Source organism: Flavobacterium sedimenticola, from assembly GCF_030053345.1.
Lineage (GTDB): Bacteria > Bacteroidota > Bacteroidia > Flavobacteriales > Flavobacteriaceae > Flavobacterium > Flavobacterium sedimenticola.
Genome location: NZ_JASGBP010000001.1, coordinates 115,344 through 173,014 on the forward strand (window position 1 = coordinate 115,344; position 57,671 = coordinate 173,014).

A 57,671-nucleotide genomic window follows, 5' to 3' on the forward strand; every position below is an offset into this window, starting at 1 on the left:
TTCTGCCAGCATTTACAACACACTTGGTCAGTTGGTTCAAGTAAACACCAATCCGGGAGAAAATATCGATGTTTCAGGCTTGCAAAGCGGAAGCTATTTCATTAAAATAATAAGTGATAAAGGAAGCGCAACAGGGAAATTTATTAAAGAATAAAACAGTTCTCGATACATCCCGACTTGTCGGGACACTCGAACTGACGTTTGTTATTAAAAAAGCCCCGAGAATCGGGGCTTTTTAATCTTTGATTATCTCAACTCTTCTTTTAATTTCATTCCCAAATTCATCCGCTACGGTAATGTAATGCACACCGGTTTCGGCGGTAATCGGCATTTCGTGAAAGGTTTGCGTGCTGCCTTTATAGACATTATCCACATACCAAAAGAGCTTGGCTTCGCGGTTGGAATGCGCCACTTTTACAATCACCGGCTGTACTTGGCTGTTAAAGTCTTTGGCCAAATAAATTTTGCTGTTGGTTTTCGGATAAATAAAATCCATGACCGCTTGCGCCGTGGGTTGGCAATCGACTCTAAAAGGCGGCAGCGGTTTGTAATCGATATGCAAACTCTTATAATACCATTCCATCACCGGCGGCAACACAAACCATTTTTTGGTAACGATTTTATCCACGTCTTCACAACTGCTGTTCACCCGAAACTGTTCGGTGGCATCCAAATGAATGAGTTTGTGATACGGACAAATAGAAGTTTTCTTCCCGCTACGCGAGATGAGTTGCTTTACTTTTGGGCAATCGTCCTGCGCCAAGTGACCGCTTAACGTACACACCTCAGCATACTCCAAATCGTTGAGCGGTGGCTGAAACCATTTTTGACGCGGCAACAAACGAAACACATCAAACAACAGCGGTGCGGCACTGTTCACTCCGGTCAACTCGGGTCGGCCTTCACCGTTGGCATTGCCTACCCAAACACCCACCACATAACGCGAATTGGTACCGATAGCCCACGCATCGCGGTTTCCGAAACTGGTTCCGGTTTTCCAGGCCAACTCCAACGCGGAATCATAAAACCGCCACGCTTCATCGCCTTCGGGGCGGTTGACTTCTTTCATCGCATTATAGGTTAAATAAATAGAGCCGGCGCCAAAAATATTGGGCTGAAAACTGTTGCTGCCGAAATCTTGTTGAAAACCGTCGACATAATTCAACTCTGCGAATTCCTTGGTTCGGTATTTCCCTTGGGATTGGTTAAAGTAATTCACCGTGGCTGACAGATTCGCATAGGCGCGACACAAATCCCATAAATTGCTCTCGGCGCCGCCCAAAATCAACGATAAACCATAATGATCCGGATGTTGGGTGATGTTTTTGAGTTTTAACTTTTGGGTTAATTCGTAAAATTTATGTACCCCGTGTTCCTGAAGCATCAATACCGACGGGATATTCAACGACCGCGACAAAGCGCGTTGGGCCGGCACCGCCCCGTCAAACGTAAAATTGAAATTTTGCGGTGCATAGCCCGAAATTTGGGTCGGAACATCGGCGACCAACGTATTGGGCAACAATTCGCCTTCATCGAGCATGGAAGCAAACAGCAGCGGTTTTAAAATACTGCCCGTGCTACGCGGCGCCCCAATGATATCCACATCTTTATCGTGGTCTTTATCGGTAGGCGAATTGCCCACATAGCTAATGATGTTTCGGTTTTGAATATCGATGACCAACACGGCCAAATTGTGCACTTCGTTTTGCTTGTACTGACTGTAATACTGCTTGGCTATTTGATTCACGCGGTTTTGCAACGCCATATCAATCGTAGTTTTGATGCGTTGGCCTTCGTTGGTTTTGGCAATACGTTGGAGCAAATGCGGCGCAATTTGCGGCAAATTATACGGTTTTTGCGGCAACGGTTCCGTAATAGCCAAATCGTAGGTAAGCTTGTCGATGATTTTTTCACGATGCAGTTTCAACAGCAAGGCATTGCGTTTGCGCAACAATTTCACCTGATTTTTCCCGGGATAAATCAAACTCGGTGCGTTGGGCAAGACCGCCAAGGTCGCACTTTCGGCCCACGACAGTTGGTACGACGGCACGCCGAAATAACGCCACGAGGCCATTTCCAAGCCCACTACATTACCGCCGTATGGCGCATGAGCGGCGTAGAGTTCTAGTATTTCTTCCTTAGAATGACGCCATTCGAGTCGCGTAGCCAAAATGATTTCGAGGGCTTTTTCAACATAGGTACGCTGTTGGTTTTGGCGCGATAATCGAATGACTTGCTGGGTTAAGGTACTGCCGCCTCGAACCACTTTGCCGGCTTTGCGGTTTTGCTGAAACGCCTTAACCATCGCCACCGGATTAAATCCCGGATGGTGGTAAAAATGTTCGTCTTCGAAATAAACGATGCATTGTTTAAACTTATCGGGAATACTGTCCTGCGCAGGAAAGCGCCATTGCCCGTCGCGCGCAATTTTAGCCGCGAGTAATTCGCCGTCGTTACTCTCGATAACGGTCGCATACGGCTCTTGGAACAACACCCGCGGTAGCGAAAAGTAGTACACCACCAAGAGTATAAAAGTGATGGCCGTTTTTTTGGGATGGCGTTGGATATAGTGAACGAAACGTTGGAATATCGCGCTGAGTTTAGTTTTCACTTTCAAAAATTAAAATGGTATAACATCTAGCCCTGATGGCAGCGGAAATCCTTTTTCGTCAGTTCGAGTTTTTGTTTCGTTTCTCGATACATTCCGACTGCATCGGAACACTCGAAATGACGAAACAAAAGTATCGAGAACCGAAAAAGATTGAAGCGAACAGCGGGAATACGGTTTCCCGAGTATTCCCGAACCTTTCGCTCCTAAATTTACTTGACCACTTCCACCCATTGTCCTTTGGTACGCGCTAAAAAGTCGTTATCGTACATGGCTTCGCACTGCAAGCCCGGCAAATAATACTTGCCGAGATAGGAAGCATTCAACAGGATTTTGAATTGGCGCGTTTCATAGGGTTTGAGGCCAAAATAGTAATTGGCGCGGTCGTCGCGGATGTCGATATAATCGGCGGTATTGCTCGTAGCATCGCCAAAATCGGTATAACGCGTGTTGACAATTTCGAAACCGGAAGGCAGGATTTGCGACAAGGCGATGTTGGTTACCCGCTCATTTTTGCGATTGGTGAGCGTGACTTCGCCGTAAAATTCGGTTCCCTGCGCTATTTTAGATATGTTGATGACTTTGCCTTTTCGGTCTTTGAAAACCACACGCGCCGTCAGGTTGTTTTGCATCGGCTTTTCACTGCCCACCGGTAAAATACCGCTGTTGAGCACCCGAACGAACAAGGTGTTTTTCTTGTTGTTTTTGAAAGTCACGGCATTGTTCCCTGATTGGACCACGAGGGTGCGTTGCACCATCACCTTGTCGGTAGTAACCGCTTCCGATTTTCCGGCGTTGGTGTATTGAATGGAAACGCCCTTGCTGCCATTGGATTTGGCGAACTTGGCCATGGCATACAAGCCGTAAGCAGTGGTTTGCGTGCTCATCCAGGTGTTGCTCGATAAACTTTTGGCGAGTTTGGTCGCCATGGCAAATGCTTTGGGTTTTTGGCCTAACAAAATTAAGGTTTCCAGTGCCATGGCTCGGTTTCGGTCGGGTGAACCATAGTAATAATAGTAATTGTCCTCGGTATTAACTTCATCAATCATGGCGTTGTTTAACAACGCCATACCGGCGGCGTTTTGTTTGATGAGCGCATAGGTTGCGGCCAAGCGCAAACGGCTTTCGTTGTTGATTCCGACCGTTTCGCGGAGGCGGTTCATCGATGCCAAATCGGCCGCACCGGCCAAAGCCAAGGTGTACAAGCGATAGGCTTGGGCGAAGTCGTTGTCATACGATTTTTCATAGCGCCATTGTTTGGCCATTTTTTGTTGGTAGCCCATCCATTTGGTTTTGAAGTTTATCGGCAATACGTAGCCTTTTTTCTCTGCCTCAATAAGGAAATGTCCGGCGTATGACGTTCCCCAATCGTCGGCATCAGCATTGCCCGGCCAATACGAGAAACCACCGTTAGCCAATTGGAAATTGCTCAGACGCTGAATGGCCGCGGTCACATTTTTTTGAATGTTTTGCTTGCGAACGGCATCCAAGTCCATGATATCGGTTAAATACAACTGCGGGAAAACCGAAGAGGTGGTTTGTTCGACGCAGCCGTGAGGATACTGAATTAAATAATCCAATCGGCGCCCGAAATCAACCGTTGGTGAAGACGAAACTTCCATTTTGGCTTTGTTGCTTCCGGCCACTCCGAAGGTTTTCCAAGAGATGGTTTTGGTACCGTTAGGCGGAATCACAATATCGGTATATTCATGGGTTACCGGATTCGGATTGGTCACATCAATCTCTACCGAATAGGTTGATTTTTCTTTACCTGATGTGGCGATGATATCGATTTTACCGATACCGGTCACGGCGCCGACTTCGAGATTAAAGTACGCCATTTTTTCATCGGGCTCGGTAAACTTCACGACTTGACTACTGATCCCGGACACTTTCACCGCGCTGTTGGTTTTGATTTGCAGGGTGACATTTTTGATGTGTTTTTCGGTCGCAAAAAGAGTCACCGGCAGCGTTACTTTTTCCGATGGTGAAATCTTTCTCGGTAGTGAGGCTAAAATCATCAGCGGACTTTTCACTTGAGTCGCTTTTTCGGCCATACCGTAAGCGCCGGTTTTCGAATCGGCTGCTACTACCATGGTGCGCACCGAACCAATGTATTTCGGCAAGGTTATTTTATGGGTTTTGGAACCGCCCGTTAATTCAAACGGTCCGAAATAGAGCACCACCGGTTTAAAACGATTCGCTTTTTTGGCTTTGCCGCCACCGGCCTCGGCGTCACCACCAATGCTGAATACCTGATTCACTTTACCGCCGTAAGCGCCGATAACATCGTCGTAAATATCCCAAGTACGCACACCCAAGGCTTCACGGGTATAAAAGCTTGTCCAGGCATTTGGTGTTTTAAAGCGTGTCAAATCGAGTAAACCTTCATCAACTACGGCCAGAGTATACGTCATGCGTTTGCCTTTCTTTTCAGATACTTTGACCGTAACGGTTTGTTCCGGTCGCAATACGTCGGGCATGGTTAGTTGCGGTTCCAATACGGTATTTTTATCGACCACTTCTATCGGTACGATACCGTACATCCGAATCGGAGAATCGTTTTTGGTTGTCGCATGTGGCTGCAGCAACGAGATATTGACGTACACGTTGGGTGCCATGTCGCCGGTAATCGGCATCTCGACCACGGTTTCTCCTTTTTTGGTTTTGGTCCAAATGGTTTTCAATACTTTGGTACCGTTTTCAATAGAAATCATGGCTCTGCCGCCTTCGCTCGACGGGAAGAAAATTTTGGCTTTATCGCCAACGGCATAATTGGTTTTATCGGTAGAGAATTTAAGCATCGTAGCCGATTCTCCATCGGTGCTGCGCGATTTGGCCGACCACCAAGGCATATCAATATAGACTCTGACACCGGTGGCATGACCGCCATTCGGATCGGAAACGCGAATCAAATAATTACCCCAATCTTCATCGGGAACCGAAAAGGCAATACTCCCTTTCCCCGAAGCATCGGTATTGATTCGGAAATTCTTGTAGGCAATGGTCGCGTTAGAGGTATTGTAACTCGATAAATTATCGTTAGAGGCATCCCACCACCAGCGCGACTGCATTCGGTAAACCCGAACATCCAAATCGCGGACGGCTTTAGGGCGACCGTTTTCGGACACGGTGACAATATCGAAACGGTTATTTCTTCCGGTTTCAATCATCCCGTATTTGTTCGGTTCGGGCGATTTGATTCCGATATAAGTAGCATAAGGCGAATACAAGGCAGAAGACACATCGGTACTCACGTCGCCGCCATTTTCATAGACTTTGGTAATGAAAGCAGCACGGAGCATCCCCGGCGCTTCGCCTTCTATAGTAGGCTTAATCGGAATCGTGGCGCGACCTTTGGCATCTACTTTACCGGAGAAGATATTGATTTCTTCGGTGTAAAAACGTCGCGTAGGATCGTCAAAAACATAATTGGAAAACCCTTTGAAAGTGGTTACTTCCTGAGAAAATTTGGCCTGCACCTCGGTTTTTAAATCTTTGGCTACGGCGCCGTGCAGCCACAACACTTGGATGTTGTTGACATTCTCTTTGCCGGCTGAAAGAATGGGCTCGTTGAAGCTGTTTTTGATTTTGAGGCGATTCGGTTTGATGGTTTCGATTTTAACAGTCTTGTAAAAACGAGCACCGCCTACACTTACCACCGCTTCCCAATTTCCGGTAATCGCTGTGGCCTCTGTTGGGATAACAAACTTATAATGCTGCAAGGCGTTCATTTTTTGAACCGCTTCGTATACCGTTTTCCCGTTAGGGTCGTTTACTCTTAATTTGATGGGATGAGACGCCGGTAATTTATTGGCATTGTCATTTAAAATAAAGGACAAATACACCGTATCGCCGGGGCGCCAAACCCCGCGTTCGCCATACAGGTAGCCTTTTAATCCTTTTTGCAGTGTTTCGCCCGAAACATCGAAATTACTCACGGATAGTGATAATTCATCGTCGAGTTTGACATAGGTGCTTTGATTTCCTTTGGTCACTATAGCGAAATAGGCATACTTTTCCATTTGAAAGGAAGCCATTCCGTCGCCATCGGTAACGGAAGCCGCAATTTTTTGTTGTTGGAAATTGTACAATTCTACTTTGGCGCCCGAAACCGCATCGGTAGAAACGATATCGCTAACGGCCACTACTACCGACTTATCGGTTCCTCTTTTCGCAATAACCCCTAAATCGGAAGCCAGGATATTGGTGCCTACTTTGGTGTTGTAATAGTAGTAATCGGTACACGGATCCTGACGCTCACGCCATTCATAGTCTTGTTCGTAGTAATAATCGTAGTCGTAGTAGCTGTAATTTACGTCGTTTTCATCGCCTTCTTCTTCTTGCGATTCATCATCATAATACCCTTCTTCGTCTTCCTCGTTGGAATTGGTTGAACTCGTACATTTGTACATGGAATATTCTTTCTTGTATGAGAATTCTACGCGATAAATGGCTCCGGGTTCGGGTTTCACGATTTTAGAAATATCCAAAGCATACGTATTCCACTTCGTATAATCGATTAAATTATTCTGTTTTAATTCGATTTTGGTTCTGGCCACGGCTTGTCCGACTTGTTTCAAATTGCGCGTCCCGTTGATTTCATTATCCTGCAAAAACTGCATGATGTTGTTCTTGTATATTTTGAAAATTTTAACGTCCACCGCATTCAGATTGGCCGCTTCAAAATTGATTTTCAAATTATTGGAACTCGGCAAAATACTCCCGCTTTTCAGAAATTTTACACCCGGTTTGATTTGCTCAAACAGGAGTCGCTCCGAATAACTTTGCTTCATTTTATAGCCATCGATATTTTCGATCCCTTGAAACACTTCGACCAATTTACTGCCCGAAAATCCGGTTTCTGAAGTTGCCGTCTCCACAGGTACCGCTACCGCCGCGGTATCAACCATAGTCGAATCGACCGCTTGGGCAACAGCAGTATTTCCTCGGTCGACCTCTGATTTTTCGGGTTCTTTGTTATAAAACACTTTGAGCACGTTACCCGTAGTGGTAAATTTGAGATTACTCGTGTTTTCGATGGCTACCAATCCTTTAAAATCCTGGTCTTTCTTTAACGGATCGGAGAAATTGATAATAACCGATTGATTATTAGCATCACCCGCTTCAATTTTTAGTACTTTGAATTGATTTTTACCCGGAATCGGGAATTTGGTAACGCCTTTTTGATCGATATCCACGTCATCACCATCCCAGTTGATAAACAGGTCGGTATCGTCATCAAAACGTTGGATACTGTCGATGACGAACTTAAAATCGGTCGACGTACTCAACGCCTTATCAAACTTAATCTTTAGCTTTTTGTCTTGGTGGGTCGCTTCGATAATTTTTTGTGCGGCTTCAAAACTCAAATGGTCTGCCGTTTTAATATTGCCGTTCAGGTAATACCAGTCTTTGCTGTAGGATTGTAAATCCTGGGTATTGACGATAAAATCTTGCTTGATGGTTTTGACCGAAAAATTAAAATCGGCCAACTCCTTGGGTACTTTGTTGGTGATTTTGGAAAGGTGTAGCGTAATTTGGTACAAGGTGTTTTGCTCCAATTTCTCTTTCGGAATAAAAGCGATAGTGTTGGGAGACAAAGCCACTACTTTGCCGCTCACGCTTGGGGAAATATCAAATAAATCCTCATCTAATTCCTGATTGGGTTGCCAATCGCCTTTGTTGAATGCCAATTGGACCCTAAAGTCCGAACTGACCGAGACAAAACCCGATGAAAATCCTGTAATGTAATCTTTGTAGAGAGAGGGATCTGAATCAAAATCGGAGGCCGATTTTTTAGAACAGGATTGCCATAGTAACATGGCAACAAGCAAACCGAGAATCTTGCTGGTTTTCATCGTTTTAAATAAAATTATTTGTTAGAACTTTTGCCTTGGAATTTTTCTCCAATTAGCATGATAACGCTAAAATTATTAAAATATTATTTACGTTATCGATATTTTTTTAAGAATATTTTTCTGAATTTTTTATGGGCGTTTGGAAGCAAAGAATCGGACCATCAAATCGGCCGCCTCTTGGGCTAAAACGCCTTTGACTACTTGGGTTTTGGGATGGAGTTGGGTGCCTAATTTTTGAAAACCGCGTTGTTCATCGGAAGCCCCGAAAACCACTTTGGAGATTTGGCTCCAATACAACGCCCCGGCACACATTTGACAAGGTTCCAAAGTGACATACAAGGTGCAGCCTTTGAGGTATTTCCCACCGATAAAATTAGCCGCCGATGTAATGGCTTGCATCTCGGCATGCGCCGTTACATCATTCAGCATTTCGGTAAGATTGTGGCTGCGGGCAATCACTTTATTGTCGATTACAATGACCGCCCCTACAGGGATCTCGCCTTTTTCAAAAGCCGTTTCGGCTTCCTGCAAGGCTTTCTTCATAAAATACGCGTCGGTGAAAGGATTTTCCATAAAACAAAAATACAATTTCAATTCGTACCTTTGTGGCATGTCGAAAGAATTGCTCCAAAAAATCAACAATCCATCGGATTTGAGAAAACTCGAACCGTCTCAATTGCCGTTGTTGGCCAAAGAACTGCGCGCGTTTATCATTGATATTGTTTCGGTAAAAGAAGGTCACTTGGGTGCCAGCTTAGGCGTGGTCGAACTGACCATTGCATTGCATTACGTATTCAATACCCCCGAAGATTTACTGGTTTGGGATGTTGGTCATCAAGCGTACGGCCATAAAATTTTAACGGAAAGACGAACGAAATTCGACACCAATCGTCAACTGGGTGGTCTTTCCGGTTTTCCGAAACGCAGCGAAAGCGTTTACGATACTTTTGGCGTAGGTCATTCTTCCACTTCAATCTCGGCTGCTTTGGGCATGGCGATTGCTTCGCAACTGAAAGGCGAAAACAAACACCATATTGCCGTAATCGGCGATGCCTCGATTGCCAGCGGTATGGCGTTTGAAGGGTTGAATCATGCCGGGGTAACCGATGCTAATTTGTTGGTCATTTTAAACGACAATGCTATCGGAATTGACCCGAGTGTCGGTGCCTTGAAAAACTACTTAACCGCAGTCAAAGAAGGGAAAAACCCGAAGCAGAATAACATGATTAAGTCGCTTAATTTTGATTATTCCGGACCCATTGACGGTCATGATTTGCCGACGCTAATCAAAGAGTTGGAGCGACTCAAAAAAGTAAAAGGACCCAAGTTTTTACACATCATAACTACCAAGGGCAAAGGCTTACAACAAGCCGAAGAAGACCAAGTAAAATACCACGCCCCCGGTAAATTTGATGCCGCTACGGGTGAGATTATAAAAAAATCCGAAGAACATTTACCGCCGAAATTCCAGGATGTTTTTGGGTTGACTTTAGTCGAATTGGCCAAAAACAACCCGAAGATTATAGGCATCACACCGGCAATGCCGAGCGGCAGTTCGATGAAATTTATGATGGAAGCTTTTCCGGAACGCGCTTTTGACGTTGGGATAGCCGAGCAACACGCCGTAACCTTGGCGGCCGGTATGGCCACGCAAGGCATGGTGGTGTTTTGCAATATTTATTCGACTTTCCTGCAACGCGCCTACGACCAAGTGATACACGATGTAGCCTTGCAAAACCTACCCGTGATTTTTTGCTTGGACCGGGCCGGATTGGTAGGTGAAGACGGCGCCACGCATCACGGCGTATTTGACATTGCGTATTTGCGATGCATTCCGAATATGACGATGTATGCGCCCAAAGATGAAATCGATTTGCAAAATATCCTTTATACGGCTTCCTTAGGATTGAAACATCCGATTGCCATACGGTATCCGCGCGGCAGAGGCAAAAATGCCGGCTGGAAGCAACCGACAGCTTTCGAAAAAATTGAAATCGGAAAAGCCAAAAAGCTAAAGAAAGGTAAAAAAGTAGCCATCCTATCCACCGGAACCATTGCGGCTAATGTTACGGCAGCGTTACAGGAAATGGAAGACCTTGACCATTTTGCGCACTATCATTTCGGGTTTGTCAAACCGTTAGATGATAAGAAACTACACAAGATTTGCGATAAATTTTCGACCATTATTACGGTGGAAGACGGTGTTACGACCGGCGGTTTCGGCAGTGCTGTTTTGGAATTTGCCGCGAAAAACGATTACGTGAACGAAATCTTCTTGTGTGGCGTTCCCGATTATTTTATTGAACACGGTACGGTGGATGAACTCCAACAGTTCTGCAATATTGATGTGGATGGCTTGAAGTCGCTTTTTTCGACTTTACTGGAAGAAGACGAAGATTAAGCCGTTACGATCTTATTCAATTGCACCGCTTTCCCATCGGTGAGCATGGAAATGAAGTGGCAAATGTGCAGCAATCTTTCGTAGAGACTTTCCTTTTCCAAATGGTGTTTTTCGGGTAATATTTTCATCAACAACTTATCATAATTGGTAGCCGTTCCACGGTGCGTATTGTTGTACGCCGTGATGAATTTGTCCAACAAATTATTGATGATTTGATAACCCGATAATTCTTTTTCAATCACTTCCCGACTTTGGTAAATGTTTTTGACACTGAGTTTGATGATGTCATCCATTTGCGCTTTGTACTTGCTTTTATCGGTTAGGGCAAAATGAAATTTTCCTTGCAAAATGGCTTCTTCGTTCTCGATAAACACCCGAACAGCATCGTTGATTAAATTGCCGATAGCCAACGCACGCAAATAACTGATACGGTCTTCTTTGGTGGTGAGTGATTGGTATTTGGCCGCATCAATAGTGTCTTTGACCAATTTGATTAGATATTCCAAAGCATAATCTTCGGAAACCAAACCCAAGTTGATGCCGTCTTCAAAATCGATGATGGTGTAGCAAATATCATCGGCCGCTTCTACCAAAAACGCCAGCGGATGGCGCTCATACCCTACATCGTCGCCGGTTTTGTTGAGAATCATGCCCAATTCTTGGGCTACTTCTTTGAAAAAAGCTACATCCGATTGGAAGAACCCGTATTTTTTATCGGCTATATTCTTGGTAGGTTTTTTGGGTAAACTTTCTTTCGGGTATTTGGTAAAAGCACCAAGCGTGGCGTAAGACAAACGCAAACCGCCTTCAATCCCGGGACGTGAACCGGTTAAAATGGAAAACCCGTTGGCGTTGCCCTCAAAATCAACCAAATCCTGCCATTGTTTGGGTGTGAGTTGATCTTTGTATTGTTGCCCTTTCCCAATTGAAAAATATTCCCCAATGGCCTTTTCACCCGAATGGCCAAACGGCGGATTCCCGATATCGTGTGCCAACGCAGCCGCAGCGACTATAGCACCGAAATCGTTCATGTGATAGCCGTGCACTTCTTTGAGGTACGGGTATTTTTCGATGATTTTTTTTCCGACTAATCTTCCGATGGAGCGACCTACGACGGAAACTTCCAAACTGTGCGTTAACCGGGTATGCACAAAATCGGTTTTCGACAGCGGAATGACTTGGGTTTTGTCCTGCAAACTACGAAATGCCGAAGAGAAAATAATTCGGTCGTAATCGACTTCAAAGCCGAGACGCGTGTCGTCTTGTTCGATGCGCAAGCGTTTTCCTGTATCGCCTTGGCGTTTTAGAGATAGTAGTTGTTCCCAGGTCATAAAGAGTAAGGATTTAGCCCTTCGACTAGCTCAGGGTGACTTTATTATTATATCAAAAATACGGTTTATTTAGACTTTTCTTCATACAAACGCTGTTTTCCACGCCTATATATTGTCCGAAGTTTTCGGTGATTTCGTATCCTAATTTTTGGTACAAACCGATAGCGTCTTTTTGCAGGTGACCGGTTTCGAGTATGGCTTGGGTATACCCTTCTTCCCGTGCCCAGGTCTCAAGCTCTTTCAGTATTGCTTTGGCGATGCCTTGGCCGCGGTATTCCGAACGGGTGTACATGCGTTTGATTTCGGCGGTTTCGGTATCGTATTCTTTATAGGCACCGATGCCGACAGCCACCTCGTTGTCATAGCAAATCAGGGCGTTTTTGAGCAAACTGGTTTTGTTGAATTGCGCATAAAACTCATGGTCATCGCCGTCCAATACTCGTAAATACGCGTCTAATTCGGACACCAAATGACCAAAATCCGGATTATCGGAAGTGGTTCTGACAATGTTAGGCATGGTCGTCGTTAGGTTGATTTCCGATTTCCTCAAAAGAGTAAAACAACGCTTTTTGCGCTTCCAAATCGGCTTTGTTTACCACATATGTTTTTGAAAGACTATCGTGCCAGCCGACGCATGGTGTACCGAAAAACGAAAAGATTTCAAACGGAATAATGCGACAAATGGTTCGCAATAAAATGGTATTGGCATCGGGTTTTTCGCCGTAGTGATTCACCACTATGGTTTTGGTAATCATTTTTCCGACGGTAACGGAAAACAGAATTTCAAACACGTTGTAATACACCAACATAATGACAATTCCGATGAAAAACTCGTGCAATGGAGAAATTTCCTCCAAATACGTCACAATTTGCGGGTTGTCGGTGAACAAGGCAATCACGCCTAAAATCACACCCAAAACCAAACTCATCAGCATGCGTACAACATAATCGATAACCACATTGGCCAAGCGTTTGCCGTTGGAAGCGATTATATCATCGGTAACGGTATATTGTCTTTGACTCATATTTTACTCTTTTTTGTTGGCCAAAAAGAAATGATTGGATTTCTTCGGGTATTGGTTATAACTCTTATCGCTGGGATTGGCGATGACCGATTTGATGTTGATTTCGTCGCCGACTTTAAAATTGGCTACCGTATATTGATAATCCAATAAATATTCCCCGCAGAAATAATTGCCGTTTTCGTCTTTCTCGATAAGGCCGGTGTAGATTCCTTTTTTTTGTTTTGACATGATTTTTACCGATATTAAATCCCTAACGGGATTGCCCTAGCCCCGATTGCAGCGGCATCCTTTTTTGATTGCCGCGGGTTTTAACCCGTGGTAATTGAAAAAGATACAGCGGAAAGCGGGAAATAGCTTCTAAAATTAATCAAAAAACAGCCATCTCGTGACAGCTGTTTTTCAATTATAATTTGTTATGTTTTTATTATGATCCGCACATTTCGCAATCGTCACCACCATTGGCGGCGGCGGCGCGCGCGCGTTCTACCATAGCGGCAAAATCCTCGGCGGTCATTTCGCCGTTTTCGGTGGGCGCTACCACTTCTACCGCTACCGGCTCGGCGGTTGGCTCTGCCTTTTTCTCGTTGTTCAACGTAAACTTGATGGCGTCTACCGCGGCTTTGGTTCTCAAGTAATACATTCCGGTTTTTAAGCCGCTTTTCCAGGCGTAAAAATGCATCGAAGTGAGTTTGGCAAAGTTGGCATCCTGCATGAACAAGTTCAAGGATTGCGATTGGTCGATGAAATACCCACGGTGACGCGACATGTCGATAATATCTTTCATCGACATTTCCCATACCGTTTTGTACAATTCTTTCAAATCATCCGGAATACGCTCAATGTTTTGCACCGAACCGTTGTGACGCATGATTTCCTGTTTCAACTCTTCGTTCCACAAACCGCGTTTTACCAAGTCTTCCAACAGGTGTTTGTTTACTACGATAAACTCGCCCGACAATACACGACGGGTGTAAATGTTAGACGTATACGGCTCGAACGCTTCGTTGTTCCCTAAGATTTGAGACGTAGAAGCGGTTGGCATCGGCGCCATCAACAAGGAGTTGCGCACGCCGTGCTTCATCACGTCTTTGCGCAAAGCAGCCCAATCCCAACGTCCGGATAACTCTTCGTCTTTGATGTTCCAAAGGTTGTGTTGGAACAACCCTTCCGAGATAGGCGATCCTTTAAAGGTAGAATACGGTCCTTCTTCTTTGGCCATTTCCATCGACGCCGTTACGGCAGCAAAATACATGGTCTCAAAGATGTCTTGGTTTAATTGTTTGGCTTCGTCACTGGTAAACGGCATACGCAACAAGATGAAGGCATCGGCTAACCCTTGTACGCCCAATCCTACCGGACGGTGACGCATATTCGAATTCTCGGCTTCTTGCACCGGATAGTAATTGCGGTCGATGACTTTATTTAGATTGCGGGTCACGCGTTTGGTCACATTGTATAACAATTCGTGGTTAAATTTTCCGTTTTCCACAAACATCGGTAACGAAATAGACGCTAGGTTACACACCGCAATTTCGTCTTCGGAGGTGTACTCCATAATCTCGGTACACAAGTTAGACGAGCGAATGGTTCCCAAATTCTTTTGGTTCGATTTGCGGTTGGCCGCGTCTTTGTACAACATGTACGGTGTTCCGGTTTCGATTTGTGACTCGAGGATTTTCTCCCACAATTCGCGCGCTTTGATGGTTTTGCGACCACGTCCTTGTGCTTCGTAAGACGTATACAAGGCATCGAATTCGTCGCCGTATACATCGTATAAGCCCGGACACTCATTCGGACACATTAACGTCCAGTTGCCGTCTTCTTCCACGCGCTTCATAAACAAGTCACACATCCACATGGCGTAGAACAAATCGCGGGCTCGCATTTCTTCTTTTCCGTGGTTCTTTTTCAAGTCGAGGAAATCCATGATGTCGGCATGCCATGGCTCAATATAAATGGCAAAACTTCCTTTGCGTTTCCCGCCGCCTTGGTCTACGTAACGTGCCGTGTCGTTAAATACACGCAACATCGGTACAATGCCGTTAGACGTTCCGTTGGTGCCGCGAATGTACGAACCCGTGGCGCGTACATTGTGGATAGATAATCCGATACCGCCGGCCGATTGTGAAATCTTAGCGGTGTTTTTTAACGTATCGTAAATCCCGTCGATGCTGTCGTCTTTCATGGTCAACAAGAAACATGAGGACATTTGCGGTTTTGGTGTCCCGGCGTTGAAAAGCGTTGGCGTGGCGTGCGTAAAGAACTTCTTCGACATTAAGTCGTAGGTTTCAATCACCGCATCCAAATCGTCTAAGTGAATACCTACGGACACGCGCATTAACATGTGTTGCGGACGCTCTACAATTTTACCGTTGATTTTTAATAAATACGAACGCTCTAAGGTTTTGAACCCGAAATAGTCGTAGTTAAAGTCGCGGTTGTATATGATGTGTGAGTTTAAGAACTCGGCATTTTTTTGGATGACCTCATACACCTCATCCGAAAGCAGCGGCGCTGCCTGATTGGTTCTCGGATTCACATAGTGGTACATTTCACTCATGGTTTCCGAGAAGGATTTGTTGGTGTTTTTATGCAAGTTGGAAATAGCAATACGGGCGGCCAATTGCGCGTAATCGGGGTGTGTTACCGTCATGGCGGCGGCCGTTTCGGCGGCCAAATTATCGAGTTCCGAAGTGGTTACTCCGTCATATAAACCTTCAATAACTTTCATCGCCACTTTTACAGCGTCTACCAATTCATTCAAACCATAGCATAGTTTTTTAATTCTATCCGTGATTTTGTCAAACATTACCGGTTCCTTATGACCGTCTCTTTTTACTACGTACATACTTGTTAGGTTTTGTGAAACAGCAAATCCCTTCACTGCTTCGAGTTACTTGTTTTTTTTGTTAATCCCTTAACGTGCGGCTGTTTTTCCGCGGTTATTATAAGAAGCTTACCGGCTGTTCGCTGAATCTTTTCAAGTGTTCTCGATACTTTGCTTCGCAAAACTCGAACTGACGTAAAAAGGATGCCGCTGCCATCCGGGCTAGGCTACTGTGTAATTCAGAACGTGAATTATTGTTTAGAAATCAGCGTCGAAACTGATTTTTTGATCTTCGGTATCTTTCGACATCACGCCGGCCTTTTGGTATTCGGCCACGCGTTTTTCGAAGAAATTGGTTTTCCCTTGCAGTGAAATCATGTCCATGAAATCGAAAGGATTGGTTGAGTTGTACACTTTTTTACAGCCTAATTCCACCAACAAACGGTCGGCCACAAACTCTAAATATTGTGTCATCAAGGTGGCGTTCATTCCAATCAAACTTACCGGCAACGACTCGGTGATAAACTCGCGCTCGATAGTCAACGCATCGGTAATGATTTCCGTAATTCTCGCTTTCGATACTTTGTGTACCAAATGGTGGTTGTGTAAATGCACGGCAAAATCGCAGTGTACGCCTTCGTCACGCGAAATTAACTCGTTTGAGAAGGTTAACCCCGGCATCAATCCGCGTTTTTTTAACCAATAAATCGAACAAAATGCCCCCGAGAAGAAGATGCCTTCTACCGCGGCAAATGCAATCAAACGCTCGGCAAACGAATCCGATTTGATCCAACGCAACGCCCATTGTGCTTTTTTCATAATGGCCGGAAACACTTCAATGGCATGGAACAACTCGTTCTTTTCGGCTTCGTCTTTTACATAGGTATCAATCAACAACGAATACGTCTCACTGTGAATGTTTTCCATCATAATTTGAAACCCATAGAAAAATTTGGCTTCCGGATATTGCACTTCGTTGACAAAGTTTTCGGCTAAGTTTTCGTTTACAATCCCGTCGGAAGCTGCGAAGAATGCCAAAATATGTTTGATAAAATATTTTTCATCTTCGTTCAACTTGTTGTTCCAATCCGATAAATCCTGGTGTAAATCGATTTCTTCGGCCGTCCAAAAACTGGCTTCCATTTTTTTATACCAATCCCAAATGTCATGATGTTTGATTGGGAAAATCACGAAACGGTTTTTGTTTTCTTGTAAAATTGGTTCGATAGTGGCCATTTGAAATTTAAATTTTGATTATTAGGGCTAATTTTTCCTGAAATCTGTCTGTTACAAAGATTGTCAAACCAAACGGAAAATGAAAGTCAAACTTATTCACAATCGGCTCTAGTTTTTAACAAAAAAGCCACTTTGCTGTCTTTTTTACGATATTGGCAATATATTGATTTTCAGTAGTTTAAAAATAATAAAAATCAAAAAAAGCCCTAAAATAAAGGAAGTTAAGAATTTACTGATGGTGAAATTTTAACATTTTAAAGTCTTCTTAAAACACCATTCTTAGGATAAAAAAAAATCATTTTTTGGTCAACAAAAAATACTATCTAAATAGTGTTGATAATTTTTAAAAAAACAATCCTAAAATATTGTTTAAAATCATAATTTTGAAAAAAGAAAACCGACATAATATATAATTACATCGGTTCCTTTTAATTATTCTATCTTTCGATAAATAATTTCACCACATCAACTATTAAGCGGGTCAAACTTATTAAAGGTGCGGTGAGTCTCCAAAATTTGAGCCAAGGACTTTCTGAGTCTGTAGGCTCTTTTTTTATGGCGTACATGTTACAAAGGTTATCAAACCAAACGGAAAATGAAAATCAAATTTATTCACAATCGGCTCTAGTTTTTAACAAAAAAACAGCTTGGTTCTCTTTTTTACAATTTTCACAATGTTTTGATTTTTAATTATTTAAAAATGATAAAAATCAAAAAAAGCCCTAAAATAAAGGAAGTTAAGAATTTACTGATGGTGAAATTTTAACATTTTAAAGTCTTCTGAAAACGGCCTTTTACGCCCAAAAAAAAGAGCGGTTTTCCCCTTGAAAAAACCGCTCTTTGAAAAGTGTACGTTTATTTCTTATTTGTCATCCGAAATATAGGTTTTATTACCATTAGAGTTGATGTAATAACGTCCTCCTCTTGGCCCCGTATACACTTTTTTACCTTTATAGGTTCCGGTTACCTTATCTTTATTATTCTTAGGTGCTTTCTCGTTAGTGACCCTTTCTTTTACTTCTTTCTTGGCTTTGGCTTCGGCTTTGTTGGCTGCGGCTTTGGCTTTCCCTTCCGCTGAACGAGCTTGTCCGGTAGCTGAAGCTTTATTTTCTTTAAAACGTTTGTCCGGAGTACCGTCTTTTTTTAAAGGGGCTTTGGTCTCCGTTTTGTAACGCTTATCAGGCGTGCCGTCTTTTTTCAAAGGCACTTTGCTCTTTTCGGCTTTGGCTTTGGCTTCTTTTTCTTGAAGTGTTTTTTCAGAGGAGGCCTTGGCTTTCTTCATTTGGTCTGTCAATTTTTCTTGTGCCGTGCCGTTTAGAACAAAGGCAAAAAGAAAACACATTAAAAATAATTTTTTCATGGTGGTCAAATTAAGATTACGTGACTAAAGTTACTAAAAAAATAAATGCAACGCCTTACAATATGTTAAAAATAAGCTCTTAATTGTACATTTCCGGTATGAATGGTTTGACTGGTCTCTGATTTTCTACCCTGATAATTGATGTTGATGTCTAAATATTGTGTCAGGTTTTTTTGCAACAACAAACGCCAGGTAAGGTTTTTTCCGGGTTGCAACCCTTCAAGCATTTGGAAAGCCGCCGGAAGCAACGCATTTCCGGTAAACTTATTATCATATAGCGAAAACTCACCGTTAGCCGTAATTTTTTTCTCGCCGGCATAGGAGAATGACGTTCCGAAACGATGTTGGGTTAGTTTCTCGGCCGTACCCATTTGGTTTTCCTTGTTTTGCCATTCGTAAAAAATATCCCAACTGGCATTCTTATTAAATAAATAGGAGATTTTCGGGTTGCATTGATACGCTTGTATTTCAAAATTTTTACCGGCATAGTTTTCAGAATACAAAGAACTCAAGGTCGTTTTGCTGCTCAGCGTAAACAACCACGTTTTTTGAACCAAATGCGCATATTGCAATTGATGAGACACATTTTCGCTTTCCTGAGCTCCAACCGAAAGTAAGCTTTTCAATCGGTTTTGGGTAAAATTATAGGTCACCGAATGCCTTTGCTTCCCGCGATTGTAAAACAAACTATTGCGAATACTGATGTTTAAGCCTAATAAATTAGCCTCCGAAGAAGCAAACGGATTCAAGTCGAAATTATCGCCGCTTCGCGCTATCTTTCGTTCCACCAAATAAGAAGATACATTGTAAAAATACGACAATACCTTTTTAAACCCTTGGGCATTTTGCCAATTGATAGGGTTCAACGTTAGGGATTGTGAAAATCGGTTTTGGTGCGTTTTGACAAAAATCTGATTCGGTAAAAAGACTCTCACATACTTAGCTTGATCGGGAAACGGCGCCACTTCAAACTCCTGCAACTCCTGTATGCCGTTATTATTGTAATCTATCCAGGCATAAACCCCTTGGCCGGGTTCGACTTCGAGATAGGTAAACTCCTGTTGTGCAATAGTCCCCGAAGTGGTCTCATAGGCGGTGGTAACTTGCATCAATTGGTTAAAATACCGGTCATTGTACAACAAACGGGAATTCAATGACGGTTCATTGCCGCGCTCGGGGTCGGTAAACTTCAAATTGCGGTAATTCACAAACAACGATAAACTCGATTTATCGGTTTGTATCAATTTGGATTTCACATAATACGATTGCGAAGTGTTGACCCTTTGCAGTATGTTATTTTGTAAACTGTCGTTCACGCGTTGCAAATACCCCAATTCGACAAACACTTTGGTGCTGTCGCCCCGACCCACAAAAACGCCGTATTCGGTAAACCGCTGACTCAAAGCCGACAACTGATTCGTGGCTGCCAATCGCTCTTTATTGTCTTCCAAATGCAAACTCCCGCCAATCCAATTCTTTTTAAAATGATAACGCGCCTGCGATTGGTTTCTGATGAATGTAGAGGTCGCGTAATTGCCGTCGCTGCGCAACAAACTGGCCTGCTGTTGCAGGTTCCATTGCTTGAGTGTGAAGAGTCCGTTTACCGTGTGGCGGTTTCCGGAGAAACTTTTGGAAAAATCCAACTTTTCAAATTGATAGGTGAGTTTTCCTTTTTGAGGCAACACAAAATCCAATCCGTTAACCAACAAACTTTGATTGCCGGAGAACGTAGTTAAGTTCCAATCGCGGTTGAATTCGATGTTGAACAAACGCTCAATGGTTCTGAAATTTTCTTGCACAAACTGATAATTCCCAAAAGCGTCCACTTGCCATTTCTTACTCAACAATCGCTGCTTGAATTGAAGTTTCCCGGCCAAGCCTTTATTGTCGCCGTCGTCTAAAGAAGAAAACAAATTTTGATCGTTATTACTCACGCCCAATTCAAAATCGACAGCCGTTTTTTCGTTCGGTTGGTAAGCTCCTAAAACCGTGGCAATCTGAATTTTTGTGGGCGCTATCAATCGGGTAATCGGTTCGTAATTGCCTTGTGGCACGCCGGCAAGCGGCGCCACATATTCGTAAATTTTACCGATGGCTCCGGTGTTCGTCAAAATGTAATTTCCCAGGTTATTGCCCACCAACGTAAACTTCACACTGTACAATTCGTCATCGGGATTGTTCGAATATTCAAAAATGTCCACACCATTCACAACCACTTTCTTGTACAAAATTTTGTTCTCCGAATAGCTGTCTAAGTAGGCCGAAGGCGCATTCATCAAATTCACATTGTCGCCGGCATTGGCTAAAACGGCGACTTGCTCGGTGGAGAGATTTTGTTGTAACGGTTGATTTTTTACATCATTCTCCGAATACAAATAACCACCCAAACGCCATTGCTTGGCTGTATGCTGAGCACCGCCATAGGTGACAAATCGAGTATAATTGCGATCCGAATATTGGTATTCGATGACAATACGCATTTCAGACGTAATCGGAAACAAAGAGGTAAACGTAATTTCTCCGGCATTGTAGTCGATGATGTAATCGTTGTTCTCGCCGCGCTTCTTGAGTATTCCGTTGACATACACCCGCTCCGACCCCGAAATCACCAAAACATACAACTCCCCGTTGTTGCCGCGCAGTTTATACGGCCCCTGATTGCCTTCCTGACCTGTAAAATTACTTTTGGCGTATTGTCCGCGGACCAAAGCAGCGGCGGCAAAAACTTCGGTTTTGTGTGCCTCCTTGCCAAAAGTAAACCGTGTAGACAACCCTTGAACCTTTTTGTTGAAATTTAAAAACTTGGATTGCCGGTTTTCGAGAAATAAATCCCCGGCGCGAATGCTCCACTGGTCGGTAAACAACTCGATAAAAATTTGGTCAAACTCATCCAGTTTTTGCGAATACCCATTGTCTTGTAACGGAATATTGGAGTCTTGTATCGAAGCCCTGAGCGATACTTTATCGGAGATTTTACCGGTGATTTGCAAATCGAGATTGGAAGTTACCGACGCATTTTGGTTGTTGCCTAACGTCACACCGCGCGTAATACTTCCGGAGGTATTCAAACCGTCAAAAGGCACAAATTTTTTAACGGGACGAGCCACCTGGACCAAGGTTCCCGCTTCGTTGGAAACCACTTTACTGTCATCGTAAATGCTGTAGGTTTTGGTCAGCACCTCAGGGTATTTGAGGTAATGCACCGTGATGCTGTCTTGTGTAGCCAAAGGCTTTTTAAAGATAAATTTCCCGGTTTTAAAATCGACTTTGTAATACGACGTATCTATTTCCGTACCGTCGCCTTGTTCGAGTTTGAAGTAACTCGGATTGATGCTCGTTTTCTCAACGGCTATGGTATCGGTGGAAACGGCTGCTTTTTGGGAACGGTACAACGACTTAATATCCTGAGCCGAAAGCTCGGAAATCCCGAATAACAACATGAACAACAACCCTTTTTTTAACATACACTATAGAAACGCAAGAAACGTTTTTTGTGTATAAAGATAGCCACGAATACCCCAATTTTTTATAGTTCTCTGAAAAATAGGCTGTATTCGTGGCTGTTATTTACTCTTTGGTAACCACTTGCATGGTTTCTCTGGAAATTTGTTTCAGCAGTACGGTTTTGTCTTTTTCTACCATTTCGGCTGCTTCTTTGGTGAAATGACGGATGGTGTAAAGCGATACATTTTCGTTGTAAGCGACTTTGAACTTTTTGGCCAAAATCGATTTCAATTCGTTAAAATTTCCAAATTTATCTTCAACACACACCGAAAAACTAATAGCGGAATTTTGGATAAGGCTGACTTTGATTTTGTATTGATGCAGCAAGGCAAAAATCTCGCTGATGTTTTCTTCCATGATAAATGAAAAATCAATAGAAGAAAGGGAAATCAATAACTGATTTTTCTTCACGATAAAACACGGACTTTGCGGCTCTAAATCCTTGCCTTTCGACACACTCGTACCCGGCAACAGCGGATTGACAAACGATTTTACAAACAACGGAATCTCCTTTTTTTGCAACGGCTGTAAGGTTTTCGGGTGAATAACCGAAGCCCCGTAAAACGCCAACTCAATAGCTTCGCGATAGGAAATTTGATTCAACAAAACCGCGTTATCAAAATACCGCGGGTCGGCATTCAATACTCCCGGAACATCCTTCCAAATGGTCACACTTTCGGCACTTAGGCAATAGGCAAAAATAGCCGCGGTGTAATCGGACCCTTCACGACCCAAAGTGGTTGTGAAATTGTTTTCATCCGAACCTAAAAACCCTTGGGTAATGTTGAGCGATTTCTTTTTGATTCCTTTGCTGATAAGCTGTTGCGTTTTTTCCCAATCGACATTGGCATCGCGATACGTATTATCGGTTTTGATAAAATTGCGCACGTCAATCCAGTTGTTTTTCAAACCGGCTTCAGCAAAATAATAACTCACGATGGTCGTAGACAAAATTTCTCCGTAACTCACCACTTGGTCGTACACAAAATTATAATTGGGCGATTTGTTGCTTCGGATAAAATATTCCAAATCGGCAAAATGACTGTTCACGGCAAAGTACACATCGTGCTCTTCATCTTCAAACAAATCCATCAAAATTTGGTAGTGGTATTTCTTTACTTCCTGTAACGAAGAATGCAACTCATTCGATTTCTCGAAATAATTTTTAATCACTACTTCTAAGGCATTTGTGGTTTTTCCCATCGCGGAAATCACCAAAAGCGTGTCTTCGTGACCCACTTTTTCCAACACACTGAATACGTTTTTAATACCGTCGGCATCTTTAACCGAGGCGCCACCAAATTTGAAAATTCTCATTATAATTTACTTAAAAATTCTTTTATTCCTTGTTCATTCATTTGCACTACGCGCCAATCGTCTAACACTTTGGCGCCCGATTTCAGGTAAAAATCCACGGCGGGTTTGTTCCAATCGAGGACATTCCATTCGATGCGGCGCACACCGTCTTTTTGGCCTTGCTCGATAATTTTGGTGTATAATGCCAATCCCAAACCGGTGCCGCGCATTTTTTCGGTTACAATTAAATCCTCCAAATGAATCGTTTTGCCTTTCCAGGTTGAGTACCGGTAATAGTACAACGCCATACCTACAATTTGGTTATCCGCTTCGGCTACAAAAGTGTGAAACAGCGGATGGTCGCCAAAACCATCGCGCTCCAAATCGGCCACGGTAACCACCACGGCATCGGGTTCTTTTTCAAAAACAGCCAACTCACGAATGAGTTCCCATACGGCTTTCATGTCTTTTTTTTCTCCCTTACGGATGTTCATTCGGTATCCTTTTTTTGGTTTGTAATCCTCCGACCTTAAGGTCTTGCGCCAACAAAAATACGATTAATAATTTCTTGGTGAAATACATTTTTTCTTTCCCATTTTTATCGATATTTGCACCCACAACTACAACGATTTCGTAATGGAAGAACGCAACAAAACGTTAGGTGAGTTTATCATCGAAAAACAGGAAGAATTTAAATATTCTTCGGGGGAATTATCCCGCATTATCAACTCCATCCGATTGGCCGCCAAAGTGGTCAATTACAAAGTAAACAAAGCCGGTTTGGTCGATATCGTCGGCGCTGCAGGTGACCAAAACATTCAGGGTGAAGACCAGCAAAAACTGGATGTATACGCCAATGAGATTTTCATTCAAACCTTAATCAACCGCGAGATTGTATGCGGCATTGCCTCGGAAGAAAACGACGATTTTATTACCGTAGCGGGTTCCGATAAAAGTCACAGCAATAAATATGTTGTTCTTATGGATCCGCTCGACGGTTCATCCAATATCGATGTAAACGTTTCGGTAGGCACCATTTTTTCGGTTTACCGCAGGGTTACACCTATTGGCACTCCGGTTAGTATCGAAGATTTTCTGCAACCCGGAACCCAACAAGTGGCCGCCGGTTACGTTATTTACGGCACCTCAACCATGTTGGTATACACCACCGGTCACGGCGTTAACGGGTTTACGTTAAACCCCGCCATCGGTACGTTTTATTTATCACATCCCAACATGCAATTTGCCAAAGACGGCACCATTTACTCTATCAACGAAGGCAATTATGTACACTTCCCGCAAGGTGTAAAAGACTATATCAAATATTGTCAGCTCGAAGAAGGCGATCGCCCGTACACGTCTCGCTACATTGGCAGTTTGGTGTCTGATATTCACCGCAACATGATTAAAGGCGGTATTTATATTTACCCAACAAGCTCCAAATCGCCCAACGGAAAATTGCGTTTGTTGTACGAGTGCAACCCTATGGCGTTTATTGCTGAGCAAGCCGGCGGAAAAGCCTCTGACGGTTTTGGCCGCATTATGGAAATCCAACCGACGGCCTTACACCAACGCGTACCGTTTTTCTGCGGGAGTTACAATATGGTGCAAAAAGCGGAAGCGTTTATGGCGAAGTACGTCTAAAACCACCGGAAAAGACACGAGACATTCAGAAAAACAAAAAAGGCAGGAAAATAAATTTTTCCTGCCTTTTTATATTGAAGTGAACTTATGGCGAATGCCATTTTCGTTTTATTTATTCATATGTGTCATCTCGTAGACAAACGTATCCGAATCGACGTTCATCACCAACAACGACAACGCTTTGTCAACGATATAAGGTACATTACCCGGTGTAAATCCTAAAGCTAAGGCAAACTTTGTCAGGATTTCTTTTTGTTTTGGCCCTAATACATGATCGGCATACACCATGCGCGACAAATCATACAAACGCTCCAAACGCTGTACGTGTAAATAAGGCGGATTAATAGGATATTTTAAAGGATTTTCTAAAATCTCTTCGTATTCTGCCGGTGAAATCTCCAAACGAACGGCCAACTTATCCAAAAATTCTTTTTCCTCTTTGCTCATATCGCCGTCGGCGGTGGCCACACGTACAATAGCCGAAAAATGACCTTTATTTCTGGCTTTAAATTCGCTATCAAATAAATCTGAAATAGACATAATAGTATCGGTTTTTATGATGCAAATATACGCCTATTTCCGTTTGTAAGAAATCAATTTTCAAATGTTTTTCGTCGATTTTGGGTTTTATTTTGGAAAGGCATTCAAAAATAATTGTAAGTTTACGTACCAAAACAACTTAACTACAATGTCTGACTTCTGGATATACTTCAATATCGGATTAAAACATGTGCTTAACATCAACGCCTACGACCACGTTTTATTCCTGCTGGCGCTTACCGTTCCGTACGAGTTTAAATCCTGGAAACGCCTGCTGATTCTGGTTTCGCTTTTCACACTCGGCCATACACTCGCCTTGTTTTTATCGGTATTCAATATTGTAAAAGTGCAGCCGACCTGGGTCGAATTTCTCATTCCTATTACCATTCTCATCACCGCCTTGTACAACATCGTCATATCGGGGAAATCGGCCAAAAAAGACAGCCTTTCTTTTACCGGTATCGTTACAGTCTTTTTCGGTGTCATTCACGGTTTGGGCTTTTCCAATTACTTCAATGTATTGCTGCCCGGCAAACCTACCGATAAGTTATGGCCGCTTATCGAATTTGCGCTCGGTATCGAAGCCGCGCAAATCATCGTCGTTCTCGCCGCTTTACTCTTGGCCTATGTGGTTCAAACCTTGCTTAAATTTTCCCAACGCGACTGGGTGCTGATCATTTCGGCCTTTATCGTCGGCGTGGTGGTTCCCCTAATTTTGCAAAGTGAAATTTGGGTTAAATAAATTGTTTGGAAGCTAAAGGTTTGGGTATATTTGCTATCCCTATTCCCGCTATCTGTTCCAATCTTTTTTAAAGGACTCCCCTTTAAAAAAGGATTTCCACGGCTATCGGGGCTACAAGGGAAACCATTTGACTTTTGGGTATGAAAGAAAAAAAACAACAAAAATATGATGTCGCGTACCTACGCATCGCCTCCGAATGGAGTAAACTGTCGTATTGCAAACGCAAGCAAGTCGGCGCCATTATCGTTCGCGACCGCATGATTATCTCCGATGGCTATAACGGCACGCCTTCGGGCTTTGAAAACTGCTGTGAAGACGATGAAGGATTAACCAAATGGTACGTACTGCACGCTGAAGCCAACGCGATTTCCAAAGTAGCGCGCTCTACCCAAAGCTGCGAAAATGCCACGCTATACATTACCTTATCGCCTTGCAAAGAATGCAGCAAACTCATTCACCAATCGGGCATCAAACGCGTGGTGTATCACCACGGTTACCGCGACGAATCGGGCTTGGATTTCCTGCGAAAAGCCGGAATCGAAGTCAGCCGTATTGAAGATTTAGAACTGTAACCTTTTCATACGAATACTCAGCCTGTTGCGACTATGAAATCGAAAGAAAAATACTTACCCCTGTTACTCTTCTCCTGCGTTGCCTTCGGAGTCGTGATCGGCGGTATGCTCAATTTTCCGAAGCGAACCTTATCCAAAAAAAATGCGAGCAAGGCCAAAATTGAACGGCTCATCGATTTCATCGACAACGAATACGTAGACGATGTCAATTCGGACTCTATTGTCGATTTAACAGTGAACAGCATTTTAGCCAATCTCGATCCGCATTCGGTATACATTCCGCCCAGCGAACAATCCTCAGAAGCCGAACTCATGAAAGGCGATTTTGTAGGCATTGGGGTTAACTTCTACATGTACAACGATACCGTTACGGTAGTCAAACCTCTGGAAAACGGACCGGCCGAAAAAGCCGGCATCAAGGCAGGCGACCGTATTTTATATGCCGATAAAGCCAAACTCTTCGGACGTAAATTACCAACCGACAGTTTGTACAACAAATTAAAAGGTGAAGAAGGCTCGAAGGTGCTACTCACCGTATACCGAAAAAGTACCCGAAAAACGTTACGCCTCACCGTGGTTCGCGATGTAGTACCGATTAAAAGTGTGGATGTAGCATTGCCGTTAAACAAAACGACCGGCTACATCAAAATCAATCGCTTTGCCGAAAACACCTACGACGAATTCCGCACCGGTTTGGAAACACTCAAAAAACAAGGTATAACGACCTTGATTATCGATTTGCGCGACAACGGCGGCGGTTATTTGGAAAAAGCGGTTGAAATTGCCGACGAATTATTGAAAGACCAAGAACTCATTGTATTCACTAAAAATAAAAAAGGAACCATTACCAAAACCTTTGCTACTGAAGAAGGCATTTTTGAAACCGGAAGAGTGTTTGTTTTAATTGATGAGAATTCGGCCTCTGCCAGCGAAATTGTAGCCGGCGCCATTCAGGACAACGACCGTGGCACGATAGTAGGTCGTCGCTCTTTCGGAAAAGGGTTGGTGCAGCGCGAAATGGATTTTGACGACGGTTCGGCCGTGCGCTTAACCACGTCTCGTTACTACACGCCAAGCGGTCGATCGATTCAAAAACCGTATGTAAAAGGCGAAAGCGAAGCCTACGTGCACGATTTTGAAAAACGTTTTGAGAGCGGCGAATTGTATGCCAAAGACAAAATAAAAGTGGCTGATTCCTTAAAGTTCAAAACCAAAAAAGGTCGCATCGTTTATGGCGGCGGTGGTATTGTCCCCGATATTTTTGTGCCGCTGGAAGTTAAAAAAGGAGAAGAAAACCTGGCTTACATTTTAAACTCGGGCGTCGTAAGTCATTTTGTTTTTGAGCAACTCGACCAAAATCGTAATGCGTTTAAGGGAATGAAACTACAATCTTTAATAACCAGCCTGCAACGAGATAACCGTTATGTCAATCAATTTGAAGCCTATCTCAAAGAAGCCGGTTTAGACCTATCGATGCAAAACAATTTACCTCTAGTCAAAAAACACATCACGGCGGAAATGGCCCGACAGCTTTTTGGTGAAAACCAATACTATCAAATTTTATTGAAAGACGACCCGATGATTAAGGCGATTGTAAAGTAAAATTATTTGCGAATACTGTCGTGTACTTGTACATGAACGCCGTTATTCCACAACGTCAAAATATCAGTAGCCACGGCAGCGCCGCTCCCGGCCGCAATAGTTAATTGGCTGCGCCAACCGGCTAAGGTTCCGGTGACATAAATGCCTTCGGTCACTTTGTGATCGGTATTTCTGAGTTGGATTCGATTCTTTTCCGGTATCACTTTTTGATGTGGCATCACAAAGGCTTCCAAACCTTCAATCGTGAACGGATTTCCGGCACCGATGCTGATGACCACAATTTTGGCGGTATACTCATTCTTGTTGGTTATAACCGAAAAATTTCCGGCTTCGCCTTCAATTTTCATAACTTTTTCACCCGGAATTTGGGTAATGTGAGGATACTGTTGTTGTAAGTGATTAATGCTTTCTGCTAACAAATCGGATCCCAGTGTTCCGGCCGGGATGCCGTAAGCATTATTGAAAAGCGCCTCTTGTAAAGACGATGCTTTTTGATGGGTTACGATGCCGATTTTCTTATCGGCGGCAAATGGTTTGTTTTGGGCTGAGCCCAACAATAAAGCGCAAGACATACCCGAAACACCACCACCGACAATCAAGACATCAAACATGGCTTAGTTTTTTAGCTTATCTTCTATTTTCTTGGACATTCTGAAAATCAGCAGAATCAAAACAGCACAAAAAGAAGCGGCAATGCCTATCAGCGCCACAATACTGTCTCCCTCGAAAGGCTTATTAAAATCAATGAGGTAAATGTTGACCATAATCAAGGCCACGGCAATTACGATAAGTATGTTGGTAAAAATCTTCATAGCGGTAATTTGTGAAGCAAAAGTACTAATTTTTAAAGTTACACAAACAACCCTTTAACATTAGCCGCAAATAATTTAACAGCAATCGCTAACAAAACTACCCCGAAAACTTTTCTGATGATGCTCAGTCCGTTTTTACTTAACATCTTTTCAATTTTTGAGGAGGATTTTAACACCACATACACCAAAATAATATTCAACAAAATGGCAATGATGATGTTTATCGATTGGAACTCGGCACGCAATGACAGTAACGTCGTCATGGTTCCGGCTCCGGCAATAAGCGGAAATGCTATCGGAACAATGGAGGCCGAGTTGGCTTCTTCATCACGGTATAATCGTATGCCGAGTATCATCTCCAAAGCCAAAAAAAACAATACAAAAGAACCCGCCACAGCAAACGAATTGACGTCAATACCGATTAGTTTGAGGATTTCTTCCCCCACAAAAAGAAACGCAATCATGATTCCGGCCGAAACCAAAGAAGCTTTTTCCGACTGAATATGACCAAATCTGGTTCTTAAATCAATAATGACTGGTATACTTCCCACGATATCAATCACGGCAAACAAGACCATAGTCGCCGTTGCAATTTCTCTAAAATCTAAATTCATACCCAATTATTTTTGGCAAAATTACGGTTTTAAACAGTGCGTATGGCTATTTCATTTGTACTTTTGCTTCCGTTAAATGATTGTCATGTTTCAACTGGGAAAAACCATTGTATCTGAGGATATTCTTGAAAAAGATTTTGTGTGCAACCTTTCGGCTTGTCACGGCGCTTGCTGCGTAGACGGTGATGCGGGCGCGCCTTTGACTGAAGCGGAAACCAAAATTCTGGAAGAGATTTATCCGAAAGTCAAACCGTTTTTGCGCCAAGAAGGAATAGAAGCCATAGAAAGATTGGGCACTTGGGTGGTGGGCACCGACCAAGATTTGGAAACACCACTCATTGACAATAAAGATTGCGCTTACGTTATTTTTGACGGAAAGACAGCCCTTTGCGGGATTGAACAAGCCTATAATCAAGGAATTATCGATTGGAAAAAGCCGGTTTCGTGTCATTTGTATCCGGTTCGTGTCAAAGATTTCAGCGAATTTGCCGCAGTGAACTACGACCGTTGGGACATTTGCAACGATGCTTGTACTTTGGGGAAAGAACTGCAGGTTCCGGTATATAAATTTGTCAAAGAAGCTTTGATTCGGAAATTCGGATCCGATTGGTACGCCGAGTTGGAAAAAGTGGCGGAAGAGTTGAAAAACGAGAAATAAAAAAAGCCTGAATCAATGATTCAGGCTTTTTTGTGGAGAAGATGGGGCTCGAACCCACGACCTCTTGACTGCCAGTCAAGCACTCTAGCCAACTGAGCTACATCCCCAATATTTAAATTCAAACACGACCTTCCCGATTACCATCGGGACACGCTAGCCAACTGAGCTACATCCCCGTATTTGAGAGCACAAATATATAATTTTATCCCAATAAAAAACAACTCAACACCTATCTTTTTTGAGATTTGTTGTAAATTTACCGTAAATATTCCTTTTTATGTCTGCCGAAAATACCCACGGATTTATCCAAACGCATATCGAAAACAGCATTGCCTTCCTTACGTTCAGTCACCCTGCCGGGAATTCATTTCCCAGTGACTTATTGGAAAAACTCACCCAAGAACTCCATTCCCTCAGCACCAACAATCATGTCAATGTCATAGTGTTGCAAAGCGAAGGGAAAACGTTTTGCGCCGGCGCTTCTTTTGACGAATTGCTTTCCATAACGAACCTTGAAGAGGGTAAAAAATTCTTCTCCGGTTTTGCGAATGTCATCAATGCCATGCGCACCTGTTCTAAAATCATCATCGGAAAAATACAAGGGAAAGCCGTTGGTGGCGGCGTTGGCTTAGCCGCTGCTTGCGATTTTGCCTATGCCTACCAAGACGCTTCGGTTAAATTATCGGAGATTGCCATTGGCATTGGTCCGTTTGTGATTGAACCCGCGGTTTCCCGAAAAATCGGAAAAACCGCCATGACATTTTTAACCTTACAACCCAATGCCTGGCAAAATGCCGATTGGGCTGTTGCTAACGGACTTTATGCGGATGTCTTCGACAGTTACGGAGAATTGAACGACGTCACTTTGGCTTTGGCCCAAAAATTAGCCGGCTACCATCCGGAAGCTTTGGCTGAAATGAAAAAAGTATTTTGGGAAGGTACGGAACATTGGGATACCCTTTTATACGAACGAGCCGCTATTTCGGGAAAATTGGTACTATCCGACTTTACTAAAAAGGCACTCCAGGAATTTAAAAAATAACGTATGCGACTGATTTCTTTGCTACAGCAAGTCAATATTGATGAAAAAATTAAAAACGCTCCCGACAACGGTTACTTAATCGGCGTTTGGATTGGCTACATTTTGCCCTTTGCCGTTTTAGCAGGCTTGGCTTGGCTCCTGTATCGCAAGGCCAAAAAAAGACAAGACGAGCTGTAGTTATATTTTACTAAATTTGCAGCGTAAATATTGATGCGATGAGTAACATCCGAATTACCAAACAATTCTCTTTCGAAACCGGTCACGCGCTTTACGGCTATGACGGCAAATGTAAAAATGTGCACGGACACAGCTATAAGTTATCGGTAACGGTAATCGGACAACCCATTACCGATACTTCTAATGTGAAGTTTGGTATGGTAATCGACTTTTCAGACTTGAAAAAGATTGTGAAAGAAGAAATTGTCGATGTCTTCGATCACGCGACGGTTTTTAATAAAAATACGCCACACATAGAATTGGCCAACGAACTCAAAGACCGCGGTCATCATGTGATTTTGGTTGATTACCAGCCAACCAGCGAGAATATGGTCACCGATTTTGCCCAAAAAATAAAAAATCGTTTACCGAAAAATATCGCCTTACATTCTTTAAAACTCCAAGAAACCGAAACTTCCTTTGCCGAATGGTATGCTTCAGACAACTAATTTGTCACACTGAGCTTGTCGAAGTGCTTTTACAATCCAATTGATATGACCATCTCACCCAACAAAAAAATCTATTTTGCCTCCGACCAACACTTTGGGGCTCCGACTGTGGAAGCCAGTTTTCCTCGCGAGCAAAAATTTGTGACGTGGTTGGATGAAGTAAAGCAAGACGCTGAGGCCATTTTCTTATTAGGCGATTTGTTCGATTTTTGGTTCGAATACAAAACCGTAGTACCCAAAGGTTTTGTGCGTGTTTTGGGCAAGTTAGCTGAAATTCGCGATAGCGGGATTCCAATTTACTTTTTTGTAGGCAACCACGATTTGTGGATGCATGATTATTTCGAAAAAGAACTGAACATCCCGGTGTATCACGACAATCAAGAGTACGAATTTAACGGCAAGACGTTTTTAATAGGCCACGGCGACGGTAAAGGGCCTGGCGACAAGGGTTACAAGCGTATGAAGAAAGTCTTTACCCATCCGTTTTCCAAATGGCTGTACCGATGGTTGCATCCGGATATCGGCATGCGATTGGCACAATATTTATCAGTGAAAAACAAACTCATTTCGGGCGATGCCGATGTCAAATTTTTGGGCGAAGAAAACGAGTGGTTGATACAATACTGCAAACGAAAACTGCAAACCAAACACTACAACTATCTGGTTTTTGGCCATCGCCATTTGCCGATGGTGATTACGGTTGGCGAAAATGCGGAATACATTAACCTCGGTGATTGGATTGGCTATTTTACGTATGGTGTTTTTGACGGTGAGACTTTTGAGCTGAAGAAATATTGATGATGAAATTTTCCTAAGTCTGCTTGTCATTTCGAACGGAGCTGAGTGAAGAGAGAAATCACATATCAATTAAAAACTACTCAAAGTGAAGATTAAGGAATTCAAAAGCCGGATTAAATTCTTTAATCAAGTTTAGCTTCTTCTCTCTCCTCCATTTTTTCAATTCTTTTTCTCTTGCTATTGCTTCTTGTACCCATGTGTATCTCTCATAATACACTAAAAATTCCAAATTGTATTTTGAAGCAAATGTTTTATTTCCGACGATGATATTTTCTTTATGCTGTTCTAATCTCACTTTAAGGTTATTTGTCATTCCGATGTAATAAGTCGAACGGTGTTTATTAGTGATGATATATACATAATAACTGTGAAAACCTTGCTGAGAGTAAAACATAATTATCTAATCAATTTGATACTATAATATGATTTCTCCTTCGTCGAAATGACAAAAACACATTACCTTATATCCTTCAACCGCAATTGGACTGAAACCTTCCCGTTGAATTCGTTTTCGTCTATGCAATACACGGCGTCAAAAGGCTGCTGGTTTTTGACCAAATCCAATTTCTTTCCTAAACCAAAACCAATTGCCCCAAATCCGGGAGAATTATTTTGCTTGACATATAGTTTCAAATGGTCTTCATCGACACCGATACCTTTGGCGTAACCCGTATCTCTTACGCCTTTGGTCATAAAGACCGGTGTCATATTTTGCGGTCCGAAAGGTTCAAATTGGTTCAAAATTCGGAGTAACTTTTCGTTGATATCGGTCAAATTAATTTCGGCATCCACTGTAATTTCGGGAGTTAGCAAATCGGGGTGAATCGTTTCTTCCACCGTTCTCTCAAAGGCTTCTTTAAACGCTGCATAATTCTCTTCCTTCAAAGTCATCCCGGCGGCATACCTATGTCCGCCAAACTGTTCCAAATGTTCGGCACACGCTTCCAAAGCATTGTAAATGTCAAAATCTTTGACCGACCGTGCCGACGCGGCCAACTTGTCGCCGCTTTTGGTAAATACTATCGTAGGGCGATAATAGGTTTCCGTCAAACGCGACGCTACAATGCCGATAACGCCTTTGTGCCAATTTTCTTGGTAAACGACAGTGGTAAATTTTTTAGTTTCGTTGTTCTCGGTGATTTGCGACAAGGCTTCGGTGGTAATTTGTTTGTCTAAATCTTTACGGTCGCTGTTGTGTTGTTCAATTTCCGAAGCAAAAAATTCGGCTTGTTCTAAATCGTATTCTGTCAGCAAGGCAACCGCTTCGTTACCGTGTTTGATTCTGCCTGCGGCATTAATACGTGGCGCGATGATAAAAACGACATCGGTTATGGAGAGCGTTTTCTTTTTGATATTTTGAATCAAAGCTTTGATTCCCGGTCGCGGGTTACTGTTAATGACTTCCAAACCAAACTTGGCCAAAACCCTGTTTTCACCGGTAATCGGAACGATGTCTGCCGCTATGGCCGTAGCTACTAAATCCAAATAGGGCACTAAATCTTCAACCGTTTGGTTTCGATTTTGTGCCAAGGCCTGAATCAATTTAAACCCAACACCGCAGCCACACAATTCGTCATACGGATAGTCACAATCGGCTCTTTTAGGATCAAGTACTGCCACAGCTTCAGGCAACGTATCGCCCGGACGATGGTGATCACAAATGATAAAATCGATGTTTTTGGCTTTGGCATACGCCACATGATCGATGGATTTAATCCCGCAATCCAAGGCAATAATCAAGGTAAAGCCATTGTCATCGGCAAAATCAATGCCTTGATACGAAACCCCATAGCCTTCGTCATACCGATCCGGAATGTACGTAGCTACATTGGGATAAAAACGTTTCAAATAACTCGATACCAAAGAAACCGCTGTAGTACCGTCGACATCGTAATCGCCAAACACCAAAATATTTTCGGCATTGGCAATAGCTGTTTCAATTCGAGCTACCGCTTTGTCCATATCTTTCATCAGATACGGATTGTGTAAATCCGCCAAACTCGGTCGGAAAAACTGTCGGGCGTCTTCATATGTTTCAATGCCTCGCTGTACCAAAAGCATCGCAATCAACTCGTCTACTTTGAGTTCGGCCGCCAGAGCGTTGACTTTTTCGGGAGATGGTTTGGGTTGGAGTGTCCAGCGCATGATTATTTTTGAATTGCTAAGAGGTAAACCACAAAAATAGCAAAAGCAACGGCAGCTTTATTGCAGTTTTAGTGTATTTATTCGTTATTTTTGAAATTCAAATTTTATAAAAATGCAAATTCAAGGTCAAATAGTCGATATCGAAAACCACCGTATTTACTCGGGTGAAGTTTCGGTTGCTAACGGTAAAATTGTTTCCATAATCGAAAAACAACACGATAACAAAAACTTTATTCTTCCGGGTTTTATCGACGCGCACATTCATATTGAGAGTTCGATGTTGGTGCCTTCCGAATTTGCCAAAATTGCCGTACTACACGGTACCGTCGGAACGATATCCGATCCGCATGAAATTGCCAATGTATTAGGGAAAGACGGTGTGTATTATATGATTGAAAACGGCAAAAAAGTCCCGTTGAAATTTCATTTTGGCGCACCATCTTGTGTTCCGGCCACCTTTTTTGAAACGGCCGGTGCGGTGATTGATTCGGGGCAAATTAAGGAACTGATGGCGCATCCCGACATTTATTATTTGGCCGAAATGATGAACTATCCCGGGGTGTTGTTTGACGATGAAGAAGTGTTAAAAAAGATAGCTTGGGCGAAACATTTCAACAAACCGGTTGACGGACATGCACCGGGGTTGCGCGGTGAAGCGGTTCAAAAATACATCTCGGCCGGAATCACAACCGATCACGAGTGCTTTACCTACGACGAAGCGGCCGAAAAATTATCGTTAGGAATGAAAGTGATTGTTCGTGAAGGCAGTGCCGCCAAAAATTTTGAAGCGTTAATCGACTTACTGCCGAATCACTACGAAAACATGATGTTTTGTTCCGATGACAAACATCCGGACGATTTGATTGTAGGCCATATCAACCAATTGTGTGCCCGAGCCGTGGCCAAAGGTCATGACGTTTTTAAAGTTTTGCAAATGGCCTGTATCAATCCGGTGAAGCATTACAACATGACCGTAGGTTTATTGCAACCCAACGATGCTGCCGATTTTATCGTGGTGGAAGATTTGACACATTTTAAAGTATTACAAACTTATATTGATGGCGAATTGGTCGCCGAAAACGGTCAATCCTTTGTTAAACACGTTGACTTCGAGAAACCCAATAACTTTACTACTGCGCCTAAAGTGTTAGCCGATTTCAAAGCGGTAAGTGATGCTAAAACCATACGCGTTATAGAAGCTTTGGAAGGGCAGTTGATTACCAATGAACTTCATGGTACCCCAAAAATTAAGGACGGTAATTTAGTTTCCGATGTGGACAATGACATCCTGAAAATGGCGGTAGTCAACCGGTATGAAAATGCGCCGGTAGCCGTGGCCTTTATCAAAAACTTCGGATTGAAAAAAGGGGCGATTGCCAGTTCGGTGGCGCATGATTGTCATAACATCGTTGTAGTAGGTACTTCGGATGAAGACATTTTGAATGCCGTAAACTTAATTATCCAAAACACCGGCGGTATTTGTGCGGTGAACGGTGCCGAACAAAAATCGTTGGCTTTGCCCGTAGCGGGTATTATGAGCGACCAAAACGGTTGGGAAGCCGGGCGTTGGTATCAGGAAATTGATGCGATGGCGAAAGATTTGGGCAGCACTTTAAAAGCGCCTTTTATGACGTTATCTTTTATGGCACTATTGGTAATTCCCGATTTGAAATTATCCGATAAAGGCTTGTTCAGCGGGAATTCGTTCTCGTTTGTGGATTTGGAGGTATCATAACGAATGCCGCGTGAAGGATGGAGGCAGGCACCGTGTGCCGCCGAGAGCCTGACGGCGCGAAGCGACGGCACGCCCTTTTATTCTTTATTCTTTTCTTTTATAGTAATTTTTCCACCCACCACGGCTACAATTTCTCCTTTCGGTGGTTTGGCGTCAAAATGTTGGAGCACTTCAGCGGCGGTGCCACGAATAGTTTCCTCATGGAGTTTGGACAATTCTCGGGAAACCGATACCGGTCGGTCGGCGCCAAAATACTGTACAAATTCGGCCAAGGTTTTGACCAATTTGTGTGGTGAAACGTAAAAAATCATGGTTCGGGTTTCTTCGGCTAAGACCAAAAAACGGGTTTGTCTGCCTTTCTTTTCGGGCAAAAAGCCTTCAAATACAAAACGGTCGTTGGGCAAACCGCTGTTAACCAAAGCGGGTACAAAAGCCGTGGCGCCGGGCAGGCATTCCACTTCTATATGTTGTTCGACACAAGCGCGGGTGAGTAAAAATCCGGGGTCGGAAATAGCCGGTGTTCCGGCGTCGCTGATTAAGGCTATGTTTTCTCCGGCTTGCAAGCGTTTGATGACATTCTCCACGGTTTTGTGCTCGTTGTGCATGTGGTGGCTGTGCATGTGCGTGGCTATGTCGAAATGCTTCAACAGTTTGCCACTGGTACGCGTGTCTTCGGCCAAGATTAAATCGACTTCCTTTAAAACATTAATCGCCCGGAATGTCATGTCTTCCAAATTACCAATGGGCGTGGGAACAAGGTAAAGTTTGCCCATTTAAGCGAATTTTTTCTCTAAAATAGCCATAAAACGCTCTATGTAATCTTCTTTACCAACCCAGTAATCGTAGTCGGGGATTACCATTTCATTGAGAAAGGTTTTGGCCTCTTCCAGGGTGTTGAACGTATTTAATTGCGAAATCACACGGTTAAAATCTTCGTTGCTTTCGCCAAAAAGATTGTTGACAAAAGCGATGCGATCGTTGAGTCCGATTTCGAGGGTTTTAGTAAAACCGGTGTGTAAAGCCGTAGCCGGTTTACTTTCTTCTTTGGTTTCGGTAGTAAACGAAGACACTTCGTTGGGTTTTACAAAAACCGGATCAACATAATCGGCGCCCAACAGTTCGTCGAGAGCGACTTGTTTGGTTTCGGGCTTCACTTCGGAAGCTACTTCTGCCGGTTCGATTTCGGCTATGGTTTCATCCTCTTCTTCGGGGGTCAATTCAAAAATGGGCGTAATTACCGGTTGCTCGGCAATTTCTTCCGGGTCGTTTTTGATTTCAATGCGCGCTTCTTCGGTCGGGTTTTCGGGCCTATCGAGTGTTTCAATAATTTCTTCTTCCGTTTCGGTTTCTGCCGTCACAACCGGTTCTTCTTCCGCTTCGGTTTCTTCTACCGTTGCTTCGGGCGCGGGCACTACTGACTCCACAGCCGGTTCGGGTTCAGACTCGATACTTGTAGTTAACTTGGCTTCCAAATCTTGTGCTTCAACCTCCTCCTTTACCCACTCGTAGTTTTCCTGATAAAACTTCAAAACGGTTAGGGTTTCGTATAATTTTTGGGTCTCTTTATACAATTGGTCTACTTCCGATTTGTTCTTGAGTTTTAAAATTCGGTGCGCAATGCTGATTAACTCGGCTTCTAGTCTTTTTTTCATGTGGTTGAAATTACGGGTATCGCTGATATGCTTGTTATTTTTTGTGACTTCTTCATTTATTTAACTTGGGAAGAAGTTACCTTAATCAAAATTTTTCTACATTTGAAACGACGTAAAAATAGAAAAAAATGACGTCGGTTTGTTGGCATTACAAAGTAATAAAAACTATTCATTTTTAGCGCAAGAAAAATACAAAATGTTTCTCGAAAATACAGTAAATCATAAAGAACAATTCGGGTGGATCGAAGTCATATGCGGCTCTATGTTTTCGGGAAAAACGGAAGAACTCATTCGCCGATTAAAAAGGGCGCAATTTGCCAAACAAAAAGTGGAGATTTTCAAACCTTCCATTGATGTTCGGTATGACGAAGAAATGGTGGTTTCTCACAACAAAAACGAAATCCGTTCCACTCCCGTTCCGGCAGCGGCTAATATCCGCATTTTAGCGCAAGGTTGTGATGTCGTCGGGATTGATGAAGCGCAATTTTTTGATGACGAGATTATTGCCGTATGCAACGACTTGGCCAATACCGGAATCCGCGTTATTGTAGCCGGTTTGGATATGGACTTTAAAGGCAATCCGTTTGGCCCGATGCCGGCACTGATGGCCACCGCCGAGTACGTGACTAAAGTCCATGCCGTGTGTACGCGAACCGGAAATTTAGCCCATTACAGTTTTCGAAAAACCGACAGTGATAAATTGGTTCTGTTAGGCGAAACCGAAGAATACGAACCACTGAGCCGTGCGGCTTATTTTAAAGCCATGCGAGAAAACATGGAAGTAAAAGATCCTGAACATTTATCCTCGGAAGATTAAACCCCCATACTTTGACACTCACCCTACGAAATATCATCCCCATCATTAAAGCCCACTGCGTCGGCCAAAATGATGTGGCTGTGATTGATTCCATTTCTATCGACAGCCGCTCGTTGCAAAACGGAGAAAACACTTTGTTTTTTGCGATTATCGGCCCCAATAACGACGGCCATCAATACATCGAAGAGCTTATTACCAAAGGCGTTCGCCATTTTGTGGTAACGCATATTCCGGAAGCTGTTGCCGGGCACGCTACTTTTTTGGTGGTTGAAAATACGCTCGAGGCTTTGCAGAAATTTGCGGCGTACTACCGCAGCTTATTCGACTTCCCGATTGTGGGTATTACAGGCAGTAACGGCAAAACCATCATCAAAGAATGGCTAAATTTTTTGTTGAGTCCGGATTACAACATTATCCGCAGTCCCAAAAGTTACAACTCGCAAGTCGGTGTGCCGCTCTCTATTTTAGGCATCAACGAAAAACACAACTTAGGCATTTTTGAAGCCGGCATTTCGATGATGCATGAAATGGAAAAACTCCAAAAAATCATCCGCCCAACCATCGGTATTCTATCCAATATCGGTTCGGCACACGACGAAGGGTTTCCCAGTGTCGCCGAAAAAATCAAGGAAAAACTCAAACTGTTCACCTCGGTTAACGTACTGATTTTAAACAAAAACAAAACGATTTGTGCTTTTGTCAATCCCAAAATAAAAACCTTTACCTGGTCGTCCGATGATAAAAGTGCCGATGTGTATATCACGAAAAAAAACACGGGCGAAGTCACCGAATTACAGCTTACCTACCGTGAAGACACTTTCGTTGTTGGTATTCCGTTTCAAGATCAGGCTTCGGTAGAAAATGCCATCCATTGTATCATGGTGATGCTGTATTTCGGCTATAGCCAAAAAGTCATCCAAACCCGAATAGCCCAGTTGTATCCCGTAGAAATGCGTTTGAAAGTCAAAAACGGCATCTACAATTGTACGCTTATCGATGACAGTTACAGCTCCGATTTCCAGTCTTTGAAGATTGCGCTCGACTTTTTGGAAAACCAAAAGCAACACAAAAAGAAAACCATTATCCTATCGGACATTTTTCAGAGCGGATTAAACAATGAAGAATTGTACTCTCAGGTATCGCAATTGATTATTTCCAATAAAATCAACCGCGTTATCGGTATCGGCGAGACCATTTCTCAGTTTAAAAACAAATTCATCAACGGCATTACGTTTAAAAATGTAACCGAGTTTTCGAAAGCCTTTGACCAACTGACTTTTGAAAACGAAACCATACTCATCAAAGGCGCCCGCGATTTTCATTTCGAAGAAATTGTATCAATGCTCGAGGAGAAAACCCACGAAACCGTTTTGGAAATCAACCTCAACGCCGTGAGTCACAACCTCAATTTTTTTAAATCGAAATTGGCGCCCAAAACCAAACTGATGGTCATGGTGAAAGCCTTCGGGTACGGAAACGGCGGCTTTGAAATTGCCAAATTGCTCGAACATCACAAAGTAGACTATTTAGGCGTGGCTTTTGCCGATGAAGGCATTGCGCTGAAAACCGCCGGAATCCACTTGCCGATTATGGTAATGAATCCCGAAACCACTAGTTTTTCGGCCATCATTCAACATCAATTGGAGCCCGAAATTTATTCGATTAAAGGCTTGAAAGCCTTTTTAAAATTAGCCGAACAAAAGAAACTCAAAAACTTCCCGATTCATATCAAAATCGACACCGGCATGCATCGCTTAGGGTTTGAAGAAGAAAACTTGCCCGAACTGATTGCCATACTTCAAAACCAAGAAACGGTTCACATCAAAAGTATCTTATCGCACATGGCTACCAGCGATGATTTGCAACACGACGCTTTTGCCAAATCGCAAATCGCTTTGTTCGAACAACTGTCGAGCCGACTCCTAACGGAATTGCAAATCAAACCGATTCGCCATATGTTAAATACTTCCGGCATTTCCAATTATCCCGAAGCACAATACGACATGGTGCGATTAGGGATTGGCTTGTACGGCGTTTCAAACGATGCCGAGGAGCAAAAACAGCTGGAAACCGTAGGCACTTTGAAATCGGTGATTTCGCAAATCAGAACCATAGACGCCGGAGAAAGCGTGGGTTACGGCCGCCGTTTTTTCGCTGAAAAGACCTCCCAAATTGCCACGATTCCCATTGGGTATGCCGACGGCATCCGCAGAAGTTGGGGCAACGGTGTAGGCTATGTCGTTATCAACGGGAAAGAAGCCAAAATCGTCGGCAGCGTTTGTATGGACATGCTGATGGCAGATGTGACCGGTATGGACTGTAAAGAAGGGCAAACCGTGATTATTTTCGGCGAAAATCCTTCGGTAAACCTCATGGCTAAGGCCTTGAATACCATTCCGTATGAAATTCTGACCGGAATTTCGCAACGCGTAAAAAGAGTATTTTTCCGTGAATAATCAAAAATCTTGCGGACTTTTTAAATTTTTAACTACTTTAGTAGTATTATTTAACCAAAAAAAACAAAACAATTATGGGAATGGTTTCAGAATTTAAAGATTTTATTGCTAAAGGCAACGCCATGGATTTAGCGGTTGGAGTTATCATCGGAGCCGCATTCGGCGCCATCGTCAATTCCTTAGTCGCCGACGTAATTACACCGGCCTTGTTGAACCCGGCTTTAAAAGCGGCACAAGTCGAAAATTTGGCCGACTTAAAAACCGAAAACGGCATTCTTTACGGTAAATTTTTGGCCGCAGTTATTAGTTTCCTGGTTATCGCCTTCGTCATTTTTATTATGGTGAAAGCCCTCAACTCCATGAAGAAAAAAGAAGAAGCGGCTCCGGCAGCACCGGCTGGCCCTACACAAGAAGAATTGCTTACCCAAATCCGAGATTTGCTCAAAAAGTAGTACCGCTACAGTATATATTCTAACTAATCCGCCTCGTCATTGAGGCGGTTTTTCTTTTTATGGGAAGCACCACAATAGTTTCCCTTAAACCCCTCGTCCCGCTTTTCGCACTACCCCGAAGTATCGGGGGTAGTTTGCTGCAATCGGGGCTATTCAAAACGCTTGGTGCCTTGCCTGTTTTATCTCTAAATGAATTATTAAATTTTAGGTAAAAACAGCTGTAAAAATACTTTTCTCCCTACTTTTGTACTTCAAAAAATATAAATCGATAAATACATTCATATGAAAGTTGCCGTTGTTGGTGCTACCGGTATGGTAGGCGAAGTAATGCTTCAAGTTTTGGCGGAAAGAAATTTTCCGGTAACCGAGTTAATTCCGGTTGCTTCCGAAAAATCCGTTGGTAAAGAAATCGAATTCAAAGGAAAAAAATACCAAGTGGTGGGTTTACAAACCGCTGTTGACAGGAAAGCCGATATTGCTTTGTTCTCAGCAGGCGGACAAACCTCATTGGATTGGGCACCGAAATTTGCTGCCGCCGGAACCACCGTCATCGATAACTCTTCGGCTTGGAGAATGGATCCGACCAAAAAATTAATTGTCCCCGAAATTAACGCGCACGAATTAACGGCAGCCGACAAAATCATTGCCAACCCGAACTGTTCTACTATTCAAATGGTTATGGTTTTGGCGCCTTTACATAAAAAATACACCATCAAGCGCGTGGTGGTTTCCACCTATCAATCCATTACCGGAACCGGCGTAAAAGCGGTACAGCAGTTGGAAAACGAATATGCCGGCGTTCAGGGGGAAATGGCATACAAATACCAAATTCACCGCAATGCCATTCCGCAATGCGATGTTTTTGAAGACAACGATTACACCAAAGAAGAAATGAAATTGGTGCGCGAAACCAAAAAAATCATGGGTGATAACAGCATCGCCGTTACGGCAACCGCGGTGCGTATTCCGGTGGTAGGCGGCCACAGCGAAACCGTAAATATCGAATTCAACAACGATTTTGACATTGCCGAATTGCGCAAAATACTACACCATACCAATGGCGTTGTGGTGCAAGACAATACCGACACGTACACCTACCCAATGCCTTTGTATGCCGAAGGCAAAGACGAGGTGTTTGTAGGCCGAATTCGTCGCGACGAGAGTCAGCCCAACACCGTTAACATGTGGATTGTAGCCGATAACCTGAGAAAAGGTGCTGCAACAAATACCATTCAAATTGCGGAATATTTAGTCGCTCATAAACTGGTTTAACAGACACCTTTTGCAATATTTATTGCCACGAATTACACCAATCACCTCAAATTAATTTGTACCGGTTAGTGTAATTCGCGGTTTTTAGACACATCCAATTCCTAAAGTTTGTTAAAATAGCGTTCATTATACGTTGTTTTAGCCTATTTTTGTATGCATGAGAAGGAAACTACGATTGGTTAATGCTGCCATGGGACTGATGATATTGCTTGCAATATTGTTTCAGGCGGCACACTCTTTCAATCACTTAGCCAAACAGTTTTCGAAAACACACTGTCATCACATTTATCACGATCACCAAACAGAACTCCATCATGGTCACGATGGTTTGGAGAAATGTTTTACTTGTGAGTTTGCTTTCAGTCATTCGATTAAAACCGAAGGCGAAGCGCTTTCGTTTGTACCTAAATTATTTTTTACCCAACCTGTTTTTGGCAACAACTCCGAAAACATTCCCTTTTTTAAAGGAAGTTCTTTCTTACTTCGCGGCCCGCCCGGCGTTGTCCTTTTCTTGACCTAAACCTAGTGTTAACGAATTAGAAAACAACAAAATGCAAAAATTCAGTTTGTTTTTTTGCTTGTTGTGTTTTGGTATTCATTACAGTCAGAACACCATAAGCGGAAAAATAGTTGATGAAAACAATATGGCATTGGAGAAAAGCCACATCCATATGGCGTCTAAATCAACCAACAGCAAAAAAGACGGTTCTTATATTATTCGCAATATCCCTAACGGTCCGGCTAAGGTTTTAATCACTTATGTTGGCTACAAACCTATTGATACCACTCTGTTAGTCAATGGCAACTTGGAGATTGATTTTAAGATGAAACAAAAAAATGAACAATTGGAAGAAATTGTAGTCAAACACAAAAACAACTATTTCAATCATTCGGTTTCCGAACAAAAAATCAAAGAAAGAACCATTGAAAAATTCAGCAGTCAATCGTTGGGAAATTTGCTCAAAGAAGTTCCCGGAGTTTCCGTTTTAAAAAGCGGCAATACCGTTGTAAAACCGGTCATTAATGGTTTGCACAGCAGTCGTGTGGCCATTTTTAACAACAATGTTAAGCTTGAAGACCAACAATGGGGAATGGAACATGCGCCAAACTTTGACGTCAATGCCGCCGGAAAGATTACGGTGTTGAAAGGCGCTTCGGCGCTGCAATATGGAGGTGACGCCATTGGCGGTATTGTTATTATTGAACCTTTCAGCACCAAAAAAGACACGCTTTTCGGGAAAACCATTATGACTATGGAGTCCAATGGTCGGGGTGGTACTATTTCATCCAGTTTGCACAAAGGAAATTTCTGCGATTGGAGTTGGAATGCGCAAGGCAGTTTCAAATATTACGGCGACAGGGAAGCACCCGATTATACGTTGTCTAACACCGGAAATCGGGAGGCCAATTTTTCAGGTGATTTGAAATATACCGGAAAAAAATTCGACGTTGCTGCTTACTACAGTTTGTATAGCGCCACCATCGGTATTTTGAGTGCTTCCCACATCGGAAACGTGAATGATTTGTACAACTCGATTAATAATCAAACTCCATCGGTAACCGAAGATTTTACGTATTCGATTAAAAATCCGAAGCAAAAAGTACAACATCATTTGGCCAAACTGAATTACAATTATTACTTCAAAGACGGTCAGTCGTTGGCTTTGCAATATGCTTTTCAATTCAACAATCGCAAAGAGTTTGATTTGCGCACCGGGGTTTCAAACGACAAGCCGGCTTTAGACTTAAACCTGTTGACGCATACCGTTAATGCCGATTATAAGTTGAGTGTGAATGCTTGGGACTTCAAATCGGGGATTATGGGTTTGTACCAAAACAACACCGCTAATCCGAATACCGGGGTTCGTCCGTTAATTCCAACCTATGATAAATTTGAGGCTGGAGTTTATGCCGTAGCCGACAATCATCTTACGGAAGATTTTTCGATTGAAGTGGGTATCCGATATGATTTCTCCACCATTGAAGCCACCAAGTACTATTTAAAATCGCGTTGGGAAGAACGCGAGTACAGTCCGGAGTTCGATGCTTTCATCACCGGTGATTTTGGTACGCAATGGCTGACCAAGCCAACCTTTACTTTTCACAATTTTTCGGCCAGCATCGGAACACAATATTCATTCGGTAACGATTACGAATGGTATTTCAACCTCAGTCGTGCTGTAAGAAATCCGAATCCTTCAGAGTTTTTCAGTGATGGCTTACACCATTCCAGCGGCATGATAGAGTTAGGCGACTTGCGATTGAAGCAAGAAAAATCGAATAAAATCAGTACTTCATTACAAAAGAAATGGCGAAAGGTAAAAATGAACCTCAATCCGTTTTTGAATTATATTGAAGACTATATGTTTTTGAAACCTGTTGGTTTTGAAACCACTATTCGCGGCGCGTTCCCGGTTTGGGAATACCAACAAACCAATGCTTTACTGGCCGGTGTTGATTTCAATTCGGAATGGCAAATAAGTGAGCATTGGCAACATCGATTGTTGTTGACTTATGTAAACGGAAGAGACAAAACCAATAATGACGCTATTATTGATATGCCTCCGTTGACCCTTAACAACAGGATTCAATTCCACCAAAAAAAATGGAACAATCTAACCCTGGAATTGCAAAGTGAAATAGTTTTCCGACAAACGCAATTTCCCAATAATAATTTCAGCACCAATATTATTGAAAACGGAGATTTTGTTCCGGTTGAAGTGGATATCAGCACGCCGCCTCCGGCCTACCATCTTTTGCATTTTACCTCAGACTTCCAATTCAAGGTAACAGATCATTCTTTAGCAACCTTAGGTTTTTCCGTATTCAATATTTTAGATACGCCTTACCGAGATTATTTAAACAGACAGCGTTTTTATGCCGATGAATTAGGCAGAAACTTTCAAATTCAATTAAAAATTAATTATTAAAATTTAAAACTATGAAATATTTAAATCCAGCAAAAACTTTACTTTTATCAGCAACCGCATTATTTACCCTATCGTGCAGTAATGACGATAACGGTCCGGTTAACGAAGAAGAAGTAATCACTACCGTAACCACAACTTTAACCGGAGGCGGACAAGTAATCACATTGACCTCCAGAGATTTAGATGGTGACGGACCAAACGCCCCAACAATTACTGTTTCCGGAAATCTAACTGCCAACACCACCTATGCCGGTGAAGTTTCTTTTTTAAACGAAACACAGACTCCGGCTGAAGACATTACTGTAGAAGTAGAAGAAGAGGGTGTAGACCATCAGGTTTTTTATCAGCTCCCGGCAGCTTTAGGAACCATTACTTATACTGACCTTGATTTGAACGGAAAACCAATTGGTTTGACTTTCACTTTAACCACCGCAAATGCCGGAACCGGAAACCTAACGGTAACGTTAAGACATTTACCCAATAAATCGGCTTCCGGAGTGGCTGCGGGCGACATTACCAATGCCGGTGGCGCCACAGATGCCTTGGTTACTTATCCTGTAACGGTTAACTAAATTCGTTTTAATTCCCCAAAAAAAACGTCCCAAAATTCGGGACGTTTTTTTATTTAAAATCGATTATCACCATCGAGCATTCGGCCTAAACCGCCCAGTAAGCTCCCTTCCTCTCTGCCGCTACCGCCGGCTTTTGGTGCCGAGGCTATGATTCGGTCTGCCAAACGACTAAACGGCAACGATTGTACGTAAACTGTTCCGGGACCGCGCAGGGTTGCATAAAACAACCCTTCACCCCCAAACAATGAATTTTTAATCCCGCCTATAAATTCGATATCGTAGTCTACGTCTTTGGTAAATCCTACAATACAGCCGGTATCTACCTTAAGAATTTCTCCTGCGGCCAATTCTCTTTTGGCTAAGGTACCGCCACTGTGGACAAATGCCAATCCGTCTCCTTCAATTTTCTGCATGATGAACCCTTCCCCACCAAATAATCCGCGTCCTAATTTTCGGGAAAACTCAATGCCTACCGATACCCCTTTGGCTGCGCACAGGAAGGAGTCTTTCTGGCAAATAAATTTACCTCCGAATTGTGTTAAATCAATGGGTAAAATTTTTCCCGGATAAGGGGAGGCAAAACAAGCTTTGCTTTTGGTATTATTTTGATTGATATAAGCTGTCATGAATAGGCTTTCTCCGGTGAGGACTCTTTTTCCGGCCGACAGTAATTTATCAAACAAGCCGGATTGTTGTTGCGAACCGTCGCCGAAAATGGTTTCCATTTTGATGCCGTTATCCATCATCATAAAACTTCCGGCTTCGGCAATAACAATTTCCTGCGGATCCAATTCAATTTCTACATACTGCATTTCTTCGCCATAAATATGGTAATCGATTTCGTGAGCTAACATAATTCCTGTTTTTTATCGTTGGTGGATTAGTAAATTTATTTTAAAAATTGTTACAGCGTCAAGTAAAATTCAACAAAATCATTCCATTGCATGAAATGTGTTAATAAATTGGTTATTTCAACGTAATAAGTATAAAATTTTAGTTTTATTTTTACGTAATCACTAATTCAAAATCTTCGCGTATGAATTCAATGTTCACTAAAACCATCAGGATAGCATTAGGGGTAATGCTGATAGCATTCGGAGCCAATAAGTTTTTTCAATTTTACCAATTAGAGCGACCGGTTGATGAAATCGCTAATAATTTAATTGACAACTTAGAAGCCACAGGGTATTTTTTTATTGCGGTAGGAGCATTTGAAATTATTTTCGGGATATTGTTATTATTGAAAAAATGGGTGCCTTTTGTTTTAATGGCATTATTTCCTATCACGATGAATATACTTTTGTTCCATATTTTGCTGAGCATACCAAATATGGGATTCGCCGTAGCCGTGGCCATTTTTAATTTGATACTGATTTACAAATATTGGGACAAATACAAACCCTTATTTGATTAATTAAAAAGCCGACCTGAACAGGTCGGCTTTTTAATATTCAATTTTACCGATATGGCGCATAACGCGCATGATTTTATCTTTTCGTCTTTCAATATAAGCAGAGGAATTAGACGCCTTGTATTTTCGGGGATTGGGCAAAATGGCCGCAATTCCGGCAGCTTCTCTTTTGGTGAGATTTTTGGCCTTGGTTCGGTACCAAACTCGAGCGGCTTCTTCGGCACCGTAGACCCCATTCCCCATTTCGATGCTGTTGAGATACACTTCCATGATGCGTTCTTTTCCCCAAATCAATTCGATTAAAACGGTGAAATAGGCTTCCAATCCTTTGCGGAGATAACTTCGCCCTTGCCATAAAAACACATTCTTGGCAGTTTGTTGCGAAATGGTGCTGCCGCCTTTTATTTTTTTACCCTTTTGGTTGTTTTTAAAAGCCTTTGACATCGCTTGAAAATCAAATCCGTTGTGTTTTAAAAAATTCCCGTCTTCGCTGGCGATAACCGCTTTTTGAAGGTTGGGCGAAATTTCCTCTAACGGAACCCAATCGTGACTCAACACGGCATCGTTGCCGTCAATCTTGTTTTCAATGGCTCTAATCGCCATTAAAGGTGTATACGGAACCGGCACCCATTTAAAAATAACGACCAACAAAATGGAAATCGCAAAAAACCACAATAGGGCTTTTTTAATCCAGCGCAATATCTTTTTTATCATACTATTTCACTAAGTCTGCTAATTCCTGACCGATTAAACTCCCGATGGCGACACCCATTCCACCCAAGCGAACCCCACAATATACGTTTTCCGACAAGGGTTCGACTATCGGTTTTTTGCTCGAACCCAATCCCATAATCCCGCTCCAGCGATGTGCAATTTTAAAATCGGTGTTAGGTAAAATTACTTCTTTTAACAATTCCTCCAAACGATTTTGAATGATTTCGGTTTCCCCGAATGCAGTGGTGGTTTCTCCTTCAAAATCTAAATTACGACCGCCGCCTAAAAGAATCCGGTTATCTATATTTCGGAAATAATAATACCCTTTATCCAAATGGAATGTTCCCTTGATATCTAAATCGGGTATGGGTTCGGTAATTAATACCTGTGCTCTGGCCGGTTTTACTTGGTTGTTCGTTACTGTTGCTGCAAAGCCGTTAGTAGCAAAGAGTAATTTTTGGGTTGTAAAGCTAAAATCCCCCAAGTCTATGCTGACCGAGTTGCCATTATCGGAAAAATCGGTCACCGTAGTTTGATTCAAAATTAGGATATTCTGAGTAATTGCTTTTTGGAGTAAGGCATGCATCATTTTACCGGTATCAATCTGGGCTTCAAAAGGATTAAAAATGAGATAGTCCTGAATTCCTTTGAAGTCAAATCGATCAACTTCTTTGGCAAAAACATCGCTTTTGAAAATGGGCTTTATAATCTCATTGACAAACGGAAGCTTCTGCAAACACTCGTTATACGCATTTTCATCTTCTTTTAAAAACAATTCGTAACCCCCGAAAGGTTTGAAATCGATAGCGCTATCCCCCAAATTTTTGCGAAGCAATTGCAAACCGCTCCATCGCTTCTGAATCAATTGTATTACTTCTTCCTCGCTATGCGTTTTTAAATCGTCTAAAATCTCGGAAAGACTTCCAAAACAGGCGAATCCGGCATTTTTAGTACTGGCGCCTTGCGGCAAAATGCCGCGCTCTAAAACGAGTATTTTACGCTCCGGGAAACGCTCACGCAGCGCTAAAGCACAATGTAGCCCTACAATACCGCTTCCGACTATAGTAAAATCAATAGTGGAAAACCAATTTTTTATTTCCCAGTAACTGAAATTCATAATTATTTTTTTCTAAAAATACTTTTTTTAGCCGTTCCTCAAAATAATTATTGTCCGTTTTTTCGAATTTACTGACATTTTAATTAAAAAATTGTTTATTTCTCACGGTATAAACAGGTTACTTATCGATTTGTTAACATATTTAGAATTTTAGCCGCATTTATGTGAAAAATAATTTTAATTTTGAGCCATTAATTTAACCAAATTCACTGATTTATGAAGCACAAATTACTAACGGTTGCTTTACTCACTATCAGCAGTATAGCGTTCTCCCAAACCAGAAGCTCACTTTGGAGTGCAACCACCAAAAAAAGCGATATGATTCCGCTGGAAAGCAGAATGATTTTGCCGGAAAAAAATCTGTTTACATTAGACCTGACACAACTCAGAAACGCCTTGTCCTCAGCGCCTCAAAGAAATGCCAGAAATTCGAATACCGTTATAGCGATTCCAAATGAAAACGGCGTCTTGGAAAATTTCAGAATTTATGAAAATTCCGCGTTAGCACCGGAACTGGCCGCCCGTTATCCGGAAATTAAATCCTACATCGGAATTGGCATTGACAATCCGACCTCTACCGCTCATTTTAGTTTATCTCCGTTGGGTTTTAAATCAATGATACTGCAAGCCGGCAAATCGGCTGTTTTTATCGAACCTATTTCTCAGGATTTGAATACTTACACGGTATACCGAAAAGCAGATAAAGTGCAATCTTTAAATCGTTTTGAATGCTCTGTTATCGACAACATTGTACCTCAAATTGAAGGCAGTACCTTGAGACCCAATGCTGATGATGCCATGTTGAGAACATTCCGCTTAGCAATGTCGTGTACCGGTGAATACGGAACCTACTTTGGAGGGACAAAAGCATTGGCTTTGGCTGCAATTAACAACTCTATTACAAGATGTAACGGTGTTTTTGAAAAAGATTTTGGGGTACGAATGGTAATCATTGCCAATACCGATTTGGTCATTTATACGAATGCTTCGACAGATCCGTATTCTGCTGCCTCAAGTATGTCGAATTGGAACAATCAGTTACAAACAACGCTAACCAATGTTATCGGTGAAGCCAACTATGATGTCGGACACTTGTTCGGAGCTACCGGTGGCGGTGGGAATGCCGGTTGTATCGGTTGTGTTTGCGTAAACGGTTCTAAAGGAAGAGGGTACACTTCTCCGGCGGACGGAATTCCGTATGGCGACAATTTCGACATCGATTATGTGGCACACGAATTAGGACATCAATTTGGAGCCAATCATACATTCTCTATGAGTAATGAAGGTACGGGAGCCAACATGGAGCCCGGAAGTGGTTCGACTATTATGGGATATGCCGGGATTACTTCTCAGGACATCCAGCCGCACTCGGATGATTATTTTCATGCTATAAGTATCCAACAGGTAACCAACAACATCAAAGCGAAAACGTGTCAAACAAACACACCAACCGGAAACGCTGTCCCGACAGCCAACGCCGGAGCCGATTATACTATTCCTAAAAGCACTCCTTTTATGCTAACCGGTTCAGGAACCGACGCTGATGGTGATGCGCTAACTTACAATTGGGAACAGTTTGATAATGCTGCCAGTACGGCTACAGGAGCCAGTTCGGCCGCAAGTGCCACCCGAACCAGTGGCCCAACTTTCCGATCGTATAATTCATCAACATCTCCGGTTCGGTATTTCCCCAGAATTCAATCGGTTTTAGCAGGCGCTACTACGACTGCCGGAAGTGAAATTACAGTAGAGGCTTTGCCATCGGTCGCCAGAACCATGAATTTCAGATTAACGGTTCGCGATAACAGAGCCGGTGGCTCGGCCAACAATAGTGATGACATGGTGGTTACTGTGAACGCTACAGCCGGTCCGTTTACCGTAAATTCACCAAACACCGCCGTGACTTATGCCGGTGGTTCTTCACAAACCGTAACTTGGTCGGTAGCCGGAACCACAGCTAACGGGGTAAACTGTGCTAATGTGGATATTTTACTATCGACTGACGGCGGATTTACCTACCCTATCACTTTAGCTTCAGCTACGCCTAACGACGGTACTCAAGCCGTTACTATTCCGAATTTAGCCGGAAGCACTAATCGTATTATGGTAAAAGGAACCAATCATATTTTCTTTGATGTATCGAATGCTAATTTTACGATTACTTCTTCGGCTCCTGACACGACTGCTCCAACAGCAGCTACATTAGCGGCATCCGGAACCACGGCATCTTCTACCAACTTAACTTGGTCGGGAGCCACGGATAACGTAGCCGTAACCGGGTATGATATATATCAAAACGGTGTTTTCAGAGCGTCAACGGCTTCCACTTCCTTTACGGCATCGGGTTTGAGTGCTTCCACAACGTACAGCTTTTATGTGATTGCCAAAGACGCGGCCGGCAATGTATCGCCTGCCAGTAATACGGTAAACGTAACGACATTGACTCCGGACACCACAGCGCCGACAGCGCCGACAGTAAGTGCTTCGGGAACGACTTCGTCTTCGACCAACTTAGCCTGGTCGGGCGCTACCGATAACATAGCGGTTACTTCTTATGATGTGTACCGAAACGGTTCATTCTTAGCTTCTACAGCAGCTACGTCATACGCCGTGACCGGTTTAACCGCTTCAACAGCATACACTTTCTATGTAGTGGCCAAAGACGCGGCCGGTAATGCATCGCCAAACAGCAACACTGTAAATGTTACTACCTTAACACCATCGGTTACTTACTGTGCTTCACAAGGCAACAGTACAGCCGATGAGTACATCAACAGAGTGCAACTGGGCACCATCAACAACTTATCCGGCAATAACGGAGGCTACGGAAACTTTACCGCTTTATCCACCAACTTGGTACGCGGCACCAGTAATTCCATCACCGTTACACCGGCTTGGACTGCAGCCACCTATAGCGAAGCCTACCGTGTTTGGATTGACTTTAACCAAGATGGTGATTTCTTGGATTCGGGGGAACAAGTGGTGAATGTAACCAAAACCAAAACCACTCCTATTGCCAGAAGCTTTACGGTGCCAACCACCGCCTTATTGGGCGCTACCAGAATGCGTGTATCGATGAAATACAACGCATCACCAACCTCTTGTGAGGTATTCTCATACGGAGAAGTGGAAGATTACACCGTGAACATTACCGCAACAGCTCGTACGGAAGACGCTGTAACTAATGTATTAGCCTTTAGTTTGTATCCGAATCCTGTAAAAGGTGAGGTGTTAAGCATTGCGAATTTAGACTCTGCGGCTTCCTATCGAATCTTTAACATGATGGGACAGGAATTAGGCAAGGGCAAAATAGAGAACAACAATGTATACGTTGGTTCGTTAAAAGCCGGGGCGTATTTAATTGAAATTACCGACGGTACTGCTACAGCAACCAAGCGTTTTATCAAAGAATAACAAAACTTCACTAATAAAAAAAACCACTCCGAAAAGAGTGGTTTTTTTGTGTTTTTAAGGAGCGAATCGTTCGGGTGGCTCGGAAATCCTTTTTCCCGCTGTGCGTCTCGTTCGGTAACGAGACTCCCATCGGGGCTAGTTACGTTATCTTATCCCTTTTGGAAAGGGTTGTAAAAGGACTATCCTTTTTACCGTATTGGGAATGCTGTTGCGGTGACACCTTCAGTCAGCCCACTTTAAAAAAAAGCAGAACGAACCATTTCTTTTCATTTCATTACAGCTCGATAGTGTTTTACCTTCCTACATTCATCGATTGCTTTGAATAGCTGCGTTATAAGCCCCGAAAAGTAAATCTGATGCACAAAGTTATGTCTGAACGTTTTTGAGCCTTTACCGCAAAAGAAAAACGCCGGATGTTTGGATGTAAACAACTCTCTCTTTTATTGTCAAGTGCCTTTGCCAAGAAACACGCTTTAATGGAGAATTTTTGTTTATCCCGAAAGGAAATAATTATATCAGCCCTACAAGGAAATCGATACGATTGCTGTATAGCCCCGACAGCAGCCAACTACCGCCGAGCCGTGTATTCGGCGTTGGCGTAGTGCGGATGGCGGGAACACGGATTGCCGGGCCACCCGAACGATTCGCTCCTTCCATAAAAAAAGCCGAACATAACGTTCGGCTTTTGTATTGGAATATGATTGGGTTTATTGTGCTACAATCAAGAATTCGGAACGTCTGTTTTGAGCGTGTTGCTCTTCGGTACAGTCTTTACCACAATCTACTTTAGGCTCTAACTCACCCATTCCTTTAGCGGAAATGCGGCTTGGATCGATGCCTTTAGAAATGATGTACTGTGCCGTAGATTTAGCTCTTCTGTCGGACAATCTAAGATTGTATTTGTCGGTTCCGCGGTTATCGGTATGCGATTTAGCCAAGATAACCAATTTCGAGTTGTTTTTCATGACTTGTACCAACTTGTCTAACTCGAAAGCACCTTCCTGTGTGATGTTGCTCTTGTCGTACTCGAAGAAGATTGGCTTCAACACGATTTCGGTTGGTGTTACAATGACATCGATAGGTTGTAACGCCGCATCAATTTTGGCTGATGGTCCTTTGCTTGGCGTAATGGCAAAGGTATTGCCTTCATAACCGTCTTTAGACGCTTGCACTACATACGCTTTGTCGCACTCTACACGGTATTTTACTTCCCCTCTGGCATTCGACATTTCGGTAGCAATGACGTTTTTCTTATCGTCTAAGATGGAAACGCTGGCGTTGGCCAAAATGGCGCCTGTTTTAGCATCGGTAACCACGATAAGTGCATCGACACCACAAACCGGATTTACGATAAAGATGTCGTCGTTACCGTTACGGTTACTCGACAAGAATCCGATATTTTTGGCCCCGTTGAAGGTAAACGCAAAATCGTCTTTTTCGGTATTTACCGGTTTACCGATGTTGGTGGCTTCAGAACCGTTTGATAAGTCGATTTGGAACACATCCAAACCTCCTAAGCCCGGTTTTCCGCTTGAGGAAAAGAATAAAGTTTTGTTGTCATCGGCGATGAAAGGGAAACTTTCGTTGCCTTCGGTATTGACTTTATTGCCTAAGTTTTGAGGTTCCCCAAAAGTACCGTCGGCGTTTACTGCCACTTTCCAGATGTCCACACCGCCAACGCTTCCCGGTCTGTCGGATGAGAAATACAAAGTTTTTCCATCGCGGCTTAAGCTTGGGTTGCTGGTAGAGAACTCTTTGCTGTTAAACGGCAACATGGTAACATCAGTCCATGAGTCACCGCTTTTAGTCGCCCTGAAGATACTGTTTCTACTTAGTTTTAATTTGTTGGCTTTGTCTTTTTCAAATGTTTTTTCTCTGAAACTATCACTCGAAAAATAAACCGTATTCCCGTCGGCACTCATCGTTAATGGTCCGTCGTGGTACTGAGAATTCAAAGAAGTTACCGTTCCGGCATTGGTGATGGTTCCATCGGTATTGTAATCGGCTTTGTACACATCTAAGAACGGTTCATCGGTCCAACCGTAACTTTTACGAGCTCCGTTGCGGGCACTGGTAAAGTATAAGGCATTGTCATAAAGTACTGCTCCGAAATCGGACTTGTCGCTACTTACGTCGGATGAGTTTACGTTGTACAATTTTGTTTTATCTAACAATCTTGGTACATAATTCGGATTTTCTTTGAAGGCTTTCGCACGAGAATCATTTGGTGCAGCAGCGGCAAATTTTTGCATTTGCTTGTTCGATTCTTCGTATTTCCCATTAGCTTTCAGCATCTGAGCATAGCGGTAATAGGTTTCAGCATCCTGATTGGTTTCGGTTGCTCGGGCATACCACTTGGCCGCTTCAGCAGCATTGAACATGTTATAATAGGTGTCGGCCAATTGTTTGTAAACATAAGCGTCCCCTTTGTCATTCTCCACCAATTTAAGATAGGCCTTGGCGGCGTCAACATACTCATAGCGTGCAAATAGTTTATCGGCCGCTTTCGTGTCTTTATTTTGAGCCGATATTGTAAAACTTACCGCTACAAAACTTAATGTTATATATAGATTTTTCATTGTCGGAATACTTTATAGGTTAGAAATATCTAGGCGATTGTGATACTTTTTTCGAGAAGTTCAAGTCGAATAACAACATGAACTCGTGAGAAGAAGGAGTCACCACATTCAAATCTGAAATAATATGGTCGTAAGCATATCCAATTCTTAAATTTGGTGTAATGGCAAAGTTTACCATGGCACCGAAAGAATCTTCTAATCTATAAGTAGCCCCCAATTCTAACTTATCATACAACATAAAGTTGGTTGACACATCGAAAGAAGTTGGTGCATTCAATGATGATTTCACCATAGCGAACGGTTTGAATTTTAAATTCGGGTTAATATCAAACACGTATCCTCCGGTAAAGAAATAGTGTAACTCTTCAGTTCCGTACTGTCTGCCGTTAAAATCAAGGTATTTTGTTTTTAACATATTAGGCATGGAAAATGCCAAGTAGTACTTTTGAGTATAGTAGAACACTCCCGTTCCGATATTCAGAAAAGTGGTGTTCGGGTTACCACTGCCAAACACATCATCACCAACATCCGGTAACGTTGGATAAATGGTGTTAAAATCGATTTTGTGCATGGTCAGACCTGCTTTCAAACCGAAAGCAAGTCTGTGTTCACCACCCAAATTTAAAGTATAGGAGAAATCTCCATAGAAGTTGTTCTCTTCAACAGGACCAATCTTGTCTGAGATCACGGAGAGACCCAATCCTACGTTTCTTCCAACAGGACTATGGATAAAGAAGGTTCCGGTAGTTGGTGCATCTTCTATTTCCACCCATTGCTTTCTGTAAAGCAAACCTCCTGAAATACTTTCTTTTGATCCTGCGTAAGCCGGATTCATTACACTCATGTTATACATATACTGAGTATAGTGAGGGTCTTGCTGTGCTCTTAACTCTGTTACCACTAAAGTTAATAATGCAATGAAATATATTTTCTTCATTTTGTTTTGTGTTTTATTTGAATGCAAATTAATTTGTCCTATTGTGCTCTGTTGATATAGATCCAACCGGTTTTAGTTTCACCGCCTTCTCTTTCTATCACGTAATAATAAGTTCCGTCAGGCAATTCATCTCCGCTGTCTGATTGACCTTTCCACTCGTTAATGTAATTGCCTTTACTGTATACTTTCATTCCGTAACGGTTAAAGATACTTAAATTCTTAACGTTGAATCCATTCAAATCAAAACTGTCATTTAAGCCGTCGTTATTGGCTGAAATCCCTTTTTGAATTACACACGTTATTGCATCCACTTCAATATTAGCAGTACTT

Annotated in this window: 48 protein-coding genes and 1 tRNA gene (2 of these 49 cut by a window edge); 21 read left to right on the forward strand and 28 right to left on the reverse strand. The window is 42.8% G+C overall.

Going from position 1 to position 57,671, the window contains the following annotated elements:
* Nucleotides 1–154, forward strand: partial view of a DUF7619 domain-containing protein gene (locus QHT84_RS00480; protein WP_283237571.1) — the end only. Its footprint begins 2,738 nt before the window's first position; 154 of the gene's 2,892 nt are visible here — the last part of the coding sequence; its start codon lies beyond the left edge, outside the window; it ends in the stop codon at nucleotides 152–154.
* Nucleotides 155–235: 81 nt separating this feature from the next.
* On the opposite strand, the gene pbpC is transcribed toward QHT84_RS00480, so the two are convergent.
* From pbpC to QHT84_RS00495, 3 genes are all read right to left on the reverse strand, one after another.
* The gene (gene pbpC / locus QHT84_RS00485; protein ID WP_283237572.1) at nucleotides 236–2,611 is read right to left on the reverse strand and encodes a penicillin-binding protein 1C; all 2,376 of its coding nucleotides are present in this window, start codon (nucleotides 2,609–2,611) and stop codon (nucleotides 236–238) included.
* 209 nt (nucleotides 2,612–2,820) lie between these two features.
* Nucleotides 2,821–8,469, reverse strand: coding sequence for an alpha-2-macroglobulin family protein (locus QHT84_RS00490; protein WP_283237573.1), 5,649 nt, complete (start codon nucleotides 8,467–8,469; stop codon nucleotides 2,821–2,823).
* 129 nt (nucleotides 8,470–8,598) lie between these two features.
* The gene (locus QHT84_RS00495; protein ID WP_283237574.1) at nucleotides 8,599–9,042 is read right to left on the reverse strand and encodes a nucleoside deaminase; all 444 of its coding nucleotides are present in this window, start codon (nucleotides 9,040–9,042) and stop codon (nucleotides 8,599–8,601) included.
* A 37-nt stretch (nucleotides 9,043–9,079) separates the two neighbouring features.
* Between QHT84_RS00495 and QHT84_RS00500 the strand changes: the two genes are divergently transcribed.
* Nucleotides 9,080–10,870 carry a 1-deoxy-D-xylulose-5-phosphate synthase gene (locus QHT84_RS00500; RefSeq protein WP_283237575.1) on the forward strand — a complete coding sequence of 597 codons (1,791 nt, stop codon included), beginning with the start codon at nucleotides 9,080–9,082 and terminating at the stop codon, nucleotides 10,868–10,870.
* Here the strand turns inward: QHT84_RS00500 and QHT84_RS00505 are convergent.
* The 10 genes from QHT84_RS00505 to QHT84_RS00550 form a co-directional block, all read right to left on the reverse strand.
* Nucleotides 10,867–12,201, reverse strand: a complete 1,335-nt coding sequence (locus QHT84_RS00505) for a deoxyguanosinetriphosphate triphosphohydrolase (RefSeq protein WP_283237576.1) — start codon at nucleotides 12,199–12,201, stop codon at nucleotides 10,867–10,869. The two genes, QHT84_RS00500 and QHT84_RS00505, sit on opposite strands and share 4 nt — an antisense overlap.
* Before the next feature lie 52 nt (nucleotides 12,202–12,253).
* The gene (locus QHT84_RS00510) at nucleotides 12,254–12,718 is read right to left on the reverse strand and encodes a GNAT family N-acetyltransferase (RefSeq protein ID WP_283237577.1); all 465 of its coding nucleotides are present in this window, start codon (nucleotides 12,716–12,718) and stop codon (nucleotides 12,254–12,256) included.
* A complete protein-coding gene (locus QHT84_RS00515) occupies nucleotides 12,711–13,226 on the reverse strand; it encodes an RDD family protein (RefSeq protein WP_283237578.1) in 516 nt (171 codons plus the stop codon). The genes QHT84_RS00510 and QHT84_RS00515 overlap by 8 nt, the downstream gene beginning before the upstream one ends.
* Nucleotides 13,227–13,229: 3 nt before the next feature.
* On the reverse strand, nucleotides 13,230–13,454 hold the full coding sequence (locus QHT84_RS00520; protein WP_283237579.1) for a hypothetical protein: 225 nt from the start codon (nucleotides 13,452–13,454) through the stop codon (nucleotides 13,230–13,232).
* Between the two features lie 196 nt (nucleotides 13,455–13,650).
* The gene (locus tag QHT84_RS00525) at nucleotides 13,651–16,074 is read right to left on the reverse strand and encodes a ribonucleoside-diphosphate reductase subunit alpha (protein ID WP_283237580.1); all 2,424 of its coding nucleotides are present in this window, start codon (nucleotides 16,072–16,074) and stop codon (nucleotides 13,651–13,653) included.
* A gap of 237 nt (nucleotides 16,075–16,311) precedes the next feature.
* Nucleotides 16,312–17,289, reverse strand: a complete 978-nt coding sequence (locus tag QHT84_RS00530; RefSeq protein ID WP_283237581.1) for a ribonucleotide-diphosphate reductase subunit beta — start codon at nucleotides 17,287–17,289, stop codon at nucleotides 16,312–16,314.
* An 862-nt stretch (nucleotides 17,290–18,151) separates the two neighbouring features.
* The gene (locus QHT84_RS00535; RefSeq protein ID WP_283237582.1) at nucleotides 18,152–18,649 is read right to left on the reverse strand and encodes a hypothetical protein; all 498 of its coding nucleotides are present in this window, start codon (nucleotides 18,647–18,649) and stop codon (nucleotides 18,152–18,154) included.
* A gap of 65 nt (nucleotides 18,650–18,714) precedes the next feature.
* Complete coding sequence (locus tag QHT84_RS00540; protein ID WP_283237583.1) at nucleotides 18,715–22,113, reverse strand: hypothetical protein; 3,399 nt, start codon at nucleotides 22,111–22,113, stop codon at nucleotides 18,715–18,717.
* 103 nt (nucleotides 22,114–22,216) lie between these two features.
* On the reverse strand, nucleotides 22,217–23,470 hold the full coding sequence (locus QHT84_RS00545; protein ID WP_283237584.1) for an aspartate kinase: 1,254 nt from the start codon (nucleotides 23,468–23,470) through the stop codon (nucleotides 22,217–22,219).
* Nucleotides 23,470–23,943, reverse strand: coding sequence for a GNAT family N-acetyltransferase (locus QHT84_RS00550; RefSeq protein WP_283237585.1), 474 nt, complete (start codon nucleotides 23,941–23,943; stop codon nucleotides 23,470–23,472). The genes QHT84_RS00545 and QHT84_RS00550 overlap by 1 nt, the downstream gene beginning before the upstream one ends.
* Nucleotides 23,944–24,085: 142 nt before the next feature.
* Here QHT84_RS00550 and fbp point away from each other — a divergent pair, with 142 nt between their 5' ends.
* Nucleotides 24,086–25,093 (forward strand): class 1 fructose-bisphosphatase, encoded by a 1,008-nt coding sequence (fbp, locus tag QHT84_RS00555; protein WP_283237586.1) that lies wholly within the window; start codon nucleotides 24,086–24,088, stop codon nucleotides 25,091–25,093.
* A 108-nt stretch (nucleotides 25,094–25,201) separates the two neighbouring features.
* Here the strand turns inward: fbp and QHT84_RS00560 are convergent, their stop codons facing one another.
* Nucleotides 25,202–25,633: a tellurite resistance TerB family protein gene (locus QHT84_RS00560; protein ID WP_283237587.1), complete on the reverse strand. Its 432-nt coding sequence runs from the start codon at nucleotides 25,631–25,633 to the stop codon at nucleotides 25,202–25,204.
* 148 nt (nucleotides 25,634–25,781) lie between these two features.
* On the opposite strand from QHT84_RS00560, the gene QHT84_RS00565 reads away from it, so the two are divergent.
* The 3 genes from QHT84_RS00565 to QHT84_RS00575 all read left to right on the forward strand — a co-directional run bounded on the left by QHT84_RS00565 (nucleotide 25,782) and on the right by QHT84_RS00575 (nucleotide 28,549).
* Nucleotides 25,782–26,375 carry a HupE/UreJ family protein gene (locus QHT84_RS00565; protein ID WP_283237588.1) on the forward strand — a complete coding sequence of 198 codons (594 nt, stop codon included), beginning with the start codon at nucleotides 25,782–25,784 and terminating at the stop codon, nucleotides 26,373–26,375.
* 140 nt (nucleotides 26,376–26,515) lie between these two features.
* Complete coding sequence (locus QHT84_RS00570; protein ID WP_283237589.1) at nucleotides 26,516–26,947, forward strand: deoxycytidylate deaminase; 432 nt, start codon at nucleotides 26,516–26,518, stop codon at nucleotides 26,945–26,947.
* Between the two features lie 33 nt (nucleotides 26,948–26,980).
* Nucleotides 26,981–28,549, forward strand: coding sequence for a S41 family peptidase (locus tag QHT84_RS00575; protein WP_283237590.1), 1,569 nt, complete (start codon nucleotides 26,981–26,983; stop codon nucleotides 28,547–28,549).
* Nucleotides 28,550–28,551: 2 nt separating this feature from the next.
* On the opposite strand, the gene QHT84_RS00580 is transcribed toward QHT84_RS00575, so the two are convergent.
* From QHT84_RS00580 to QHT84_RS00590, 3 genes are read right to left on the reverse strand one after another with little or no spacing between them, the layout of a single operon-like run.
* The gene (locus QHT84_RS00580; RefSeq protein WP_283237591.1) at nucleotides 28,552–29,160 is read right to left on the reverse strand and encodes an FAD-dependent oxidoreductase; all 609 of its coding nucleotides are present in this window, start codon (nucleotides 29,158–29,160) and stop codon (nucleotides 28,552–28,554) included.
* A 3-nt stretch (nucleotides 29,161–29,163) separates the two neighbouring features.
* The gene (locus QHT84_RS00585; RefSeq protein WP_283237592.1) at nucleotides 29,164–29,361 is read right to left on the reverse strand and encodes a hypothetical protein; all 198 of its coding nucleotides are present in this window, start codon (nucleotides 29,359–29,361) and stop codon (nucleotides 29,164–29,166) included.
* A gap of 38 nt (nucleotides 29,362–29,399) precedes the next feature.
* Nucleotides 29,400–29,975: a MarC family protein gene (locus QHT84_RS00590; RefSeq protein WP_283237593.1), complete on the reverse strand. Its 576-nt coding sequence runs from the start codon at nucleotides 29,973–29,975 to the stop codon at nucleotides 29,400–29,402.
* Nucleotides 29,976–30,060: 85 nt separating this feature from the next.
* Between QHT84_RS00590 and QHT84_RS00595 the strand changes: the two genes are divergently transcribed.
* A complete protein-coding gene (locus QHT84_RS00595) occupies nucleotides 30,061–30,633 on the forward strand; it encodes a DUF3109 family protein (RefSeq protein ID WP_283237594.1) in 573 nt (190 codons plus the stop codon).
* A gap of 33 nt (nucleotides 30,634–30,666) precedes the next feature.
* Here the strand turns inward: QHT84_RS00595 and QHT84_RS00600 are convergent.
* A tRNA-Ala gene (locus tag QHT84_RS00600) sits at nucleotides 30,667–30,740 on the reverse strand.
* A gap of 170 nt (nucleotides 30,741–30,910) precedes the next feature.
* Between QHT84_RS00600 and QHT84_RS00605 the strand changes: the two genes are divergently transcribed.
* The 4 genes from QHT84_RS00605 to QHT84_RS00620 are packed head-to-tail and all read left to right on the forward strand — an operon-like array spanning nucleotide 30,911 to nucleotide 33,138.
* Complete coding sequence (locus QHT84_RS00605) at nucleotides 30,911–31,675, forward strand: enoyl-CoA hydratase/isomerase family protein (RefSeq protein ID WP_283237595.1); 765 nt, start codon at nucleotides 30,911–30,913, stop codon at nucleotides 31,673–31,675.
* A 3-nt stretch (nucleotides 31,676–31,678) separates the two neighbouring features.
* Nucleotides 31,679–31,852: a hypothetical protein gene (locus QHT84_RS00610; RefSeq protein ID WP_283237596.1), complete on the forward strand. Its 174-nt coding sequence runs from the start codon at nucleotides 31,679–31,681 to the stop codon at nucleotides 31,850–31,852.
* Between the two features lie 38 nt (nucleotides 31,853–31,890).
* A complete protein-coding gene (locus tag QHT84_RS00615) occupies nucleotides 31,891–32,340 on the forward strand; it encodes a 6-pyruvoyl trahydropterin synthase family protein (protein WP_283237597.1) in 450 nt (149 codons plus the stop codon).
* 45 nt (nucleotides 32,341–32,385) lie between these two features.
* Nucleotides 32,386–33,138 carry a UDP-2,3-diacylglucosamine diphosphatase gene (locus tag QHT84_RS00620; protein WP_283237598.1) on the forward strand — a complete coding sequence of 251 codons (753 nt, stop codon included), beginning with the start codon at nucleotides 32,386–32,388 and terminating at the stop codon, nucleotides 33,136–33,138.
* Between the two features lie 76 nt (nucleotides 33,139–33,214).
* Here the strand turns inward: QHT84_RS00620 and QHT84_RS00625 are convergent, their stop codons facing one another.
* Both QHT84_RS00625 and recJ read right to left on the reverse strand, forming a co-directional pair.
* Nucleotides 33,215–33,532, reverse strand: coding sequence for a GIY-YIG nuclease family protein (locus tag QHT84_RS00625; RefSeq protein ID WP_283237599.1), 318 nt, complete (start codon nucleotides 33,530–33,532; stop codon nucleotides 33,215–33,217).
* Nucleotides 33,533–33,594: 62 nt separating this feature from the next.
* The gene (recJ, locus tag QHT84_RS00630) at nucleotides 33,595–35,283 is read right to left on the reverse strand and encodes a single-stranded-DNA-specific exonuclease RecJ (protein WP_283237600.1); all 1,689 of its coding nucleotides are present in this window, start codon (nucleotides 35,281–35,283) and stop codon (nucleotides 33,595–33,597) included.
* A gap of 112 nt (nucleotides 35,284–35,395) precedes the next feature.
* On the opposite strand from recJ, the gene ade reads away from it, so the two are divergent.
* Nucleotides 35,396–37,018 (forward strand): adenine deaminase, encoded by a 1,623-nt coding sequence (gene ade / locus QHT84_RS00635; RefSeq protein ID WP_283237601.1) that lies wholly within the window; start codon nucleotides 35,396–35,398, stop codon nucleotides 37,016–37,018.
* Nucleotides 37,019–37,095: 77 nt separating this feature from the next.
* Here ade and rsmI read toward each other — a convergent pair whose 3' ends face one another.
* Both rsmI and QHT84_RS00645 read right to left on the reverse strand, forming a co-directional pair.
* Complete coding sequence (gene rsmI / locus QHT84_RS00640; RefSeq protein ID WP_283237602.1) at nucleotides 37,096–37,791, reverse strand: 16S rRNA (cytidine(1402)-2'-O)-methyltransferase; 696 nt, start codon at nucleotides 37,789–37,791, stop codon at nucleotides 37,096–37,098.
* Nucleotides 37,792–38,670, reverse strand: a complete 879-nt coding sequence (locus QHT84_RS00645; protein ID WP_283237603.1) for a hypothetical protein — start codon at nucleotides 38,668–38,670, stop codon at nucleotides 37,792–37,794.
* A gap of 196 nt (nucleotides 38,671–38,866) precedes the next feature.
* Between QHT84_RS00645 and QHT84_RS00650 the strand changes: the two genes are divergently transcribed.
* The 7 genes from QHT84_RS00650 (at nucleotide 38,867) to QHT84_RS00680 (ending at nucleotide 47,169) form a co-directional block, all read left to right on the forward strand.
* Nucleotides 38,867–39,487, forward strand: a complete 621-nt coding sequence (locus QHT84_RS00650) for a thymidine kinase (protein ID WP_283238299.1) — start codon at nucleotides 38,867–38,869, stop codon at nucleotides 39,485–39,487.
* An 11-nt stretch (nucleotides 39,488–39,498) separates the two neighbouring features.
* Nucleotides 39,499–41,943 (forward strand): bifunctional UDP-N-acetylmuramoyl-tripeptide:D-alanyl-D-alanine ligase/alanine racemase, encoded by a 2,445-nt coding sequence (locus tag QHT84_RS00655; RefSeq protein ID WP_283237604.1) that lies wholly within the window; start codon nucleotides 39,499–39,501, stop codon nucleotides 41,941–41,943.
* 74 nt (nucleotides 41,944–42,017) lie between these two features.
* Nucleotides 42,018–42,395 carry a large conductance mechanosensitive channel protein MscL gene (gene mscL / locus QHT84_RS00660; RefSeq protein WP_283237605.1) on the forward strand — a complete coding sequence of 126 codons (378 nt, stop codon included), beginning with the start codon at nucleotides 42,018–42,020 and terminating at the stop codon, nucleotides 42,393–42,395.
* A gap of 282 nt (nucleotides 42,396–42,677) precedes the next feature.
* Nucleotides 42,678–43,667 carry an aspartate-semialdehyde dehydrogenase gene (locus QHT84_RS00665; RefSeq protein ID WP_283237606.1) on the forward strand — a complete coding sequence of 330 codons (990 nt, stop codon included), beginning with the start codon at nucleotides 42,678–42,680 and terminating at the stop codon, nucleotides 43,665–43,667.
* Nucleotides 43,668–43,824: 157 nt separating this feature from the next.
* A complete protein-coding gene (locus tag QHT84_RS00670) occupies nucleotides 43,825–44,187 on the forward strand; it encodes a hypothetical protein (protein ID WP_283237607.1) in 363 nt (120 codons plus the stop codon).
* A gap of 31 nt (nucleotides 44,188–44,218) precedes the next feature.
* Nucleotides 44,219–46,597 (forward strand): TonB-dependent receptor, encoded by a 2,379-nt coding sequence (locus tag QHT84_RS00675; RefSeq protein ID WP_283237608.1) that lies wholly within the window; start codon nucleotides 44,219–44,221, stop codon nucleotides 46,595–46,597.
* Between the two features lie 11 nt (nucleotides 46,598–46,608).
* Nucleotides 46,609–47,169, forward strand: a complete 561-nt coding sequence (locus QHT84_RS00680; RefSeq protein WP_283237609.1) for a type 1 periplasmic binding fold superfamily protein — start codon at nucleotides 46,609–46,611, stop codon at nucleotides 47,167–47,169.
* Between the two features lie 53 nt (nucleotides 47,170–47,222).
* Here the strand turns inward: QHT84_RS00680 and QHT84_RS00685 are convergent, their stop codons facing one another.
* Nucleotides 47,223–48,023, reverse strand: coding sequence for a TIGR00266 family protein (locus tag QHT84_RS00685; RefSeq protein ID WP_283237610.1), 801 nt, complete (start codon nucleotides 48,021–48,023; stop codon nucleotides 47,223–47,225).
* 182 nt (nucleotides 48,024–48,205) lie between these two features.
* Between QHT84_RS00685 and QHT84_RS00690 the strand changes: the two genes are divergently transcribed.
* A complete protein-coding gene (locus QHT84_RS00690) occupies nucleotides 48,206–48,583 on the forward strand; it encodes a DoxX family membrane protein (protein ID WP_283237611.1) in 378 nt (125 codons plus the stop codon).
* Between the two features lie 30 nt (nucleotides 48,584–48,613).
* Here the strand turns inward: QHT84_RS00690 and mtgA are convergent, their stop codons facing one another.
* Nucleotides 48,614–49,294 (reverse strand): monofunctional biosynthetic peptidoglycan transglycosylase, encoded by a 681-nt coding sequence (gene mtgA, locus QHT84_RS00695; RefSeq protein ID WP_283237612.1) that lies wholly within the window; start codon nucleotides 49,292–49,294, stop codon nucleotides 48,614–48,616.
* A gap of 1 nt (nucleotide 49,295) precedes the next feature.
* Complete coding sequence (locus QHT84_RS00700; RefSeq protein WP_283237613.1) at nucleotides 49,296–50,411, reverse strand: NAD(P)/FAD-dependent oxidoreductase; 1,116 nt, start codon at nucleotides 50,409–50,411, stop codon at nucleotides 49,296–49,298.
* Between the two features lie 216 nt (nucleotides 50,412–50,627).
* Here QHT84_RS00700 and QHT84_RS00705 point away from each other — a divergent pair, with 216 nt between their 5' ends.
* On the forward strand, nucleotides 50,628–53,825 hold the full coding sequence (locus QHT84_RS00705) for a reprolysin-like metallopeptidase (RefSeq protein WP_283237614.1): 3,198 nt from the start codon (nucleotides 50,628–50,630) through the stop codon (nucleotides 53,823–53,825).
* A 707-nt stretch (nucleotides 53,826–54,532) separates the two neighbouring features.
* On the opposite strand, the gene QHT84_RS00710 is transcribed toward QHT84_RS00705, so the two are convergent.
* The 3 genes in view from QHT84_RS00710 to QHT84_RS00720 are tightly spaced (at most 38 nt apart) and all read right to left on the reverse strand, a layout consistent with a single transcriptional unit that may run on beyond the window.
* Nucleotides 54,533–56,404 (reverse strand): OmpA family protein, encoded by a 1,872-nt coding sequence (locus QHT84_RS00710; RefSeq protein WP_283237615.1) that lies wholly within the window; start codon nucleotides 56,402–56,404, stop codon nucleotides 54,533–54,535.
* 19 nt (nucleotides 56,405–56,423) lie between these two features.
* The gene (locus tag QHT84_RS00715) at nucleotides 56,424–57,341 is read right to left on the reverse strand and encodes a PorP/SprF family type IX secretion system membrane protein (protein WP_283237616.1); all 918 of its coding nucleotides are present in this window, start codon (nucleotides 57,339–57,341) and stop codon (nucleotides 56,424–56,426) included.
* A gap of 38 nt (nucleotides 57,342–57,379) precedes the next feature.
* Nucleotides 57,380–57,671 carry the final stretch of a fibronectin type III domain-containing protein gene (locus QHT84_RS00720; protein ID WP_283237617.1) on the reverse strand. 6,551 nt of this gene lie beyond the right edge of the window, so 292 of the gene's 6,843 nt are visible here — the last part of the coding sequence; its start codon lies beyond the right edge, outside the window; the stop codon is at nucleotides 57,380–57,382.

Coding starts and splice junctions, on each gene's coding strand:
- QHT84_RS00585 (WP_283237592.1), bottom strand. CDS start 29,361: ATGAAGATTTTTACCAACATACTTATCGTAATTGCCGTGGCCTTGATT.
- QHT84_RS00610 (WP_283237596.1), top strand. CDS start 31,679: ATGCGACTGATTTCTTTGCTACAGCAAGTCAATATTGATGAAAAAATT.
- QHT84_RS00495 (WP_283237574.1), bottom strand. CDS start 9,042: ATGGAAAATCCTTTCACCGACGCGTATTTTATGAAGAAAGCCTTGCAG.
- QHT84_RS00505 (WP_283237576.1), bottom strand. CDS start 12,201: ATGACCTGGGAACAACTACTATCTCTAAAACGCCAAGGCGATACAGGA.
- QHT84_RS00705 (WP_283237614.1), top strand. CDS start 50,628: ATGAAGCACAAATTACTAACGGTTGCTTTACTCACTATCAGCAGTATA.
- QHT84_RS00525 (WP_283237580.1), bottom strand. CDS start 16,074: ATGTACGTAGTAAAAAGAGACGGTCATAAGGAACCGGTAATGTTTGAC.
- recJ (WP_283237600.1), bottom strand. CDS start 35,283: ATGCGCTGGACACTCCAACCCAAACCATCTCCCGAAAAAGTCAACGCT.
- QHT84_RS00715 (WP_283237616.1), bottom strand. CDS start 57,341: ATGAAGAAAATATATTTCATTGCATTATTAACTTTAGTGGTAACAGAG.
- QHT84_RS00570 (WP_283237589.1), top strand. CDS start 26,516: ATGAAAGAAAAAAAACAACAAAAATATGATGTCGCGTACCTACGCATC.
- QHT84_RS00690 (WP_283237611.1), top strand. CDS start 48,206: ATGAATTCAATGTTCACTAAAACCATCAGGATAGCATTAGGGGTAATG.
- QHT84_RS00500 (WP_283237575.1), top strand. CDS start 9,080: ATGTCGAAAGAATTGCTCCAAAAAATCAACAATCCATCGGATTTGAGA.
- QHT84_RS00580 (WP_283237591.1), bottom strand. CDS start 29,160: ATGTTTGATGTCTTGATTGTCGGTGGTGGTGTTTCGGGTATGTCTTGC.
- QHT84_RS00575 (WP_283237590.1), top strand. CDS start 26,981: ATGAAATCGAAAGAAAAATACTTACCCCTGTTACTCTTCTCCTGCGTT.
- QHT84_RS00680 (WP_283237609.1), top strand. CDS start 46,609: ATGAAATATTTAAATCCAGCAAAAACTTTACTTTTATCAGCAACCGCA.
- QHT84_RS00670 (WP_283237607.1), top strand. CDS start 43,825: ATGAGAAGGAAACTACGATTGGTTAATGCTGCCATGGGACTGATGATA.
- QHT84_RS00530 (WP_283237581.1), bottom strand. CDS start 17,289: ATGGCCACTATCGAACCAATTTTACAAGAAAACAAAAACCGTTTCGTG.
- QHT84_RS00490 (WP_283237573.1), bottom strand. CDS start 8,469: ATGAAAACCAGCAAGATTCTCGGTTTGCTTGTTGCCATGTTACTATGG.
- QHT84_RS00620 (WP_283237598.1), top strand. CDS start 32,386: ATGACCATCTCACCCAACAAAAAAATCTATTTTGCCTCCGACCAACAC.
- QHT84_RS00565 (WP_283237588.1), top strand. CDS start 25,782: ATGTCTGACTTCTGGATATACTTCAATATCGGATTAAAACATGTGCTT.
- QHT84_RS00615 (WP_283237597.1), top strand. CDS start 31,891: ATGAGTAACATCCGAATTACCAAACAATTCTCTTTCGAAACCGGTCAC.
- QHT84_RS00625 (WP_283237599.1), bottom strand. CDS start 33,532: ATGTTTTACTCTCAGCAAGGTTTTCACAGTTATTATGTATATATCATC.
- QHT84_RS00645 (WP_283237603.1), bottom strand. CDS start 38,670: ATGAAAAAAAGACTAGAAGCCGAGTTAATCAGCATTGCGCACCGAATT.
- mtgA (WP_283237612.1), bottom strand. CDS start 49,294: ATGATAAAAAAGATATTGCGCTGGATTAAAAAAGCCCTATTGTGGTTT.
- QHT84_RS00665 (WP_283237606.1), top strand. CDS start 42,678: ATGAAAGTTGCCGTTGTTGGTGCTACCGGTATGGTAGGCGAAGTAATG.
- QHT84_RS00595 (WP_283237594.1), top strand. CDS start 30,061: ATGTTTCAACTGGGAAAAACCATTGTATCTGAGGATATTCTTGAAAAA.
- QHT84_RS00605 (WP_283237595.1), top strand. CDS start 30,911: ATGTCTGCCGAAAATACCCACGGATTTATCCAAACGCATATCGAAAAC.
- QHT84_RS00650 (WP_283238299.1), top strand. CDS start 38,867: ATGTTTCTCGAAAATACAGTAAATCATAAAGAACAATTCGGGTGGATC.
- QHT84_RS00710 (WP_283237615.1), bottom strand. CDS start 56,404: ATGAAAAATCTATATATAACATTAAGTTTTGTAGCGGTAAGTTTTACA.
- rsmI (WP_283237602.1), bottom strand. CDS start 37,791: ATGGGCAAACTTTACCTTGTTCCCACGCCCATTGGTAATTTGGAAGAC.
- QHT84_RS00520 (WP_283237579.1), bottom strand. CDS start 13,454: ATGTCAAAACAAAAAAAAGGAATCTACACCGGCCTTATCGAGAAAGAC.
- QHT84_RS00540 (WP_283237583.1), bottom strand. CDS start 22,113: ATGTTAAAAAAAGGGTTGTTGTTCATGTTGTTATTCGGGATTTCCGAG.
- QHT84_RS00700 (WP_283237613.1), bottom strand. CDS start 50,411: ATGAATTTCAGTTACTGGGAAATAAAAAATTGGTTTTCCACTATTGAT.
- ade (WP_283237601.1), top strand. CDS start 35,396: ATGCAAATTCAAGGTCAAATAGTCGATATCGAAAACCACCGTATTTAC.
- QHT84_RS00535 (WP_283237582.1), bottom strand. CDS start 18,649: ATGAAAAAATTATTTTTAATGTGTTTTCTTTTTGCCTTTGTTCTAAAC.
- mscL (WP_283237605.1), top strand. CDS start 42,018: ATGGGAATGGTTTCAGAATTTAAAGATTTTATTGCTAAAGGCAACGCC.
- fbp (WP_283237586.1), top strand. CDS start 24,086: ATGGAAGAACGCAACAAAACGTTAGGTGAGTTTATCATCGAAAAACAG.
- QHT84_RS00675 (WP_283237608.1), top strand. CDS start 44,219: ATGCAAAAATTCAGTTTGTTTTTTTGCTTGTTGTGTTTTGGTATTCAT.
- QHT84_RS00590 (WP_283237593.1), bottom strand. CDS start 29,975: ATGAATTTAGATTTTAGAGAAATTGCAACGGCGACTATGGTCTTGTTT.
- QHT84_RS00685 (WP_283237610.1), bottom strand. CDS start 48,023: ATGTTAGCTCACGAAATCGATTACCATATTTATGGCGAAGAAATGCAG.
- QHT84_RS00550 (WP_283237585.1), bottom strand. CDS start 23,943: ATGAACATCCGTAAGGGAGAAAAAAAAGACATGAAAGCCGTATGGGAA.
- QHT84_RS00560 (WP_283237587.1), bottom strand. CDS start 25,633: ATGTCTATTTCAGATTTATTTGATAGCGAATTTAAAGCCAGAAATAAA.
- QHT84_RS00545 (WP_283237584.1), bottom strand. CDS start 23,470: ATGAGAATTTTCAAATTTGGTGGCGCCTCGGTTAAAGATGCCGACGGT.
- QHT84_RS00510 (WP_283237577.1), bottom strand. CDS start 12,718: ATGCCTAACATTGTCAGAACCACTTCCGATAATCCGGATTTTGGTCAT.
- QHT84_RS00515 (WP_283237578.1), bottom strand. CDS start 13,226: ATGAGTCAAAGACAATATACCGTTACCGATGATATAATCGCTTCCAAC.